The organism is Actinosynnema sp. NPDC059335 (assembly GCF_042752395.1).
Taxonomy (GTDB): Bacteria; Actinomycetota; Actinomycetes; order Mycobacteriales; family Pseudonocardiaceae; genus Actinosynnema.
Window position 1 is genome coordinate 1 of record NZ_JBHYXZ010000008.1, and the last position, 57,671, is coordinate 57,671.

At 72.2% G+C, this 57,671-nt stretch carries 48 protein-coding genes, 1 tRNA gene and 2 pseudogenes (1 of these 51 running past the window's edge); 27 read left to right on the plus strand and 24 right to left on the minus strand.

The window, feature by feature from the left end; genetic code table 11:
* Positions 1-345: 345 nt before the first annotated feature.
* Both ACFXGA_RS04050 and ACFXGA_RS04055 read left to right on the plus strand, forming a co-directional pair.
* On the plus strand, positions 346-945 hold the full coding sequence (locus ACFXGA_RS04050) for a DUF4145 domain-containing protein (protein WP_378084180.1): 600 nt from the start codon (positions 346-348) through the stop codon (positions 943-945).
* Between the two features lie 719 nt (positions 946-1,664).
* A pseudogene (locus tag ACFXGA_RS04055) lies at positions 1,665-1,847 on the plus strand (NUDIX hydrolase); the annotation flags it as partial.
* 17 nt (positions 1,848-1,864) lie between these two features.
* Here the strand turns inward: ACFXGA_RS04055 and ACFXGA_RS04060 are convergent.
* Positions 1,865-2,077 (minus strand): hypothetical protein, encoded by a 213-nt coding sequence (locus ACFXGA_RS04060; RefSeq protein WP_378084182.1) that lies wholly within the window; start codon positions 2,075-2,077, stop codon positions 1,865-1,867.
* An 825-nt stretch (positions 2,078-2,902) separates the two neighbouring features.
* On the opposite strand from ACFXGA_RS04060, the gene ACFXGA_RS04065 reads away from it, so the two are divergent.
* The 3 genes from ACFXGA_RS04065 to ACFXGA_RS04075 all read left to right on the plus strand — a co-directional run bounded on the left by ACFXGA_RS04065 (position 2,903) and on the right by ACFXGA_RS04075 (position 5,516).
* Positions 2,903-3,244 carry a VOC family protein gene (locus tag ACFXGA_RS04065; RefSeq protein WP_378084184.1) on the plus strand — a complete coding sequence of 114 codons (342 nt, stop codon included), beginning with the start codon at positions 2,903-2,905 and terminating at the stop codon, positions 3,242-3,244.
* 227 nt (positions 3,245-3,471) lie between these two features.
* Entirely contained in the window at positions 3,472-4,680 is a 1,209-nt protein-coding gene (locus tag ACFXGA_RS04070) for a GNAT family N-acetyltransferase (RefSeq protein ID WP_378084185.1), read from the plus strand.
* 62 nt (positions 4,681-4,742) lie between these two features.
* On the plus strand, positions 4,743-5,516 hold the full coding sequence (locus ACFXGA_RS04075; RefSeq protein ID WP_378084187.1) for a hypothetical protein: 774 nt from the start codon (positions 4,743-4,745) through the stop codon (positions 5,514-5,516).
* Positions 5,517-5,521: 5 nt separating this feature from the next.
* Here the strand turns inward: ACFXGA_RS04075 and ACFXGA_RS04080 are convergent, their stop codons facing one another.
* Both ACFXGA_RS04080 and ACFXGA_RS04085 read right to left on the minus strand, forming a co-directional pair.
* Complete coding sequence (locus tag ACFXGA_RS04080) at positions 5,522-6,325, minus strand: Fpg/Nei family DNA glycosylase (RefSeq protein ID WP_378084188.1); 804 nt, start codon at positions 6,323-6,325, stop codon at positions 5,522-5,524.
* Complete coding sequence (locus tag ACFXGA_RS04085) at positions 6,325-6,792, minus strand: ribose-5-phosphate isomerase (protein ID WP_378084189.1); 468 nt, start codon at positions 6,790-6,792, stop codon at positions 6,325-6,327. The genes ACFXGA_RS04080 and ACFXGA_RS04085 overlap by 1 nt, the downstream gene beginning before the upstream one ends.
* 27 nt (positions 6,793-6,819) lie before the next feature.
* Between ACFXGA_RS04085 and ACFXGA_RS04090 the strand changes: the two genes are divergently transcribed.
* Entirely contained in the window at positions 6,820-7,527 is a 708-nt protein-coding gene (locus ACFXGA_RS04090) for a 2-phosphosulfolactate phosphatase (protein ID WP_378084191.1), read from the plus strand.
* Between the two features lie 167 nt (positions 7,528-7,694).
* On the opposite strand, the pseudogene ACFXGA_RS04095 reads toward ACFXGA_RS04090, so the two are convergent.
* Both ACFXGA_RS04095 and ACFXGA_RS04100 read right to left on the minus strand, forming a co-directional pair.
* A pseudogene (locus tag ACFXGA_RS04095) lies at positions 7,695-9,062 on the minus strand (aldehyde dehydrogenase family protein); the annotation flags it as partial.
* Between the two features lie 56 nt (positions 9,063-9,118).
* On the minus strand, positions 9,119-9,742 hold the full coding sequence (locus ACFXGA_RS04100; RefSeq protein WP_378084192.1) for a disulfide bond formation protein DsbA: 624 nt from the start codon (positions 9,740-9,742) through the stop codon (positions 9,119-9,121).
* A gap of 220 nt (positions 9,743-9,962) precedes the next feature.
* Between ACFXGA_RS04100 and pepN the strand changes: the two genes are divergently transcribed.
* From pepN to ACFXGA_RS04115, 3 genes are all read left to right on the plus strand, one after another.
* Positions 9,963-12,524, plus strand: a complete 2,562-nt coding sequence (pepN, locus tag ACFXGA_RS04105; protein WP_378084193.1) for an aminopeptidase N — start codon at positions 9,963-9,965, stop codon at positions 12,522-12,524.
* A 73-nt stretch (positions 12,525-12,597) separates the two neighbouring features.
* Positions 12,598-12,828 carry a hypothetical protein gene (locus ACFXGA_RS04110; protein ID WP_378084195.1) on the plus strand — a complete coding sequence of 77 codons (231 nt, stop codon included), beginning with the start codon at positions 12,598-12,600 and terminating at the stop codon, positions 12,826-12,828.
* On the plus strand, positions 12,818-13,129 hold the full coding sequence (locus ACFXGA_RS04115) for a type II toxin-antitoxin system PemK/MazF family toxin (protein ID WP_378084197.1): 312 nt from the start codon (positions 12,818-12,820) through the stop codon (positions 13,127-13,129). Before ACFXGA_RS04110 ends, ACFXGA_RS04115 begins: the two co-directional genes overlap by 11 nt.
* 45 nt (positions 13,130-13,174) lie before the next feature.
* On the opposite strand, the gene ACFXGA_RS04120 is transcribed toward ACFXGA_RS04115, so the two are convergent.
* Positions 13,175-14,053: a helix-turn-helix domain-containing protein gene (locus tag ACFXGA_RS04120; RefSeq protein ID WP_378084199.1), complete on the minus strand. Its 879-nt coding sequence runs from the start codon at positions 14,051-14,053 to the stop codon at positions 13,175-13,177.
* Between the two features lie 213 nt (positions 14,054-14,266).
* Between ACFXGA_RS04120 and ACFXGA_RS04125 the strand changes: the two genes are divergently transcribed.
* Together ACFXGA_RS04125 and ACFXGA_RS04130 are read left to right on the plus strand one after the other, a co-directional pair.
* Positions 14,267-15,109, plus strand: coding sequence for a helix-turn-helix domain-containing protein (locus ACFXGA_RS04125; RefSeq protein WP_378084201.1), 843 nt, complete (start codon positions 14,267-14,269; stop codon positions 15,107-15,109).
* Positions 15,106-15,270, plus strand: coding sequence for a DUF397 domain-containing protein (locus ACFXGA_RS04130; RefSeq protein ID WP_378084203.1), 165 nt, complete (start codon positions 15,106-15,108; stop codon positions 15,268-15,270). The genes ACFXGA_RS04125 and ACFXGA_RS04130 overlap by 4 nt, the downstream gene beginning before the upstream one ends.
* 48 nt (positions 15,271-15,318) lie before the next feature.
* Here ACFXGA_RS04130 and ACFXGA_RS04135 read toward each other — a convergent pair whose 3' ends face one another.
* Both ACFXGA_RS04135 and ACFXGA_RS04140 read right to left on the minus strand, forming a co-directional pair.
* A complete protein-coding gene (locus ACFXGA_RS04135; protein ID WP_378084205.1) occupies positions 15,319-15,804 on the minus strand; it encodes a DUF5130 family protein in 486 nt (161 codons plus the stop codon).
* A complete protein-coding gene (locus ACFXGA_RS04140; protein WP_378084207.1) occupies positions 15,791-16,036 on the minus strand; it encodes a hypothetical protein in 246 nt (81 codons plus the stop codon). The genes ACFXGA_RS04135 and ACFXGA_RS04140 overlap by 14 nt, the downstream gene beginning before the upstream one ends.
* A 485-nt stretch (positions 16,037-16,521) precedes the next feature.
* On the opposite strand from ACFXGA_RS04140, the gene ACFXGA_RS04145 reads away from it, so the two are divergent.
* Entirely contained in the window at positions 16,522-16,839 is a 318-nt protein-coding gene (locus tag ACFXGA_RS04145) for a hypothetical protein (protein ID WP_378084209.1), read from the plus strand.
* A 9-nt stretch (positions 16,840-16,848) separates the two neighbouring features.
* Here the strand turns inward: ACFXGA_RS04145 and ACFXGA_RS04150 are convergent, their stop codons facing one another.
* Entirely contained in the window at positions 16,849-17,514 is a 666-nt protein-coding gene (locus ACFXGA_RS04150; RefSeq protein ID WP_378084211.1) for an HNH endonuclease, read from the minus strand.
* 152 nt (positions 17,515-17,666) lie between these two features.
* Here ACFXGA_RS04150 and ACFXGA_RS04155 point away from each other — a divergent pair, with 152 nt between their 5' ends.
* Both ACFXGA_RS04155 and ACFXGA_RS04160 read left to right on the plus strand, forming a co-directional pair.
* Positions 17,667-19,760 (plus strand): prolyl oligopeptidase family protein, encoded by a 2,094-nt coding sequence (locus tag ACFXGA_RS04155; protein ID WP_378084213.1) that lies wholly within the window; start codon positions 17,667-17,669, stop codon positions 19,758-19,760.
* A 16-nt stretch (positions 19,761-19,776) separates the two neighbouring features.
* Positions 19,777-20,664 carry a mechanosensitive ion channel family protein gene (locus ACFXGA_RS04160; protein WP_378084215.1) on the plus strand — a complete coding sequence of 296 codons (888 nt, stop codon included), beginning with the start codon at positions 19,777-19,779 and terminating at the stop codon, positions 20,662-20,664.
* Between the two features lie 418 nt (positions 20,665-21,082).
* Here ACFXGA_RS04160 and ACFXGA_RS04165 read toward each other — a convergent pair whose 3' ends face one another.
* On the minus strand, positions 21,083-22,456 hold the full coding sequence (locus ACFXGA_RS04165; RefSeq protein WP_378084217.1) for a hypothetical protein: 1,374 nt from the start codon (positions 22,454-22,456) through the stop codon (positions 21,083-21,085).
* A 165-nt stretch (positions 22,457-22,621) separates the two neighbouring features.
* On the opposite strand from ACFXGA_RS04165, the gene ACFXGA_RS04170 reads away from it, so the two are divergent.
* Positions 22,622-23,008, plus strand: a complete 387-nt coding sequence (locus ACFXGA_RS04170; protein WP_378084219.1) for a globin — start codon at positions 22,622-22,624, stop codon at positions 23,006-23,008.
* Between the two features lie 57 nt (positions 23,009-23,065).
* Positions 23,066-24,661 carry a glycoside hydrolase family 13 protein gene (locus tag ACFXGA_RS04175; RefSeq protein WP_378084222.1) on the plus strand — a complete coding sequence of 532 codons (1,596 nt, stop codon included), beginning with the start codon at positions 23,066-23,068 and terminating at the stop codon, positions 24,659-24,661.
* 47 nt (positions 24,662-24,708) lie between these two features.
* Here the strand turns inward: ACFXGA_RS04175 and ACFXGA_RS04180 are convergent, their stop codons facing one another.
* The 5 genes from ACFXGA_RS04180 to ACFXGA_RS04200 are packed head-to-tail and all read right to left on the minus strand — an operon-like array spanning position 24,709 to position 29,292.
* Positions 24,709-25,335 (minus strand): hypothetical protein, encoded by a 627-nt coding sequence (locus tag ACFXGA_RS04180; protein WP_378084224.1) that lies wholly within the window; start codon positions 25,333-25,335, stop codon positions 24,709-24,711.
* Entirely contained in the window at positions 25,328-25,759 is a 432-nt protein-coding gene (locus ACFXGA_RS04185) for an acyl-CoA thioesterase (RefSeq protein ID WP_378084226.1), read from the minus strand. Before ACFXGA_RS04185 ends, ACFXGA_RS04180 begins: the two co-directional genes overlap by 8 nt.
* Positions 25,760-25,808: 49 nt before the next feature.
* The gene (locus ACFXGA_RS04190; RefSeq protein ID WP_378084228.1) at positions 25,809-26,726 is read right to left on the minus strand and encodes a DNA glycosylase AlkZ-like family protein; all 918 of its coding nucleotides are present in this window, start codon (positions 26,724-26,726) and stop codon (positions 25,809-25,811) included.
* The gene (locus ACFXGA_RS04195) at positions 26,723-27,730 is read right to left on the minus strand and encodes a LacI family DNA-binding transcriptional regulator (protein ID WP_378084230.1); all 1,008 of its coding nucleotides are present in this window, start codon (positions 27,728-27,730) and stop codon (positions 26,723-26,725) included. Before ACFXGA_RS04195 ends, ACFXGA_RS04190 begins: the two co-directional genes overlap by 4 nt.
* 11 nt (positions 27,731-27,741) lie before the next feature.
* Positions 27,742-29,292, minus strand: coding sequence for a glycoside hydrolase family 13 protein (locus ACFXGA_RS04200; RefSeq protein ID WP_378084232.1), 1,551 nt, complete (start codon positions 29,290-29,292; stop codon positions 27,742-27,744).
* Positions 29,293-29,510: 218 nt separating this feature from the next.
* On the opposite strand from ACFXGA_RS04200, the gene ACFXGA_RS04205 reads away from it, so the two are divergent.
* Complete coding sequence (locus tag ACFXGA_RS04205) at positions 29,511-31,073, plus strand: carbohydrate-binding module family 20 domain-containing protein (RefSeq protein WP_378084234.1); 1,563 nt, start codon at positions 29,511-29,513, stop codon at positions 31,071-31,073.
* Between the two features lie 62 nt (positions 31,074-31,135).
* Here ACFXGA_RS04205 and ACFXGA_RS04210 read toward each other — a convergent pair whose 3' ends face one another.
* The 4 genes from ACFXGA_RS04210 to ACFXGA_RS04225 form a co-directional block, all read right to left on the minus strand.
* Positions 31,136-36,112, minus strand: a complete 4,977-nt coding sequence (locus ACFXGA_RS04210) for an NAD-glutamate dehydrogenase (RefSeq protein ID WP_378084236.1) — start codon at positions 36,110-36,112, stop codon at positions 31,136-31,138.
* A gap of 196 nt (positions 36,113-36,308) precedes the next feature.
* Complete coding sequence (locus ACFXGA_RS04215; RefSeq protein WP_378084238.1) at positions 36,309-40,139, minus strand: hypothetical protein; 3,831 nt, start codon at positions 40,137-40,139, stop codon at positions 36,309-36,311.
* Positions 40,140-40,157: 18 nt separating this feature from the next.
* A complete protein-coding gene (ettA, locus tag ACFXGA_RS04220; RefSeq protein ID WP_378084240.1) occupies positions 40,158-41,834 on the minus strand; it encodes an energy-dependent translational throttle protein EttA in 1,677 nt (558 codons plus the stop codon).
* Between the two features lie 778 nt (positions 41,835-42,612).
* Positions 42,613-43,344, minus strand: coding sequence for a single-stranded DNA-binding protein (locus ACFXGA_RS04225; RefSeq protein ID WP_378084242.1), 732 nt, complete (start codon positions 43,342-43,344; stop codon positions 42,613-42,615).
* A gap of 163 nt (positions 43,345-43,507) precedes the next feature.
* Here ACFXGA_RS04225 and ACFXGA_RS04230 point away from each other — a divergent pair, with 163 nt between their 5' ends.
* The 3 genes from ACFXGA_RS04230 to ACFXGA_RS04240 are packed head-to-tail and all read left to right on the plus strand — an operon-like array spanning position 43,508 to position 45,883.
* Entirely contained in the window at positions 43,508-44,125 is a 618-nt protein-coding gene (locus ACFXGA_RS04230) for a TetR/AcrR family transcriptional regulator (RefSeq protein ID WP_378084244.1), read from the plus strand.
* Positions 44,126-44,135: 10 nt separating this feature from the next.
* Complete coding sequence (locus ACFXGA_RS04235) at positions 44,136-45,065, plus strand: ATP-binding cassette domain-containing protein (protein WP_378084246.1); 930 nt, start codon at positions 44,136-44,138, stop codon at positions 45,063-45,065.
* Between the two features lie 14 nt (positions 45,066-45,079).
* Positions 45,080-45,883, plus strand: a complete 804-nt coding sequence (locus ACFXGA_RS04240; RefSeq protein ID WP_378084248.1) for an ABC transporter permease — start codon at positions 45,080-45,082, stop codon at positions 45,881-45,883.
* A gap of 3 nt (positions 45,884-45,886) precedes the next feature.
* Here ACFXGA_RS04240 and ACFXGA_RS04245 read toward each other — a convergent pair whose 3' ends face one another.
* A complete protein-coding gene (locus tag ACFXGA_RS04245) occupies positions 45,887-47,839 on the minus strand; it encodes a cytochrome c oxidase assembly protein (RefSeq protein WP_378084250.1) in 1,953 nt (650 codons plus the stop codon).
* A 79-nt stretch (positions 47,840-47,918) separates the two neighbouring features.
* Between ACFXGA_RS04245 and ACFXGA_RS04250 the strand changes: the two genes are divergently transcribed.
* Positions 47,919-48,491, plus strand: a complete 573-nt coding sequence (locus ACFXGA_RS04250; protein ID WP_378084252.1) for a DUF3558 family protein — start codon at positions 47,919-47,921, stop codon at positions 48,489-48,491.
* On the opposite strand, the gene ACFXGA_RS04255 is transcribed toward ACFXGA_RS04250, so the two are convergent.
* On the minus strand, positions 48,457-49,644 hold the full coding sequence (locus ACFXGA_RS04255) for an MFS transporter (protein WP_378084254.1): 1,188 nt from the start codon (positions 49,642-49,644) through the stop codon (positions 48,457-48,459). The genes ACFXGA_RS04250 and ACFXGA_RS04255 overlap by 35 nt on opposite strands.
* Positions 49,645-49,706: 62 nt before the next feature.
* Between ACFXGA_RS04255 and ACFXGA_RS04260 the strand changes: the two genes are divergently transcribed.
* The 4 genes from ACFXGA_RS04260 to ACFXGA_RS04275 all read left to right on the plus strand — a co-directional run bounded on the left by ACFXGA_RS04260 (position 49,707) and on the right by ACFXGA_RS04275 (position 52,777).
* Positions 49,707-50,762 carry a LacI family DNA-binding transcriptional regulator gene (locus ACFXGA_RS04260; protein WP_378084255.1) on the plus strand — a complete coding sequence of 352 codons (1,056 nt, stop codon included), beginning with the start codon at positions 49,707-49,709 and terminating at the stop codon, positions 50,760-50,762.
* Between the two features lie 125 nt (positions 50,763-50,887).
* Positions 50,888-50,960 (plus strand) — tRNA-Arg (locus ACFXGA_RS04265).
* A 270-nt stretch (positions 50,961-51,230) separates the two neighbouring features.
* On the plus strand, positions 51,231-51,554 hold the full coding sequence (locus ACFXGA_RS04270) for a YciI family protein (RefSeq protein WP_378084257.1): 324 nt from the start codon (positions 51,231-51,233) through the stop codon (positions 51,552-51,554).
* Complete coding sequence (locus ACFXGA_RS04275) at positions 51,551-52,777, plus strand: RNA polymerase sigma factor (protein ID WP_378084259.1); 1,227 nt, start codon at positions 51,551-51,553, stop codon at positions 52,775-52,777. Before ACFXGA_RS04270 ends, ACFXGA_RS04275 begins: the two co-directional genes overlap by 4 nt.
* A gap of 5 nt (positions 52,778-52,782) precedes the next feature.
* Here the strand turns inward: ACFXGA_RS04275 and ACFXGA_RS04280 are convergent, their stop codons facing one another.
* Both ACFXGA_RS04280 and ACFXGA_RS04285 read right to left on the minus strand, forming a co-directional pair.
* On the minus strand, positions 52,783-54,057 hold the full coding sequence (locus ACFXGA_RS04280) for a hypothetical protein (RefSeq protein ID WP_378084260.1): 1,275 nt from the start codon (positions 54,055-54,057) through the stop codon (positions 52,783-52,785).
* A 230-nt stretch (positions 54,058-54,287) separates the two neighbouring features.
* Positions 54,288-55,079: an SAM-dependent methyltransferase gene (locus ACFXGA_RS04285; RefSeq protein ID WP_378084262.1), complete on the minus strand. Its 792-nt coding sequence runs from the start codon at positions 55,077-55,079 to the stop codon at positions 54,288-54,290.
* Positions 55,080-55,247: 168 nt separating this feature from the next.
* On the opposite strand from ACFXGA_RS04285, the gene ACFXGA_RS04290 reads away from it, so the two are divergent.
* Positions 55,248-55,877, plus strand: coding sequence for a hypothetical protein (locus ACFXGA_RS04290; protein WP_378084264.1), 630 nt, complete (start codon positions 55,248-55,250; stop codon positions 55,875-55,877).
* 9 nt (positions 55,878-55,886) lie between these two features.
* Here the strand turns inward: ACFXGA_RS04290 and ACFXGA_RS04295 are convergent, their stop codons facing one another.
* Complete coding sequence (locus ACFXGA_RS04295; RefSeq protein ID WP_378084266.1) at positions 55,887-57,473, minus strand: amidohydrolase; 1,587 nt, start codon at positions 57,471-57,473, stop codon at positions 55,887-55,889.
* A gap of 73 nt (positions 57,474-57,546) precedes the next feature.
* On the opposite strand from ACFXGA_RS04295, the gene ACFXGA_RS04300 reads away from it, so the two are divergent.
* Positions 57,547-57,671 carry the 5' portion of a methionyl-tRNA formyltransferase gene (locus ACFXGA_RS04300; protein ID WP_378084267.1) on the plus strand. It continues 823 nt past the right edge of the window, so the window shows 125 of its 948 coding nt (coding positions 1-125); it begins with the start codon at positions 57,547-57,549; its stop codon lies off the right edge, out of view.

Sequence of the window (57,671 nt, forward strand, 5' to 3'; positions counted from 1 at the left end):
GCCTGCGGCGGCGCGCGGCCAGGTGCGATTAACGTTGCACCGACTCCCCGCATCGCGGCACGCCGGGCTCCCGCTCCGCTCCGCCCGTCGGCCGCGCGCGGAGTCGGTGCACGTGGCCGGGACAGCGGCGCGTCACGCGGATGCAAGCTGCCGCCGAATCACTTCCAGCCACCAGGATCGGGGCGATCGCGCGGTCACACACCTGCCAGCGCTGGGCACGGCGATCGACTGCCGCGACGGCTCCGCCGCCTTGCCATCGACACGTGCCCCCACCGCATTCAGGGGTTCAGTGTGTAGCGTTCTCGCATGGCTACGACATGCGGATGGTGCGGTTCACGCTCCCACATGACACCAGTAGGCGCCGTCACGACGATCGACTACGACTACGGAAGCGCCGTCGTCGTGATGGGCACTTTCGCGTGCGATGAATGCGATCATTTCAGCATCGGCTTCGCCCACAGTGAGCGGGCAAATGTACCAAATCCAAAAACGTGGATAGAATACATGGCCACTCACGACAGTCTTAAATGGATCCCTGCCAAGGGGACCCCGAAACCATACGAAGACGTACCGCAGCATATCGCAGCCGCCGCCTCCGAGGCCCATGAATGCCATGGAATTGGAGCGTATCGAGCGGCCGTTCAGATGGCACGATCAGTTGTTGAGGCAACCGCAAAAGAGAAAGGAATAACCAAGGGGACACTCGTTCAAAAAATCGACGAAATGGATACACAGAGACTGCTTCGACCACATATCAGGGAAGCCGCCCATGAGATCAGACACCTAGGCAACGAAATGGCTCACGGCGACTTCGTACAACCAGTCACCGAAGAGGAGTCCGAAGAAACTTTGGGACTTATGGCAGAGATTCTGAACGAGGTCTTTCAGTCGCCTGCCCGCGTCGAACGGCGCAAGCAGGCGAGAGCTGCACGCAATCAACCCTAGTCGTTGTGACGACTTCGATGACGCCCGTGCCCCTCGCGTGCCCCAACTCAGGGTCAACCGCGGTCAATCAGGGGTACGGGCGGTCAGATGGCCGGTGAAGGTGCCGGTCAGAGGCTTAGCTGGTCAGGAGCTTGATCGCTGCCAGACCTTCCAAGCTGGTCATGCGGGTTCGATTCCCGTCACCCGCTCTCTACTCTTCCCGCTGGTAGAGCCCTCACGGACCGTCCTTTTAGGGCGGTCTTTCGCTTCCTGCGGATCTTCCGTGCCCCTCGCGTGCGGGGAGACGAGCGCGGCGTGGGTGGAACTGTGCCCACCCAGTCCGTGAGTCCGCCCTCGGCGAGCGCCTGGGCCAGACGTGGCAACGCGTCACGATCAACGACCGGAGCCGCGTTGCCGAGCCGGAACTCCACCCTCCCGGCGAACACCAGCGGCTCGGCCCGGATCGGCAGGTCTGCGGTGACATGCCAACGGACCGTGTCAGCCACCGGGGTCACGCGGACTTGACGCATCCTTGTCGCGCGCAGGCTGTACCCGACCTTCGCCCGGCACCGGTGCCGGGCACCACCGTGGCTTCCTCGGCACGCCTGGTCGTCAACACTCGTTGCTACGCAACGGCTTCGGCCTCGACCAGATCGCCAAGGCGACCGGCGTGAACGCTGGATAAACCTCCACCGACCCCCGTGTCCCCGGCACCTCGCGGCCTGGTCGACAACCCAAGCCTGATCAAGACCTACAACGACCCCAACATCGTCGTAGCCGTGACCGCGTTCGCCCAAGACGACCAAGGCCGCCTGCTCATGATCCGCCGCACCGACAACGACCTCTACTCCATCCCCGGCGGAGCCCAGGACGTAGGCGAGACCATCAGCCACACCGTCATCCGCGAGATCAAAAAAGAGACCGAGAACCGGCCGAAGCCCTACTTCGCCACCTGACCGTGCCCGAACTCCCGTAGACGCTCCTCAGTCCTCTCGACCGCGGCCACCAACTCCGGCTCAGCCTGCCCGATGAATACGGTCACGACGTCTTCCGACCCATAGCGCTCGCGGATCTCAGCGAGCCGATCACCTACGGTCGTCGTTTCGCCATCTGGACTGGTCGTCATATCTGCCCACCAGAGCGCATCGCGCACCGCGGACTGCTCGTCCTCCCACGAAGCCAACTCCGCTGACAGCCCTCTCAACCGTCGAGCAACGACAGCGCAAGCCGGCTTCAGCCATCGAGTGGGCCGCGCGCGACCAGACCCAGCCCGGCACCCTGGGCAGCTTGGCGGGGTCCCGGACAATGAACGAGTGGCGATGAGCAGGGACCGGTGGGGAGCGGATTGAGGGTGGAGGGATCGGTGTGGGGCTGGTGATCGGATTGGCTGCTGTGGGGGATTAGGGCCAGTGGGGTGATCACGGGTGGAGATTCACGCGGTTGGGGGTGGTGGATTGGGTTGACTTGGGTTCGGTGGAGCGTTTTAAGCTTTCGGCGACGGGTTGAGGTCATTACCCCGATGGCACGTGCGAGGCCCGTCGAGAGGGTTGCGGGAAGTGGTGAAGGGCTGGGACGGCTTCCCGCAACTCCGATCACAGGAGACCGCAAGTGATCCGCCACGTCGTCGGCCACGGAGCTTCCGCGATCAGGCGGTCGGGTTCCACCCGGTTCCACTGAGGCCAGGACGGGTCGCTCACGGCGTCCGTCAACGAGGTCGTCCAACGTCCATTGGAAATGAATTGGGAAATAGCGCAGGATCCATTCGGCGTATTCCGCGCATAGGCCGTCTCCGGGGCTAGCGACGGGACGACGTGGGCGGGCTGGCGGTCATGGTGGCTGCGGGCGTCGGGGTAGTCGTAGTGGTACGCCGGTCAGTCCACACCGGACCGCTACGATCGGGGGCCGCGGCTCTCGGTCGCCTGTGAGCCACGACGCTTCGGCCAGACGAATAGGTCCCACGTCGCCTCATGATGGGACCATGCGCCTGAACCAGATCGTGGTGGACTGCCCCGACCCGTCCCGGCTCGTGCGGTTCTGGGCCGGGCTGCTCGGGGGCGAACCGGTCCTCCGCGCGCACGGGTGGGCGCACGTCGTGCCGCCGGGTTGGCCGCGCCTCTCGTTCCAGCCCGTGCCCGAGCCGAAGGCCGTGAAGAACCGGCTGCACCTGGACATCGACGTCCCCGACATCGCCGCCGCGACGCGGAGGGCCACCGGACTGGGGGCGACCGCGCTGGGCGGCGTCCACACCGACGAGCAGGGCAGCTTCCAGGTGCTCCGCGACCCCGCCGGCAACGAGTTCTGCTTCGTCACGCCCCGCTAGGGCGCTCAGGACGACACCGCGCGCCACAAAGCCTCGCCGAAGCGGATCGCCAGCACCACCATGAGGAAGCCGATGCCGAAGGTCACCAGGCACCTCAGGACCACGCGCAGGTTCCTCACGCGCACAGTCTGCTCCCCGGACGGCCGATCACCGGCCGGTTCCGGGAAACCGGCGCGCGTGCCGGAATTGGGTTCGCGCGTGAACGCCCGGCAGCGTATGAACGGGAGATGGCGCTCACCATCCGCACCCTGGCCGCGGACGAACTCGCGGCGTACCAACGCGTCCTCAACTCCGCCTTCCTCGCCGACAGCGTCGAGGACCAGCTCGAACGGTGGCGTGACCTGTTCGAGCCGGACCGCTACCACGCCGTGTTCGACGGCGACGAGCTGATCGGCGGCGGTGGCGTCCAGACCCGCGACATCACCGTGCCGGGCGCGGGTCCGCAGCCCCTCGCCGCGGTCACGGCGGTCGCCGTGAAACCGGGGCACCGCCGCCGCGGCGTGCTCACCCGCGTGATGCGGGCGCAGCTGCACACCCTGCACGACGAGGGCAGGGAGGCCGTCGCCGCGCTGTGGGCGTCGGAGGCGGCGATCTACCCCCGCTTCGGGTACGGGCTCGCCAGCGAGTTCGCTCGGCTGTCCGTGCCGGGTGACGCGGCGTTCCGCCCCGGCGTGTCGATCGACGGCGAGCGGGTGCGCGAGGTCTCGCGGGACGAGGCCATGCCGTTCATGAAGACCGTGTACGACGAGCTGCGGCCGGGCCGAACAGGGTGGCTGAGCCGCACGGACGCCGCCTGGGACGCCTACTTCGCCGACACCGAGCAGGACCGTGACGGGCTCACGGCGTACCGCTACGCGGTGCACCCGCAGGGTTACGCGGTCTACCGGGTCAAGCAGGACTGGCAGGAACGCGGCCCGCGCAACGAGCTGCACGTGCGGGAGATCGCGGCCCGCACGGACGAGGCGTACGCGGCGCTCTACCGGTACCTGCTGGACCTCGACCTGGTGGGCGAGTTGAAGTTCTACACCGCCTCGGACGACCCGGTGCTGCACCTGCTGGACGACGTGCGGCTCGCGCTGCGCAGCCGGTCCGACGCGCTGTGGGTGCGGCTGGTGGACGTCGACCGCGCGCTCGCCGGGCGGCGCTACAACTCCGACGTGGACGCCGTGCTGGAGGTGTCGGACGAGTTCTGCCCGTGGAACGCGGGCCGGTGGCGGCTCACGGTGAAGGACGGCACGGCGACCGTGCAGCGGGTGGACGACGACCCGGACGTCGTGCTCGACGTGCAGGCGTTGGGCGCGGCCTACCTGGGCGGGACGCGGTTGACGACGCTGGCCCGCGCCCAGCGGGTGAGTGAGGTCACGGACGGTGCGCTGAACGCCTTGTCACATGCGTTCCTGGGTGATCGGGAGCCCCACTGCACGGAGGTGTTCTGACCGTTTCGGGAACCTCCGCACCGTGCGTGGCGTTTTCCGGGCATCAAGCATCGGGAGGGTCGATGACCACCACGATCGTGTTGCTCGTGCTGCTCGCCCTGGCCGGGGTGATCTGGTACTCGGCCCGGTCCGCCGCGGAGAAGCGCCGCCGGGAGCTGGAGGACGCCCAGGCCGAGGCGCGCCGCTGGGTGGAGCGGCTGGGCGGCCAGGTGATGAACCTGACCGGCACGGACGTCGCGTCGCAGCAGGCGCTGGCCGACGCGTCCGAGCGGTTCACCGCGGCGGGGTCGCAGATGGAGCAGGCGCGCACGGTGGAGCAGTGCCGCCTCGTCACGCAGACCGCGATGGAGGGCCTGTACTACGTGCGGGCCGCGCGCGTCGCGATGGGCCTCGACCCCGGCCCCGAGCTGCCGGACCTCACCGGCCAAAGCCGCGCGGGCAAGGTCTCGGAGGAGCGGGACGTCACGGTGGAGGGCCACCGGTACGTCGCCTCGCCGCAGCCGGGCGCGCAGACGCCGCACTACTACCCCGGCGGTGTCGTGGCGGGCCGGCCGGTACCGCAGGGCTGGTACTCCGAGCCGTGGTGGAAGCCCGCGCTCGTGGCCGGCGCGTGGACGTTCGGGTCGATGATGCTGTTCAACGCGATGTTCGTCGGCATGGTCGGGGTGCCCGCGGCCGTGGCGGCCGGTGACGACGGCGGCGGCGACGGTGGGGACGGCGGCGACGCGGGTGGCGACGCCGGGGACGCCGGTGGTGACTACGGCGGCGATTACGGCGGCGACTTCGGCGGCGGCGACTGGGGTGGCGGCGGCGACTTCGGCGGCTTCGACATCTGACCCGGTCAGGCCGCTTGGCAGGTCGGGCACCAGTAGAGGTTGCGGCCGGCCAGCTCGGCGGCGGCGACGGGCGTGCCGCAGACCAGGCACGGTTGACCGGTGCGGCGGTAGACGTACACCTCGCCGCCGTGCCGGTCCTGGCGCGGCGCGCGGCCGGTGACCTCGGGCAGGTGCTCGGGCCGCACGGTGTCGATGCGACCGACCTTCACGCCGGCGCGCATGAGCACGACCAGGTCGAGCCACAGGTCGTCCCACAGCGCCCGGTCGATCGCGCGGCCCGCCACGTACGGGTGAACGCCGTGCCGGAACAGCACCTCGGCGCGGTAGACGTTGCCGACGCCCGCGAGCACGGTCTGGTCCATCAGCAGCACCGCGATCGACTGGCGGGACCGGGCGATGCGCGCGTAGGCCCGGTCCGGGTCGGCGTCGCCGCGCAACGGGTCCGGGCCGAGCCGGGCGTGCAGGGCGTCCACCTCGACGTCGGTCAGGACCTCGCAACGCGTCGGGCCGCGCAGGTCCGTCCAGTGGGTGGGACCGACGAGCCGCATCCGCACCGCGCCGACCGGGTCCGTCACCGGGTGGGGCGATTCGGTGAACGTGCCGTAGAGGCCCAGGTGGACGTGCACGGTCGCGTCGGGGCCGTAGACGTGGAACAGGTGCTTGCCGTGCGCCTCGGCCCGTTCGAAGAGCCGGCCGTCCACGAGGGACGCGGAGAACTTGCCCTGCGGGCTCGACACCCGGACCGTCGAGCCCGCGTACCGCCGCTGGTGCAGCCGGGCCAGGCGGTGCAGCGTGTGGCCTTCGGGCATCAGGGCAGGGCCGGCGCCTCGCCGGTGCGCTCGTACTCGCCGAGGATGGCGATGCGGCGGGCGTGCCGCTCCTGCCCGGAGAACGGGGTCGCGAGGAACGCCTCGACGATCGCGAACGCCTCCTCGGTGGTGTGCATCCGGCCGCCGATGCCGATGAGCTGGGCGTCGTTGTGCTCGCGGGCCAGCTTCGCGGTCTCGACGCTGTAGGCCAGCGCGGCCCGCGCGCCCGGCACCTTGTTCGCGGCGATCTGCTCGCCGTTGCCGGAGCCGCCGATGACGATGCCCAGGCTGCCCTCGTCCGCGACCACGCGGCGGGCGGCCTCGATGCAGTACGGCGGGTAGTCGTCCTCCGCGTCGTACTCGGCCGGTCCGACGTCGACCACCTCGTGGCCCGCGTCGGTCAGGTGCTTGACGAGATGGGTCTTCAGCTCGAAGCCCGCGTGGTCCGATCCCAGGTAAACGCGCACGTCAGCAAGTCTGCCATCCTGGGCCGGGTGTTCGGACAAGAGGGTTCCCGGCTCCGGCTGGAATGGGGTGTCGACGGCGTGACCGCGCTCGGCGGGCGGTGCGCGGTGCTGGTGGTCGTGGACGTGCTGTCGTTCTCCACGGCGGTGGACGTCGTGGTCGCGCGCGGGGGCGCGGTGCGGCCGGTGCACTGGGCCGACCGGGCCTCGGCGGCCCCGCCGGCCGACCGGTCGTGGACGTTGCGGCCGTCGTCGTTGGTGTCGGTGCCGCCCGGCGAGGTGCTGGAGCTGGCGTCGCCGAACGGCGCGACGCTGTGCTCGGTGGCGGCGTCGACGGGCTCGATCGTGCTGGCCGGGTGCCTGCGCAACGCGCGGGCGGTGGCCGCGGCGGCGCGGTCGTTGGCGGCGGGCGGGCCGATCGGGGTCGTGCCGGCCGGGGAGCGGTGGGGCCTGAACCTGGCGGAGTCCGACGGGGCCGGGCCGCTGCGGCCGGCGGTGGAGGACCTGCTGGGCGCGGGCGCGGTGATGGCGGCGCTGCTCGGGTACGGGTCGGCGTCGGTGGAGGCCGCCCTGGCGGCCGAGATGTACGCGCGGGCGTCCGTGGCGGACGTGCTGGCGGGCTGCGTGTCGGGCCGGGAGCTGATCGCCGCCGGTCACGCGGGCGACGTGGCCCTGGCCGGCGAGGTCGACGTCAGCACCGCCGTCCCCCGCCTGACCGACGGCGTCCTGCGCGCCTGACCCCAACCCGCGAGAGTCCAACGCCCACCGCGCGAGAGTCCAACGCCCACGCACCCCGAGTTCAACGCTCGACGCACACGTCCCGGCGCTGGGCGTTGAATTCAGGTGGCGTGAACGTAGGACTCTCGCGGTGTGGGTGTCGGACTCTCGCGGTCGCGTGGACCGGATCAGCGCTGGACGGACTTCACCTCGGTGAACTCGTCCAGGCCGTGCGCGCCGAACTCGCGCCCGTTGCCGGACTGGCGGTAGCCGCCGAACGGGGCGCGGGTGTTGAACGCGGCGCCGTTGATGTCCACCTGGCCCGTGCGCAGGCGCTTGGCCACGGCCAGCGCGCGCTCGGGGTCGGCGGAGAAGACGGCGCCGCCCAGGCCGTAGATGGTGGAGTTCGCGATGCGCACGGCGTCGTCCTCGTCCGCGTACGGCATGACGGACAGCACCGGCCCGAAGATCTCCTCCTGCGCGATCGCCATGTCCGGCCGCACGTCGCCGAACACGGTCGGCGCGACGTGGAAACCCCGCTCCAGCGGTCGCTCGGGGCCGCCGAGGGCGAGCTTCGCGCCCTCCTCGACGCCGCGCCGGATGTAGCCGACGACGCGGTCGCGCTGGGCCGCCGACACCGCCGGGCCGAGGCGCGTGCCGGGCAGGGAGGGGTCGGCCGGCTCGTACTTGGCCGCGGCCGCGACGGCGATCTCCACCGCCTCGTCGTGCCGGTCGGCGGGCACCAGCAGCCGGGTCCACGCGCTGCACGCCTGCCCGTTGTTCATGTACGCGTTGGCGACGCCGATCTTCACCGCGCGGGTCAGGTCGGCGTCGTCGAGCACCACGTTCGCCGACTTCCCGCCCAGCTCCAACGCCACCCGCTTGACCGTCTCGGCGGCGAGCGCGGCCACCCGCCGACCGGCCCGCGTCGAACCCGTGAACGACACCATGTCCACCATCGGGTGACTGGCCAACGCCTCGCCGACCACCGGGCCGAAGCCGTGGACCAGCGAGAACACGCCCGGCGGCACACCGGCGTCGGAGAGCACCGAGGCCAGCAGGTCGGCGGTGAGCGGGGCCAGCTCGCTCGGCTTGAGCACCACCGCGTTGCCCGCGGCCAGGGCGGGCACGACCTTCGCGACCATCTGCTGCAACGGGAAGTTCCACGGGGTGATCGCGGCGACCACGCCGACCGGCTCGCGCAGCACCAGCGAGTTGCCGATCTCCTCGCCGTCGAAGTAGCCGCCCGCCAGCACGTCCGCCACGCCCCGCGCGATGCCCACCGGGTTCGGCACCTGCACGCGGGAGGCGAACGTGATGGGCGTGCCCATCTCCTTCGTCATGGTCGCGGCGAACTCCTCGGCCCGCGCCTCCAGCGCGTCCGCGACCGACCGCACCAGGGCGAGCCGGGTCTCCAGCGGCGTCGCCGACCACGCCGGGAACGCGGCGACCGCCCTGGTCACGGCCGCGTCCACGTCACCGGTCGTGCCGGCGCGGACGGTGCCGACGACTTCTTCGGTGGTCGGGTTGACGACCTCGATCACGGCGGACTCCCCGGAGACGGTGTGACACCCCTGGACGAAACGTGCCCAAGAGTGTCACACCGAGCGCGTCAGGAGAAGTCCAGGCCGCCGGTCCGCGTCCGCTTCAGCTCGAAGAAGTACGGGTAGCCGGCCAGCGCCCGCGCCCCGTCGAACACCCGCACCGCGTCCTCGCCGCGCGGGATCTTCGTCAGCACCGGCCCGAAGAACGCCACGCCGTCGATGTGGATCGTGGGCGTGCCGACGTCCTCGCCGACCGGGTCCATGCCGCGGTGGTGGCTGGCGCGCAGCTCCTCGTCGTGCTCGTCGGTGTGCGCGGCGGCGGCCAGCTCGGCGGGCAGGCCGACCTCCTCCAGCGCCAGCGCGATGGCCTTGTCGTACTCGCGGTCCTTGCCCAGGCCCTCGTTGTGGATCTTCGTGCCGAGCGCGGTGTAGAGGTCGCGCAGCACGCCGTCGCCCTTGAGCTTGGCCGCGGCGATCGCGACGCGCACCGGGCCCCAGCCCTGGTCGAGCATGGCGCGGTAGTCGGCGGGCAGGTCACGGCCCTCGTTGAGCACGGACAGGCTCATGACCCGGAAGTTCAGGTCGAGGTCGCGCTGCTTCTCCACCTCGAGGATCCACCGGGACGAGATCCACGCGAACGGGCAGATCGGGTCGAAGTAGAAGTCGACCTTCGTGCGTCCCTCTGTCGACATGCGGTGTCCCTCCGTGGCTGTTCGTGTGCACGGCGCGCCGGCGCCGGCGCTCCAATCGTGCACAACCGGCCGGCCCCGCGCAGTCTTCCCTCGGACGCCAGTCCACTTCCGGGGGTCCCACGTGATTGGATGCGACTGTCGTGTTCACCGACTCGACACCCAGTCCCGTTCCGACGAGGCCGGCGCCGAGGTCCCGCGGCGTCGGCAGACGAGGTGACCAGTGGCGGCACCCAACCTCACCCGCGACCAGGCGCAGCAGCGGGCTGCGCTTCTGGAAGTCGACTCCTACCGGATCGAGTTGGACCTGACCGACGGCGGCGGGAAGCCCGGCTCGGACACGTTCCGCTCCACCACGACGATCGCCTTCCGCAGCCGCACCCCCGGCGCGTCCTCGTGGGTCGACATCGTGGCCGCCAACGTGCACCGCGCCGTGCTCAACGGGCACGAGCTGGACGTCTCCGCGTACCGCGAGGAGGACGGCGTCCACCTGCCCGAGCTGGCCGAGGTCAACGAACTGACCGTCGAGGCCGACTGCCGGTACATGAACACCGGCGAGGGCCTGCACCGGTTCGTCGACCCGGTGGACGGCGAGGTCTACCTGTACTCGCAGTTCGAGACGGCGGACGCCAAGCGCATGTTCGCCTGCTTCGACCAGCCCGACCTCAAGTCGGTCTACGACCTCACGGTGACCGCGCCGCACCACTGGAAGGTCGTCTCCAACGCGGCGATCGAGTCCACTGTGGACGGTCCGGGCGGCGCGGACACGCACGTCTTCGCCACCACCAAGCCCATGTCCACGTACCTGGTCGCGCTGGTCGCCGGCCCGTACGCGGAGTGGCGCGACGAGTTCAGCGACGGCGACACCACCATCCCGCTGGGCATCTACTGCCGCGCGTCGCTCGCCCCGCACATGGACGCCGAGCGGCTGTTCACCGAGACCAAGCAGGGTTTCGGCTTCTACCACCGCGCGTTCGGGGTGACCTACCCGTTCGGCAAGTACGACCAGTGCTTCGTGCCCGAGTTCAACGCGGGCGCGATGGAGAACGCCGGCTGCGTCACGTTCCTGGAGGACTACGTCTTCCGCAGCCGCGTCACCCGCTACCTGTACGAGCGCCGCGCCGAGACCGTGCTGCACGAGATGGCGCACATGTGGTTCGGCGACCTGGTGACCATGCGCTGGTGGGACGACCTGTGGCTGAACGAGTCGTTCGCCACCTGGGCGTCGGTGCTGGCGCAGGCCGAGGCGACCGAGTACCGGCAGGCGTGGACCACGTTCGCCAAGATCGAGAAGTCGTGGGCGTACCGGCAGGACCAGCTCCCGTCCACGCACCCCGTGGCCGCGGACATCCCCGACCTCCAGGCGGTCGAGGTCAACTTCGACGGCATCACCTACGCCAAGGGCGCGTCGGTGCTCAAGCAGCTCGTGTCGTACGTGGGGCTGGACAACTTCCTGTCCGGCCTGCGGGTGTACTTCGGCAAGCACGCCTGGGGCAACGCCACGCTGGCCGACCTGCTCAACGCGCTGGAGGAGGCGTCGGGCCGCGACCTGTCGTGGTGGAGCGCGCAGTGGCTGGAGACCACCGGCCTGAACCTGCTGCGCCCCAAGTTCTCGGTCGACGACGAGGGCCGGTTCACCGAGTTCGCCGTGCTCCAGGGCGGGGCCCGGCCGGGCGCGGGCGAGCTGCGCACGCACCGGCTGGCGATCGGCGTGTACGACTCGGACGACGACGGCAAGCTCGTGCGCACGCACCGGGTCGAGCTGGACGTGTCCGGCGAGCGCACCGAGGTGCCGGACCTGGTGGGCGTGCCGCGCGGCAAGCTGGTGCTGGTCAACGACGACGACCTCACCTACTGCACGATGCGGCTGGACGCCGACTCGCTGGCGTCCCTGATCGACCACATCGCCGACATCGCCGAGCCCCTGCCGCGGACGCTGTGCTGGTCGGCGGCGTGGGAGATGACGCGTGAGGCCGAGCTGAAGGCCCGCGACTTCGTGAACCTGGTGCTCGGCGGGTTGCAGGCGGAGACCGAGGTCGGCGTGGTGCAGCGGCTGCTGCTCCAGGCGCAGACCGCGCTGTCGTCGTACGCGGACGCGTCGTGGCGCGACGAGGGCTGGCGCAGGTTCACCACCCGCACGCTGGAGCTGGCCCGCGCCGCCGAGCCCGGCTCGGACCACCAGCTCGCGTTCGTCAACGCGCTGGCCGGGTCCGTGCTGGACGAGGCCACGCTGGCGGTCGTGCGCGGGTGGCTCGACGGCACGGACGTGCTCGACGGCCTCGACGTGGACACCGACCTGCGCTGGCGGCTGCTGCACGCGCTCGTCGCGCACGGCGCCGCCGGCCTGGACGAGATCCAGGCCGAGGAGGAGCGCGACCCGACCGCGACCGGCCACCGCAAGGCCGAGTCGGCGCGGGCGCTGCGGCCCACGGCCGAGGCCAAGGCCGAGGCGTGGGACCGCGCGGTGAACGACGACGAGCTGCCGAACGCGGTGTCGGAGGCGATCATCGCGGGCATCCAGCACCCCGGTCAGAAGGCGCTGCTCCAGCCGTTCGTGGCGCGGTACTTCGCCGACGTCGCCGACGTGTGGGAGCGCCGGTCGAGCGAGCGGGCGCAGTCGATGGTCGTCGGCCTGTTCCCCTCGTGGTCCATCTCGAAGGACACCGTGACGGCGGCCGACGAGTGGCTGGCCGAGGAGCGCCCGCCGGCCCTGCGGCGGCTGGTGTCGGAGGGCCGTGCGGGCATCGTGCGGGCCCTGGCGGCCCAGGAGTTCGACCGCTCCTGACGTTTCGCGTGCCGACGTGTGGTGCACCCAATCGTGGCACCACACGTCTTACAATTTGTAGTACGCTGTTCGCATGGGAACCATAACGTTCCGCCCGGACACCGAAACCGAACAGGCCTTGGCGACGTTGACGTCCGACGGCCGCAGCGCGTCGGCCGCGATCCGGGAAGCTCTGCTGCTGGCCGCCAAGGTGCGGCAGGCCGAGGAGTTGCGCGAGGAAGCGCTGGCCCTGGCCGCCGACCCGGACGACGTGGCCGAAGCACGCGCGGTCCTGGCCGACCTGGAGCCGTTGCGTGCGTGGTGAGATCTACCGCCTTCGCGCCCCCCGCAACGCCACCGGGCACGAACAGCAGGGCCGGCGCTACGCCGTTGTCGTCCAGTCGAACGCGTTGCCGTTGAGCACCTGGCTCGTCGCACCGACGTCCACTTCCGCCCGTCCGGCGTCGTTCCGCCCGGAGATCGAAGTGAACGGGCAGCCCACCCGCGTGCTCGTCGAGCAGACGACGGCCGTGGACCCCCAGCGCTTGGGCGACCTGGTGGGCAGGCTGACCCTGGACGAGTTGAACGAGGTCGACGCCGCGCTCCGCACCGTGCTCGACCTCTGACCCGACAATCCGACAACAGGTCGACGTGCGCGACGGGGCGGGGCCTCAGGCTTCGTCCCGTCGCGCGTCCGGGGCCGAGCGGGTGTCGCGGTCGTAGGCGTCGGCCCACCGGGCGAACACGTCGCGCGACTGGGCGGCGGTCAGGACGAGCTGGTCCAGCCGGCGCATCTTCACCTGGTAGGCGCTGACCGCGTCCGGGTCGTCGTGGAACACGGTCGCCGCCTCGGTCTCCGCGTACGCCAGCGGCTTGATCGGCGAGGCGAACGTCAGCACCGTCGCCGCGTGGCGCAGCGCCTCGTGCGACGGCGCGCTCATCGGCACGATCCGCGGGCTGATGCGCGCCCACCCGCACATCAGCGTCAGCCGCAGCATCTGGTCCCGCATCACCTTCGCGTCGCCCACGACGACCCGCAACGCGGCCTCGTGGATGTAGATGACCGTCTCCGGGCCGCCCGGCCTGCGCAGCGTGTCCTGCCGGTCCATGCGCGCCTGCGTCATCTCCCGGTCGTTGGTCAACGCGTACGCGTAGTCCTCGGTCTGCGCCAGGCTCGGCACCACCAGCGGCTCGTAGGTCGCCACGGTGCGCGCCGCGTGCTCGTGCATCGACAGCGCCGTGAGCGTGTCCGGCCACGGGTCGTGCAGCCGCAGAAAGCTGCCCGTGTCCAGTTCGCTGGCCAACGCCAGGATCCGGTCCCGCGTCGGTTTGTCCGCGCCGCACCGGCCGAGCAGCGTCCCGATTTCCCACGCGCTCGTGCCGCGACTGCCGGTTTCGAGTTTCGACAACTTCCCCAACGACCACCCCAACGCCTCGGCGACGTAACCGGAGGACAGCCGCGCCCGGTGTCGGACCCGGCGCAACTCCTCTCCCAATTCCCTGCTGCGGGCGGTGCTCAGCCGCGCAGGCGGCTTTTCTTCGGACTCCATCGACAACCCCGTTCACACTGCGAATGAAAAGGCACGGCGAGTGGTGGGCGCTGCGCACTCCCCGCGCGCTCCACCACCCGCCGTGCATGCCCGACCAGCGTGCGGACTGGCCGGTAGCTGGTGCACAACACCTTGGTCGGGCACGCAACAGCCGGTCAATACCCTTTTCGAGCGAGAGACTTGACCACCGGTCCAGCCTTAAGGTGCATTCCCATGAACCGCAATACCTCGAAGGCCATCGCTTTGGGAGCGCGCCTGCGCAACGCACGAAAGGCCAACAATCTCAGCCAACGCGCACTCGCAAAGAAGATTGGCATCGTACATTCGTTGCTCTCGCGCAACGAGAACGGCCTGCGCGTGCCGACGCGGACCGAAGTCATCCGCATCCTCGAACCCCTGCACATCTCCGAGCGGGATCGCGAAGAAATCCTCGCGATGACCGACGACCCGAGCGGATCACCCCTCGCGGTGATCGAGTTGCCCGAGCGCCGCGTGCAGCTCGCGGCCCTCGTGGAGGTCGAGCAGATGGCCAGGGAGGTGGTGAGCTGGGCACCGCTGATCATCCCCGGCCTGCTCCAGGTCAGCTCCTACACCCGCACGATCATGGAGGCCGCGCGCATCCCCGACGAGGAGGTGGCCACCCGCGTCGCGGTCCGGATGGGGCGGCGCGACATCCTCACCCGCCGCAACCCGGTCCGCTACACCGCCCTGATCGGCGAGGCCGTGTTGAGCCAGCGGATCGGCACCCGGGAGGTCATGGCCGAGCAGTTCGACCACCTGCTGATGATGAGCGCCCACGAGAACGTCGACCTGCGGATCGTGCCCACCGCCATCGGGTGGCACCGCGGGCTCGGCGGCGCGTTCATGCTGCTGAAATGCGACGGGACCGCGTTCGCGCACCTGGAGAACCCGGTCAGCTCGGTGTTCGTCCAGGAGCCCGCCACCGTAGCCGGCTTCGAGGCGTGCGTGCCAGAGTTGCTCAAGGTCGCGATGAGCCCGGAGCAATCGTTCGAACTCATCGCGAAGGAGGTGCAACGGACGACAGGAGTCGCATGACCGTGCGGTGGAAGAAGTCCAGCAAGAGCGTCAGCGACAGCGACTGCGTCGAGGTGGCCCACCACCTCGGCGCGGTGCGCGACAGCAAGAACCCCGACGTCGTCCTCGACGTCAGCCCGGCGCGCCTCAGGGCGTTCGTGAACGCGCTCAAGGCCCGCTGACGACGAAGGCCCCGGCGAGGTTCGCCGGGGCCTTCACGTCGTCGTGCGTCAGGCGGTCCTGGGCGCGTGGCCCGCCTGGTCGGTCAGCATCCGCAGGCCGCTCACCAGGCCGCCCGCGAGGTCGCCCTCCTTGAAGGAGGCGACCATGCTCATCACCGCGAGCTTCGCGCCGCGGTCGGCGATCCGGCGGTGGGACTCCTCGCCGGTCACCACCTCGACCCGGCGCTCACCGGGCGACACCGCGACGAGCACGGCGTGCGACGGGCGCGTGGTGCTCGCGTGCAGCTCCTCGGCCCGCGCGCGGGAGTCCGCCCCCAGCTCGCCGAGGTACACGCTGAAGTCCAGCCCGGTGGTGCGGCTGGCCAGCGTCAGCGCCTCGTCCAGGCTCGCGAGCTGCACCGGGGTGAACGGCAGGCTCGGGGCGTGCGGCTCGTACATCTTCGCGGCGGACACCCGGCCGCTGTTGGTGACGACCGTGCCGACCGGGAGGGTCGACGGGTCCACCTCCGCCTTCGTCAGCTCACCAGTTGCCACGGGCACCTCCCTTGGCGGTGCGGCCCTCGACCGGGGCCGGGACGGCCTGGTGCGCGCCGCCGGGCAGGCCCGCCGGGTTCGCGGTCCACCAGACGGGGGCGTAGTTCCACTCCTGGCCGGGCCGGTACCGCTGAATGCGGGTGGCCTTCGGCCTCAGCGTCAGTAGCGTGATCACGCCGTAGATGGCCAGCGGGATCAGCGCGAAGACGAGCACGGTCTCCACGATGGTCACGGCGGCTACGGTAACCGATCGGCCTGGTCACCTCAGGGCGAGGGGCACCCGTCTCCGCACTGGTGGGGGTCGGCCCCGGCGCGCGGGGTCGTCGGACCGCCCGGAGAACTGTGAACGAGCCCCCGCGGGCGCGGTTCGGGACTACGCGGAGGGCGGCGACCGCATCCCGGGACGCCGCCCCGGCCCGACCGGTGCACGGCTGTCCGTGATGTGGCCTCGCCACTTGGCATGTGCGTGTGTGATCCGCGTGACCCCTACCTGGGACGACGTCACTCTCGGTACTCATCGGTGCCGAATGCACTAGCTCTCCGGCTCGATCGTCGCAGCGCGTACGCCCGGTCGGCCTTCCCCCGGACGGAGGCGAATGGCGGCCGGTTTGGCGTCTTGTCCTGGGCCCACTCGGCTTCTAGCTTTTCACCTGTACGGGTCTTGCGCATCCGAATCCGGAGACCAATTCCCGCCCGATGAGTCTCGGAGGACACGACATGTACACCCTGAACCTCGTTCTGGTCGCCGCCCTCACCCTTTCGTCGTACACCCAATCGGAGCAGAGCGTTACCACTGTTCAGCCTCCGTCGGTGCAGGCCGACTCGGTCCGCATCACCTCCGAAGACTCCGTCCGGGCCACCAACGCCGGCTCCGTTCGCATCACCGGGGCGACGGACGGCTCCGTCCGGATCACGACCGTGGGGTCCGTGCGCATCACGTCCGGATCGGTGCGCATCACGTCCGGTTCCGTGCGCATCACGTCGGGATCCGTGCGCATCACGGACGACGGCCCGGAGCGGGTCGTGTCGGTGTGAGGGCGGGCGTCAGGCCGCGGGCTCGCCGAGGTAGGGCAGCCAGAGCGGGTCGGCCTCGGTGACGCCGGCCAGCAGCCGCCAGTGCGGCCCGCGGGGAGCGCTGGGCACCACGCGCAGCCGCCAGCCCAACTCCGAGAGGAGCTTGTCGGCCTTGCGGTGGTTGCACTTGGCGCAGCAGGCCACGCAGTTCGTCCACGAGTGGGGGCCGCCGCGGCTGCGCGGCACCACGTGGTCGATGGTCTCGGCGCGGCCGCCGCAGTACGCGCAGCGGTACCGGTCGCGGTGCATCAGCCCGGCCCGGGTGAGCGGCACGCGGCCGCGGTAGGGCACCCGCACGTAGTTCGCCAGCCGGATCACCGACGGGACGACCACCTGGGACGTCGAGGAGTGCACCACCGCACCCGCCGGGTCGCCGTGCACGACCTCCGCCTTCCCGCACACCACGAGCACCACGGCACGGCGCAGCGGCAGCGCGGTGAGGGGTTCGAACGTGGCGTTGAGGAGCAGCACCTTGCGCCTGCCCCAGGGCAGCGCCACGGGGGCCGGACCGGTTCCCTCCCCGCCGGCCACGGCGTGCACGGCGGTCGCCGAGAGCTGTTTTTGGCCGGACGGGACCGACGACGCGATCCCGGTGTTCACCAGGGCGCCGATCGGGGTGGGTTGTCGGTCTGGCACGCGACCACCTCCACCGGTTCAGCCATAGCAGACCACAGATCGACCCCAAAAATCACCTGTGATATGTGACGTGTCACGAAGCCGTGGGCGAAACCCGGGTGAACAGGCACCTATCGGTGATGGTTTTCATCACGCCGGCTACGCTGGGGAAGGTGACCGATGCTTCCCGCGCAGCGCTGCCTGCGACGATCACCTACCCCGACGCCCCGCGCCTCGACCTCGTCGAGGACCTGCACGGCCACGCGGTGGCCGATCCCTACCGGGCCCTCGAGGACGCTGCGGACCCCCGCACCGAGGCGTGGTCCGCCGCGCAGGACGCCCTGGCGCGATCGTGGCTGGACGCCCTGCCCGGCCGCGAGGCGCTGGCCGCCCGGCTCGGCGAGCTGATGCGGACCGGCTCCGTGGGCACGCCCGTGTGGCGGGCGGGGCGCGCGTTCTACACCCGGCGCGGGCCGGACCAGGACCACCCCGTGCTGTACGTGCTGGTGGACGGCGTGGAGCGGGTGCTGCTGGACGTGTCCGCGCTCGACCCGTCCGGGCGGACCACGCTCGACCGGTGGTCGCCCTCGCGCGAGGGCACCCGGCTGGCCTACCAGGTGTCCGTCGGCGGCGACGAGCACTCGTTGCTGCACGTCGTGGACGTGGACACCGGGGAGCTGCTGGACGGGCCGATCGACCGCTGCCGGTACTCGCCGGTGGGCTGGCTGCCCGGCGGCGAGGAGTTCTTCTACGTGCGGCGGGTGGACCCGGCGCTGGTGCCCGAGGACGAGCGGCAGTTCCACCGGCGGGTGTGGCGGCACCGGGTGGGCTCGCCCGCGTCCGAGGACGTGAACGTGCACGGCGACGGGCTGGACCACACCTACTACTACGGGCTGTCGCTGTCGGAGGACGGCCGGTGGCTGCTGGTGAACGGCGCGCCCGGCACCGTGCGGCGCGACTCGGTGTGGATCGCGGACCTGCACGGCTCCGGCGAGCTGCGGCCGGTCGTGCTGGACTCCGACGACGTGCAGTGCACCGCGTCGGTCGAGCCGGACGGGCGGCTCTACCTGCGCACGAGCCGCGACGCGCCCCGGTTCCGGCTGTGCGTGGCCGACCCGGAGCGGCCGACGGAGTGGACCGAGCTGGTGGCCGAGCAGCCCGACTCGGTGCTGGACGCGGTGACGTGGCTGGACGGGTCGCTGGTGGTGCTGCGGACCCGGCACGCGGTGTCGGAGCTGCACCTGCACTCCCCCGTGACGGGCGAGCACCTGCGGGAGATCCCGCTGCCGGGGACGGGGTCGGTGCACGGGTTGTCCACAGCCGACGCGGCGACCGTTGCGGACCGGGACGTGCTGTGGTTCGGCTGGTCGGACTTCACCACGCCCTTGTCGGTGTACCGGTACTCGCTCTCGGAGGGCCGGACGGAGCTGCACGCGGCGGCACCCGGAACGGTGACCCTCCCCGAGTTGTCCACACAACAGGTCTCGTACACGTCATCCGACGGCACGGTCGTGCGAATGTTCGTGGTGTCCGGCGCGCGGCAGCCGGACCTGCCCCGGCCGGCGCTGCTCACCGGCTACGGCGGGTTCGCGGTGGGCCGCGGTCCGGGGTACAGCGCGACCACGCTGGCGTGGGTCGAGGCGGGCGGCGTCTGGGCGCACGCGTCGTTGCGGGGCGGTGACGAGGAGGGTGAGGAATGGCACCGGGCGGGCATGCGGGAGCACAAGCAGAACGTGTTCGACGACTTCCACGCGGCGGCCGAGCGGCTGATCGCCGACGGCTGGACCACGCCGCAGCAGTTGTCGATCATGGGCGGGTCGAACGGCGGGCTGCTGGTCGGGGCGGCGCTGACCCAGCGGCCGGAGCTGTACGCGGCGGTCGTGTGCTCGGCGCCACTGCTCGACATGGTCCGTTACGAGAACTTCCTGCTGGGGCGGCTGTGGGCCGAGGAGTACGGCTCCGCGTCGGTGCCCGAGGAGCTGGAGTGGCTGCTGGCCTACTCCCCGTACCACCGGGTCCGGCCGGGCGTTGAGTACCCTTCGGTGCTGTTCACGGTCTTCGAGTCGGACAGCCGCGTGGACCCCAACCACGCCCGGAAGATGTGCGCGGCGCTGCAACACGCGACGTCGAGTGATCCGACCAAGCACCCGGTGCTGCTCCGCCGCGAGACCGAGGTGGGGCACGCGGGCCGATCGGTGAGCCGGTCGGTCGGCCTGGCCGTGGACCAGTTGACCTTCTTGGCCTGGGCGACCGGCCTGGAGTTGTGAGCGGAGGACTGAGCTGGTGCTGGAGGACGTGGAGTCGACCCTCGCCGTCGAGTGGTGGGTGGTCAACGGGCCCAAGATCGCCGAGGGTGCGTTGCGGATCGCCTTGACGGTGATCATCGCGGTGGTGGTCCGGTTCCTGCTCCGCCGGTTGATCGACCGGATGACCCGAGGCAACGGCGGGCGCAAGCCGAAGCTGCTCAAGCCGCTGCGGGAACGCGCGCCGCAGGCGTTGGGCGCGCTGGTCTCCGAGCGGCGCGAGCAGCGGGCCAAGACGATCGGCTCGGTGCTCAAGTCGTTCGTCACGATCATCGTGTTCGGCGTGGCGTTCATCCAGGTGCTGACCGAGCTGGGGATGAATCCCGCGCCGATCCTGACCTCGGCGGGCATCCTCGGCGTGGCCCTCGGTTTCGGCGCGCAGAACCTGGTCAAGGACTTCCTGTCCGGCATGTTCATGATGCTGGAGGACCAGTACGGCGTCGGGGACGTGGTGGACCTCGGGCCGGCGACCGGCACGGTGGAGGCGGTGGCGCTGCGGATCACCACGATCCGCGACACCAACGGCACCGTCTGGTACGTCCGCAACGGCGAGATCATGCGGGTCGGCAACTCGTCCCAGGGCTTCGCGGTGGCCGTGGTCGACCTGCCGCTCGCCTACGGCGCGAACCTGGCCTCGGCCACCGAGGTGCTGACCCGGGCCGTGACCGAGGCGACGGCTGAGGAGTCGCTGGCCAAGGACGTCACCGACAAGCCGCAGGTGCTGGGCGTGGAGAAGGTCACGCCGGAGGGCATCACGATGCGGGTGACGGTGAAGGTGCGGCCGGGCCGCCAGTGGGCCGTCCAGCGCGCCCTGCGCGCACGCCTGATGCCCGCCCTGGACGAGGCGGGGATCTCGCTGAAGTCGTGAGACCGGCCGGTGGCGGGGCGGGCCGTGCAACCGCGCCCACCCCGCCACCGCCTGCACCCACCACCCCACCCACCACCGACCAGGCCCACCACCGGCCCACCACGACCGGCCAAGCCCACGACCGGCCCACCACCACCGGCCAAGCCCACGACCGGCCCACCACCACCGGCCAAGCCCACGACCGCCCCACGCCACGGCGCACCCGCCACCGGCACCCAACACCGGCCCATCGCGATCCCGGCCCATCGCGATCCCGGATCGGCCCAATCCCGACCCGACCGGATCCGGGCTGCGGTCCGGGCCGAGCAGCGATCCGTGCCCGACTGCCGCGTAGTCGTCAGGCCCCGCGCACGACCTGGGCGTTGATCGGGCCACCGCCCGGCCGAGGCACGGGCCGGACCCTGGCTTGGCCGGGGTGTCAGGCGGCGGTCAGCGCGGTCAGGGTGTCGACCAGCGGGCGGGCGTCCTTGGCGTGGGCGGAGTCGGCTTCGGCGCGGTCGCGGATGGCGTTGATGCGGTCGAAGGTCCGGGTCGAGCTGATCCGGCCGGCCGGGCTCAGCAGGGTGGACGCGAGGCGGTTCGCCTCCGCGTGCTCGCCCTGCAGGACGCGGACGCCCACCAGGGAGATGACGTCGAACAGGTTCGACCGCTGGTAGGTGGCCCGGCGCAGGCGCAGCGCCTCGGCCAGGTGCGGCTCGGCCTTGCCCTCCGTGCCGGGCCGGTGCTCGGCCGCGGTGCGGTAGGACAGGGCCGCCATGCCCTCCAGGCCCGCCCGGTCGAAGTAGGACAGCCAGGCCGGGGTCTCGTCGGGGTCGGCCTTCGCGAAGTGCGACTCGGCGTCCCCGACCGCCCGGTCCACCGCCTCGACGTCGCCGAGGGTCGCGTGCGCCCACGACTCGCAGGTCGCGAGCATGGCCGACGCCATCGGGTCGAGCCGGGCCGCCGAACCGCGCCGGGCCAGCGCGACCAGCGACAGGGCCTCCCGCGGTTTGCCGACGTGCACCATCTGTCGGGCCATCCGGGACAGCACCTCGACGCCCAGCCCGGTGTCGCGGGCCCGTTTGGCGCAGTGCAGGGCCAGGGTGAAGTACCGCTGCGCGGTCACCTGGAGCCCGACGTCGTGGGACATCCAGCCGGCCAGCCGGGCGAGGTCCGCGGTCGAGCGGAACAACCGGCGGGAGATCGCGTCCGGGTAGCTGTGGTCCAGCAGGTCCGCCATGGCCTTGAGCTGCCCCACCACGGCCTCCCGGTACAGGCCGCCGCCGCGTTGGGCGTCCCAGGTCCAGAACGTCCCGGTCGCGGCCTCCAGCTCCGCGATCTCGGCCGTGCCGATGCGCCCAGGGCCGAGCGCGGGCGCGGCCGGCGGCGGGGAGTCGGGGTGCAGCCAGCCGGCCAGCCTGCCCTCCAGCACCGCGCCCGTGGCCAGGGCCGCCGTCGCGCCGAGCACATCCCTGCGTTTGATCATCAGATCGCTCCTGGTGAAGTCCTGCACGGTGGCGACCAGGGTCCGGTGGTCCCAGGAGACCCGGTCGTGGGTCGTGGGCGTCGCGGCCAGCCCGAGGTCCGCGGCGGTGAAGGGGCGGCCCAGCCGTTCGGCGAACAACGCCACCAGCAGCTCCGGCACCGGGTGCCGGGGCCGTTCGCCCTCCAGCCACCGCCGCACCCGCGAGCTGTCCGGCGCGACGTTGTGGCCGCGGGCCTGGCCGAGCCGCCCGACCGCGCGCGCCAGTTCGAGCTGCGTCCACTCGGCCTGCCGGAACCAGTGCAGGAGCGCCGCGTTGGCCTCGCCCATGTCGTGTCCTCCCTCACGGCGGGGGCCGTCGGGCACAGGATGGGGTGCCGCGCGCGGCGGTCACCAGCGACGGCGGCGGTGCGCCACCACTTCGCCAACCGCCGCCGGGACCGGGCGGCCACCCCGGCCACGTCCGGAGCGGCCCGGCTGAGGCAGGATGGAGGGGTGACCACGCCTCCGGACAACTTCTACGAAGCAGTGGGCGGGTACGAGACGTTCCACAAGATCGTCGCGCGCTTCTACGAGGAAGTGGCGAAGGATCCGATCCTGCGTCCCATGTACCCCGAAGAGGACCTCGGTCCCGCCGAGGAGCGGTTCCGGCTGTTCCTCATGCAGTACTGGGGCGGCCCGCACACCTACTCCGACACCCGCGGTCACCCCCGGTTGCGGATGCGGCACGCGCCGTTCGTCATCGGTCCCGCGGAACGGGACGCCTGGCTGCGCTGCATCAAGGTCGGCGTCGACTCGGTCGACCTCGACCCCGAGCACCGCAAGGTGCTCTGGGCGTACCTGGAGATGGCCGCGAACAGCATGATGAACGCCTGGGTGTGATCCTTGATCCCCCGAACGGGGTCGTGCTGTCGGTCGCGAATGGCAGGATGACTCCTCGTGCGACGATCCTCCGATCCCCGACCAGAGATCGCCGACGAGTCCGCCTGGTGGCGTGACGCCGTCTTCTACCAGGTCTACGTGCGGTCGTTCGCCGACGCGAACGGCGACGGCGTGGGCGACCTCGACGGCATCCGCTCCCGGCTCGGCTACCTGGAGCTCCTCGGCGTGGACGCCCTCTGGCTGACGCCGTTCTTCACCTCGCCCATGGCCGACCACGGCTACGACGTGGCCGATCCCCGTGACGTCGACCCGCTGTTCGGCGACCTGGCCGCGTTCGACCGGCTGGTCGCCGAGGCGCACGCGCACAACCTCCGCGTCACCATCGACCTGGTCCCCAACCACACCAGCGACCGGCACCCCTGGTTCCAGGCCGCGCTGCGGGCCGGGCCGGGTTCGGTCGAGCGGGACCGGTTCATCTTCCGGGACGGCGGCGGGTTCGACGGGTCCGTGCCGCCGAACAACTGGCCGAGCCAGTTCGGCGGGCCGGCGTGGACGCGGGTCCCGGACGGCCAGTGGTACCTGCACCTGTTCACCCCCGAGCAGCCCGACCTGAACTGGGACAACCCGGAGGTCGCCGCCGACCTGGCGCGCACGCTGCGGTTCTGGCTGGACCGCGGGGTGGACGGGTTCCGCATCGACGTCGCGCACGGCATGGCCAAGCCCTTCGGGTTGCCGAACATCGACCCGCGGGCCCGGCTGGGCGCGGGGGTGATGCACGACAACTCGCTGGACCCCCGGTTCGACAACGACGGGGTGCACGAGGTCCACCGGATGATCCGCAAGGTCATCGACGAGTACCCGGGCCGGATGGCGGTCGGGGAGATCTGGGTCGCCGACGACGAGCGGTTCGCCCGCTACGTGCGGCCCGACGAGCTGCACCTCGGGTTCAACTTCCGGCTGGTCGAGGCGTCGTTCGACGCGGACGCGGTGCGGTCGGCGATCGAGCGCTCGCTGGGCGCGGTCCAGGGCCTGGACACGCCGCCGACCTGGACGTTGTCCAACCACGACGTGCCGCGGCACGTGACCCGGTACGGCGGTGGTGCGATCGGCGCGCAGCGGGCGCGGGCGATGGCGCTGGTGCAGCTGGCGCTGCCGGGCGTGGTCTACCTGTACAACGGCGAGGAGCTGGGCCTGCCGGACGTGGAGCTGCCGGACTGGGCGTTGCAGGACCCGATCTGGCTGCGGTCCGGGCACACCCAGCGCGGCCGGGACGGGTGCCGGGTGCCGTTGCCGTGGGAGGGCGACGCGCCGCCGTTCGGCTTCTCCCAGGGCGTGAGCACCTGGCTGCCGCAGCCGGACGAGTGGGCCGGCCTCACCGCCGAGTCGCAGCTCGAGGACCCGGAGTCGATGCTGTCGTTCTACCGGCACGCGCTGGAGCTGCGGAAGTCGCACGGCTCCTTCAGCGGCGACGAGCTGGAGTGGTACGGCGCGCCGCCCGGCTGCTTCGCGTTCCGGCGCAAGGGCGGCGGGCTGATCTGCGCGCTGAACACCTCGGGCGGCCCGGTGCCGCTGCCGCCGGGCGAGGTGCTGCTGGCCAGCGGCCCGATGGAGGGCAGCCTGCTGCCGCCCGACACGGCGGTCTGGCTGGTCTAGCGGGACAGGCGGGCGCGGCCGTCCCGGACGGCCGCGCCCAGTCGGGGTCAGACCAGCAGCGGCAGCATGGAGTGGCGGCGGCGGACCACCGCGCCGAAGCGGGCGTCGATGCGCAGCCACGAGTCGGTCGCGGTGATGCGCACGTCGTCGCCGCCCAGGAAACCCATGCCGGACAACGCGAACAGGCACCGCATCGGCACCTTCACGTCCAGCCCCGACCCGCTGACCGTGATCACCGTCTGGTCGAGCAGCGAGGCGGGCGGCGTGCCGCGCGGGCCCGCGTTCTCGCGCGCCACCTCCACGCCCTTCTCCGCCAGCTCGGACACGACGCTGCCCGGCAGCCGGTCCACCGGCAGCCAGCCCGCGACGGGCGGCAGCGCGGAGCGCCACATCATGTCGCGCGCCGGGCCGGGGTCGACGGTCTCGCTGCGCACCACGGCCAGCCCGGTGAGCAGATCGGTCCCGGACACCGTCACGTCGGCGGGCGTGATCCGCCCCTCCACGGTGCGGGTGGCCAGGGTGTCGAACGGGGTCGAGACCCAGGCGTCCACCAGGCCGCCGGACGCCCGGTTGCGCAGCCGCACCACCGCTTGGCCGTCCAGCCGCACGGCACGGGCGACGAACGCGCCGAGGTCGTCCCGCTCGGCGGGGTCGGCGAGGACCAACTCAGGCACCATTACCTCCGGCACGCCAGCCGGCGAGGAAGTCGCGCTCGGCTTCGAGGAGACGGCGCGGGCGTCCGGCCGTCAGGTTGTACGGCACCATGAGGGTTTCCGCCGTCGTGACGACGGGGCTGCCCTCCTGGCGGCTGCCGCGGACCGTGTAGTCCAACGTGAACGACGCGGACTTCAATTCCCGCACGGACAGCTCGACGCGGACCTCGTCACCGGTGAACACCACCGGCGCGAGGTAGTCCACCACGAGGCGGGCCACCACCATGCCCTGCGACATCTCCGGCACGCCGTGCCGGGCCGCCTCGGTGAACAGCAGGTCGATGCGGGCCTCTTCCAGCAAGGTCACCGTGTTGGCGTGGTTGACGTGGCCGAACGCGTCCATGTCGGACCAGCGCGGGCGCACACCCGTGACGAACACACCCAACTTGAACGCGCCTCCCGGTGTCGATGCGTGACGTGACCTTATCGACGTGCTACACCCAGGTTAAGCGGACGTCCAGGTCGAGGAACCGGCCCAGGTCGGCGATCTCCTCCGCCAGGTCGGGACGTTCACCGAACGGGTGGACCTCGACCCGCGCGCCGGTCCGCCGCCACACCGCGACCACCCGTCCGTCGACCACGACGTGCGGGGTGAGGAAGCCGCCGCCGGTCTGCACGAGCGGCGCGTGCCGGGGCGCGAGCGCGGCGGAGCGGTCGCGGTAGCCGAGCAGGTAGGGGTCGAAGTGGCCCAGCAGGCGGACCGCGCCGGTCGGCTCGGCCGGTTCGTCGGCCACCTCGGGCAGGTCCTTCACCTCGCGCTTGGGCAGGCCGCTCCACGCGGCGAAGTCGTCGGGCGTGGCCGGGCCGTAGGCGCGCCGGTAGCGCCGCCACAGCTCGTCCACGCCGCGCGGCTCGGCGTCGACGCGCAGCAGGCGGTAGGTGTCGTCCAGGCCCCGGCACAGCACGCCGGAGTGCGCGGCGAACGCCAGCAGGTGTGCCGGGGCCTGCGACTTCGGGTCGAGCGGGAGGCCGACCTCGGCCAGGCGGCGCACGACGTCCGCGCGGTCCAGCGGCTCGGTCAGGATCTCGCGGAGCGCGGGCAGCGCGCGTTCGCACAGCGCGTCGGTGAGGCCGAGCTGCGCGCGGCGGCGCCGTCCGGCGGCGATGAACGTCGGTCCGAGCAGGCGCACGACCCACAGGTCGTCCTCGTGCAGCAGGTGCAGGGTGCCGCGCATCGCCCAGGTGCGCACCAGGGGACCGTCCAGGGACCGCACGCCCCGGGCGCGCGCCGCGAGCCGTGCCGCCGGGACGTCCTGGGCCTGGAGGGCGAACACGGAGGCGAACAGGTCCGTGACATCGGCGGCCGGGTGCGAGAGCCGTTGGGCCCGCATCCTGCGCGCGAGCAGCGTCATCTCGGTCGCGCGCCGGTCGAGCCGCGCACCACCAGCTCGGGCTGGAACACGAACTCGGCGTGCGTGCCCGAGAGAGGGCTCCTCAGCGTGCCGCCTATCTCCTCCAGCAACGCGTGCACGGCGGCCTGCCCCATCGCCTCGACCGGTTGCCGGATCGTGGTCAGGGGCGGGTCGGCGAACACGATCAGCGGGGAGTCGTCGAACCCGACCACCGACACGTCGCGCGGCACGTCCAGGCCGCGGTGGCGGGCCGCGCGGATCGCGCCGAACGCCATCAGGTCGCTCCCGCACACGATGGCCGTGCAGCCGCGGTCCAGCAGGGCGTTGGCCGCCGCCTGGCCGCCCTCGACCGAGAACAGCGAGTGCTCCACCAGGTCGGCGGCCTGCGGCCGGACGAGCGTGAAGCCCTCCACCATGCGCTGCGCGGGCACGAACCGGGGCGGTCCGACGGCCAGGCCGATCCGCTCGTGCCCCAGTTCCACCAGGTGGGAGACGGCGAGCCGGACGCCCGCCCGGTTGTCCACCGACACGAACGGCGCGGACACCTGGTCGGTGTAGCCGTTGATCATCACGAACGGCACGCCGCGACCGGCCAGCTTGACGTACCGGTCCTTGTCGGCGGTCGTGTCGGCGTGCAGGCCGGACACGAAGACGATCCCGGTGACGCCCCGGTCGACCAGCATCTCGGTCAGCTGGTCCTCGGTGGAGCCGCCGGGCGTCTGCGTGCACAGCACCGGCGTGTACCCGTCGCGGGTCAGCACCTGCTCTATGACCTGCGCGAACGCCGGGAAGATCGGGTTGTTCAACTCGGGGGTGATCAACCCGATCAGCCCGGCGCTGCGCTGGCGGAGCCGGGGCGGGCGCTCGTAGCCGAGGACGTCCATCGCGGCGACCACCGCCTGGCGCGTCGCGGCCGAGACGCCCGGCTTGCCGTTGACGACCCGGCTGACCGTCGCCTCGCTCACGCCTGCCTGGGTCGCGATGTCACTGAGCCGCGCTGTCACACCGGGTGACTCTACGGGCGCGAGAGCCACACGGTCGTGTCCGGCGGCACGAGGACGTCCGCGCCTTCGGTGGCGCAACCGCCCGAGGCGAGCACCACGTGACCGTCGAGGGGCAGCCGCGCCACGTCCGGGCCGAAGTTCACCACGCAGGTGAACGCCCCGCGACGGAACGACAGCACGTCCTCCGGCACGTCCAGCCACTCGACGTCCGAGCCCGCGCCGAGGTCCGGGTGCTCCCGCCGCACGCGCAGCGCGCTGCGGTACAGCTCCAGCACCGAGTTCGGGTCGCCGAGCTGGCTCGCCACGCTCAACCGCGCCCAGTCGGCGGGCTGCGGCAGCCACGAGCCGCCGTCGCCGAAGCCGAACGACGGGCCGTCCGGCGTCCACGGGATCGGCACGCGGCAGCCGTCGCGGCCGCGGTCGGTGTGCCCGGACCGCACCCACACCGGGTCCTGCAGCACGTCGTCGGGCAGGTCCAGCACCTCGGGCAGGCCCAGCTCCTCGCCCTGGTAGACGTACGCGCTGCCGGGCAGCGCCAGCATCAGCAGCGCGGCGGCGCGCGCCCGGGCCACGCTGCCGTACCGCGTCACGTGCCGCTGCACGTCGTGGTTGGACAGCACCCACGTCGTCGGCGCGGCGACCGGGCGCATCGCGGCCAGCGAGTCGTCGATGACCTGCTTGAGGTCGGCGGCGTTCCACTCGGCGGTCAGGTAGTGGAAGTTGAACGCCTGGTGCAGCTCGTCGGCGCGCAGGTAGCGGGCGGTGCGCTCGGGGCTGGGCGTCCACGCCTCGGCCACGCCGATCCGGCTGCCCGGGTAGGAGTCGAGCACCTTGCGCCAGTCGCGGTAGATCTCGTGCACGCCGTCCTGGTCGAAGAACGGCAGCGCCTCGGTGCCCAGCAGCTTGAGGTGGCCGGGCGTGCCCACGTCGGGCAGGCCGTCGGCCTTGACCATGCCGTGCGCGACGTCGATGCGGAAGCCGTCCACGCCCAGGTCGAGCCAGAAGCGCAGCACGTCCAGGAACTCGTCGCGGACCTCCGGCTGGTCCCAGTTCAGGTCCGGCTGCTCGGGCGCGAACAGGTGCAGGTACCACTGGCCGTCGGGGACGCGGGTCCAGGCGGGACCGCCGAACACGGACTCCCAGTCGTTCGGCGGCTGGTCGCCGCGGCCGTCGCGGAAGTGGTAGCGGGCGCGTTCCGGCGAGCCCGGCGCGGCGCGCAGCGCGGCCTGGAACCAGGCGTGCCGGTCGCTGGTGTGGTTCGGGACCAGGTCCACGATCACCCGGATGCCCAGCTCGTGCGCTTCCCGGACCAGTGCCCGCGCGTCGTCGTTCGAGCCGAAGAGGGGATCGACGGTGCGGTAGTCCGCCACGTCGTAGCCGCCGTCGGCCATCGGCGAGGTGTAGAACGGCGTGATCCAGACGGCGTCCACGCCGAGGTCGGCCAGGTAGGGCAGCCGGGAGCGGATGCCGGGCAGGTCACCGACGCCGTCGCCGTCCGAGTCGGCGAAGCTGCGCACGTAGACCTGGTAGATGACGGCATCGCGCCACCAGTCCTGCGTCATGGGGAGTCCTTCCGGATCGGTTCCGCCGGAGGGCAATGAAATACTTTGCAAGTGTTTTCAGCAAGTCTTCCGACTGGTATGACCTAGAGCACATCCCCTGCCACCTAGGAGACATCGTGGTTTCCGCCAGTCGACGCGCCTTGGGCGCGATAGCCGTACTCCTGTTCAGCCTTTTGGCCGTTCCGCAAAGTTTTGCGACGCCGCCGTCCGCCAAGGACGTGACCGCGACCCTGTTCCAGTGGCCGTTCTCGCGGGTCGCCGCCGAGTGCACGAACGTGCTCGGACCCAAGGGCTACGGGTTCGTGGAGGTCTCCCCCGCGACCGAGCACATCCAGGGGTCCCAGTGGTGGACCTCCTACCAGCCCGTCAGCTACCGGATCGCCGGGCGGCTCGGTGACGAGGCGGCGTTCCGGAACATGGTGAACACCTGCCACGCGGCGGGCGTGAAGGTCATCGCGGACGCGGTGATCAACCACATGAGCGCCGGGTCGGGCACGGGCACCGGCGGCTCGTCGTACACGAAGTACAACTACCCCGGCATCTACGGCGACCAGGACTTCCACTCATGCCGGTCGCACATCAGCGACTACCGCAACCGCGACAACGTGCAGAACTGCGAGCTGGTCGGGCTGTCGGACCTCAACACCGGCAGCGACTACGTGCGCGGGCGCATCGCGGCGTACCTGAACCACCTGATCTCGCTCGGGGTGGACGGGTTCCGGATCGACGCGGCCAAGCACATGGCGGCGGCCGACCTGTCGGCGATCAAGGCGCGGCTGAGCAACCCGAACGTGTACTGGGTGCACGAGGTGATCTACGGCGCGGGCGAGGCCGTGCAGCCGGGCGAGTACACCGGTTCGGGTGACGTGGACGAGTTCCGGTACGCCTACGACATCAAGCGGATCTTCGCCAACGAGAACCTGGCGTACCTGAGCACGTTCGGGCAGTCGTGGGGCTTCCTGCCGAGCGGCCAGGCGCGGGCGTTCGTGGACAACTGGGACACCGAGCGCAACGGGTCGACGCTGAGCTACAAGGACGGCTCGACCTACACGCTGGCGAACGTGTTCATGCTGGCGTGGCCCTACGGTTCGCCGAACGTGTACTCCGGCTACGAGTTCTCCAACCACGACGCCGGTCCGCCGTCCGGGTCGGAGTGCTACACGTCCGGGTGGAAGTGCCAGCACCGGTGGACGCAGATCGCGTCCATGGTCGGGTTCCGCAACGCGGTGTCCGGGACGGCGGTCGTCAACTGGTGGGACAACGGCGGCGACGCCATCGCGTTCGGTCGGGGCAACAAGGGGTTCGTGGCGATCAACCGGGAGTCGGCGCCGCTGACCCGGACGTTCCAGACCTCGCTGCCCGCCGGGTCGTACTGCAACGTGCAGCAGGAGGGGTGCGTCGCGTACACGGTGGGGTCGAACGGCCAGGTCACGGCCACGCTGGGCGCGGGCGAGGCGCTGGCGCTGCACGTGGGCGCGACCGGCGGCGGGGGCAACCCGGTGGGCACGGCGTCGTTCGCGGTGAACGCCACCACGTCGTTCGGGCAGAACATCTTCGTGGTCGGCGACCACCCGTCGCTGGGCTCGTGGAACCCGGCCGCCGCGGTGGCGCTGTCGTCGGCCTCGTACCCGGTGTGGAAGGGCTCGGTGTCGCTGCCCTCGGGGACGTCGTTCCAGTACAAGTACATCCGCAAGGACGCGGGCGGCGCGGTGACCTGGGAGAGCGGCGGCAACCGCACGGCCACGTCACCCGCGGCGCTGAACGACACCTGGCGCAACTAGCCCGACCCGGTCGGGCGGGGTCCGGGGTGTCGCAGTCGGTCGACCGCCACACCCCGCGGACCTCAGCGGATCATGCTGCGGACCTGGCGGGCGGCCACGGAGAGCGTCGCCAGGTCGAGCTTGCTGACCCGGTTGATCTCCGCCAGCGCGGCCCGCGCCCGGCCCAGGCGCGAGGAGTTGGCCTGCTCCCACGCGGCGATCTTCTCCTCCGGGGTGTCGCCCGGCTCGGCCGTCCGCAGCACGTCGATCGTGATCGACCGCAGCGACGAGTAGAAGTCGTCCCGCAGCGCCAGGCGCGCCAGCGCGTGCCAGCGGTTCAGGCGTTCCAGGTTCGACACCGAGCTGAGCATCCGGTCGACGTCCAGGTGCTCGGACAGCGCGAAGTACAGCTCCGCGGTCTCCTCGTGCGTCCGCTCCTGCCCGGTCGCGCCCTCGCCCTCCTCGCGCTCGGCGAGTTCGGCCACCTCGGTCACGTCCAGCAGCCCGTAGGTGAACAGCAGCCCGGCGATCCGCCGCGCCAGCTCCACCGGCACGCCGTGCGCCACCAGCCGCTCGACGTGCTCGATCACGGACTCCTTCTCGCGCCCCTGGAGCATGTCGATCGTGCGCGGCGCGAGTTCGGCGACCACCGGGGCGAACCGGCTGATCGTGGACCCGACCGCCAGCGGCTGCGGGCGGTTGGTGAGCAGCCACCGCGACGCCCGGTCGAGCAGGCGCCGGGTCTCCAGCACCATGTCGTCCTGCACCTCGGTCGCCACGACGTTGTCCAGCGCCCGGATCTCCCGCCAGATCGACGGCAGGTCGTAGATCGCCGTGACGACCGTGTACGCGCGCACCGCGTCCGTGGCCGACGCGCTGATCTCCTCCGCCAGCCGGTACGCGTACGACACGCCCGCGCCGTCCACGACCTCGTTGACCAGCACCGTGGTGATGATCTCGCGGGACAGCGGGTGGCTGCCGATCGCGTCGGCGAACCGCTCGCGCAGCTCGCTCGGGAAGTAGTCGGGCAGCCGGCGGGCCAGCACGTCGATCGTCGGCAGGTCGCTCGCCAGCACCTCCTCCTTCAGCGCCAGCTTGACGTGCGCGAGCAGGGTGGCCAGCTCCGGCGACGTGAGCCCCTGGCCCGCCTTCTCCAGGGCCTTGAACTCCGCCGGGCTCGGCAGCGCCTCCAGCGTGCGGTCCAGCACGCCGCGCTGCTCCAAATCGGCCACCAAGCGCGCGTGCACCGACAGCATCGGCGCGGCGTGCGCGCGGGAGACGCCGAGCACCGCGTTCTGCGCGTAGTTGTCGGCCAGCACCAGCTCGCCGACCTCGTCGGTCATCTGGCCCAGCAGCTCGTTGCGCTGCTCCTGGTCGAGCCGGCCGTCGCGGACCAGCTCGTCCAGCAGGATCTTGATGTTGACCTCGTGGTCGGAGCAGTCCACGCCGGCCGAGTTGTCCAGCGCGTCGGTGTTGACCTTGCCGCCGTGCCCGTCGGGTCCGCCGACCCGGGCGAACTCGATCCGGCCGCGCTGGGTCAGCCCCAGGTTGCCGCCCTCGCCGACGACCTTCACCCGCAGGTCCGCGCCGTTGACCCGGATCGCGTCGTTGGCCTTGTCGCCGACCTCGGCGTGCGACTCCGCGCCCGCCTTGACGTAGGTGCCGATGCCGCCGTTCCACAGCAGGTCGACCGGCGCGAGCAGGATCGCCTTCATCAGCTCCGGCGGGGACAGCTTGACCACGCCCTCCGGCAGCCCCAGCGCCACCCGGGCCTGCTCGCTGACCGGGATCGACTTGGCCGTGCGCGGCCACACGCCGCCGCCGTCGCTGATCAGCGAGCGGTCGTAGTCGTCCCACGACGAGCGGGGCAGCTCGAACAGCCGCTTGCGCTCGGCGTAGGAGGCGGCCGCGACCGGGTTCGGGTCGATGAAGACGTGCCGGTGGTCGAACGCCGCGACGAGGCGGATGTGCTCGGACAGCAGCATGCCGTTGCCGAACACGTCGCCGGACATGTCGCCGACGCCGACGACGGTGAACTCCTCGGTCTGGGTGTCGACGCCCAGCTCCCGGAAGTGCCGCTTCACGCTCTCCCACGCGCCGCGGGCGGTGATGCCCATGGCCTTGTGGTCGTAGCCCACGGACCCGCCGGACGCGAACGCGTCGCCCAGCCAGAAGCCGTAGGACTTCGACACCTCGTTGGCGATGTCGGAGAACGACGCCGTGCCCTTGTCCGCCGCGACCACCAGGTAGGTGTCGTCGCCGTCGTGCCGGACGACCTGCGGCGCGGGCAGGACGGTGCCGGCGTTGAGGTTGTCGGTCAGGTCCAGCAGGCCGGAGATGAACTGCCGGTAGCAGGCCACGCCCTCGGCCAGCAGCGCCTCGCGGTCCACGCCCGGGTCGCCCGTCGGCGCGGGCGGCCGCTTGACCACGAACCCGCCCTTCGCGCCGACCGGCACGATCACCGCGTTCTTCACCGCCTGCGCCTTCACCAGGCCCAGGATCTCGGTGCGGAAGTCCTCGCGCCGGTCGGACCAGCGCAGACCGCCGCGCGCCACCGGGCCGAACCGCAGGTGCACGCCCTCCAGCCGGGGCGAATACACGAAGATCTCGAACCGCGGCCGCGGCTGCGGCAGGTCCGGGATCGCGCGCGGGTCGAGCTTCACCGCCAGGTACGGGCGCGGGTTGCCGTCGACGTCGCGGACGAAGTAGTTCGTGCGCAGCGTGGCCTGCACCAGCGTGAGCAGGCTGCGCAGGATGCGGTCCGCGTCGAGGCTGGTCACGTCGTCGATCATGGCGGTGATCTCGGCGGCCAGGTGCTCGGTGCGGTCCCCGCGCTCCTCGTCGGGCACGGACGGGTCGAACCGGGTCTCGAACAGCCGCACCAGGGCCGTGGCGACGTCGGTGTGCCCGAGCACCGCGTCCTCGATGTAGTCCTGGCTGTAGGGCGTGCCCGCCTGGCGCAGGTACTTGGCGTAGGCGCGCAGCATCGCCGCCTGCTGCCACGTGACGCCCGACTTGAGCACGAGGGTGTTGAAGCCGTCCACCTCCGCCTCGCCGCGCCACGCCGCGGCGAACGCGTCCTGGAAGCGGGTCCGCACCGACTCCTCGTCCTCGGCGGCCAGCTTGTCCAGCGTCGCCTGGTCCAGGCGCAGGCCGAAGTCGTAGATCCAGCACTCGACGCCGTCGTCCAGGCTCAGCTCGTACGGCCGCTCGTCCACCACGACCACGCCCATGCGCTGGAGCATCGGCAGCACGTCCGACAGCGTCAGGCGGGCGCCGACCAGGAACAGCTTGAACCGCCGCTCGCCCGGCTCGGCGTCGCGCGGCGCGTAGAACGCCAGGTCCAGGTCGCCGGGCCGGAGCGCCTCGATGCGCCGGAAGTCCGCCAGGCCCTCGGCCGCGGTGAAGTCCTCCTTGTACGCCTCGGGGAACGCCGCCGCGATCCGCTGGCCCTGCTCGGACGACGACTCCGCGCCCAGGCCCGTGCCGCGGTCCTCCAGCACCGCCTCCACCATGCGGTCGTCCCAGGACCGCACGGCCTCGGCCAGCAGCTGCTGGATGTAGCCGGTGTCCGGCTCGGCCAGGCGGCTCGGGTCGGTGTGCACGGTGAAGTGCACGCGGGCCAGCGCGGACTCGCCGACGCGGGCGCTGTACTCCAGGTTGATGCCGCCGAGCTGGTCGATCAGCACCTCCTGCATGGCCAGCCGCGACGTCGTGGTGTAGCGGTCGCGCGGCAGGTAGACCAGGCACGAGTAGAAGCGGCCGTACGGGTCGCGGCGCAGGAACAGCCGCAGCCGGCGGCGCTCGGCCAGCGCGATCACGCCCGTGACGGTCTGGTAGAGCGTGTCCGTGTCGACCGAGAACAGCTCGGTGCGCGGGTAGTTCTGGATCACCTCCAGCATCCGCTGGCCCGAGTACGAGTGCAGCGGGAAGCCGGCGCGGTGGATGACGTCGCGGACCCGGCGCTCGACGGCCGGGATGTCCAGCACGTCCTCGTGCAGCGCCGTGGTGGAGAAGACGCCCAGGAACCGGTGCTCGCCGGTCACGTTGCCCTCGGCGTCGAAGGTCTTCACGCCCACGTAGTAGGGGTAGACCGACCGGTGGACGCTCGACTGGGCGCTGGCCTGCGTCAGGACCAGGAGTTCGGGTGACAGTGCCTGCGCGCCCGCGTCCGGGCCCGCCGTCAGGCTGCGCGCCGCGAGGCTGTCCTGTCTGAGCACGCCCAGACCGCTGGCCAGGACCGCGCGCAGGGCGGGTTCGCCGTCCGTCGCCGGGTCGTCGTGCAGCAGCTCGTAGCGGCGGTAGCCGAGGAACGTGAAGTGGTCGTTCGCGAGCCAGCGCAGCAGGTTCGCGCCGTCGGCGACCTCGTGGCCGGGCAGCGGCGGCGGGTCCGACTCCAGGCGCTCGGCGAGCTTGAGGGCCGTGCCGATCATCTTCTCGGTGTCCTCGACGACCTCGCGCACGTCGTTGAGCACGGCGTGCAGCTTCGTCTCCAGCTCGCGCGCCCGGTCCGGGTCGGTGAGCAGGTCGACCTCGATGTGCATCCACGACTCGGCGATCGCGTCGCCGGGCGGGGCGGCCGGGTCGGCGGTCGGCAGCACCTCCTGCAACGCGCCCGTCACCACGTCCCGGCGCACCACGACGATCGGGTGCACCACCCGCTGCACCTGCACGCCGCCGCGAGTCAGCTCGGAGGCCACCGAGTCGACCAGGTACGGCATGTCGTCGGTGACGACCTGCACGACCGTGGCCGGGCACGTCCAGCCGTCGTGCGCGCGGGTGGGGTTGAGGATCCGCACCACCGGCCGACCCGGCACCCGGGTCTCGGCGAGCTGGTAGTTCGAGCGCACCGCGCCCACCAGGTCCGCCGGGTCGTCGTCGTTGACTTCCTCGGCGGGGACGTGGCGGTAGTACAGGCGGATCAGGTCGGCCAGCTCGGGGGCGTTGGCGGCGGCCCGTTCGATCAAGTCGTCACGAGCCTGTTCGGGACTGGCCGGGCGGGCCGCGCCGACGTCGCGCGCGGCGGGTCCGGATCGGGTCGGGGCTCCAGTCGAGGTCATGTTCAGGCGACTCCACGCTATCCGGTACCTCTGTGTACCGGGTCCGCGCACCACCTAACCAGACGCACGCGAACCCGTTCGCCACAACCCTCTCACTGAATCGAACAACTTGCCGGAAAGTGGCAAATTCACCGTGGCGGGGCTTATTTCCCGCCTTTGTTACCGGCGGGAAACCTTATTAGAACCTCAAATCGGTTCAGGATTCGGGAAGCGTCCAGGTGTCGAACCGCGAGGTCGGGTCGACGCGCTGGATGGGAGCGGTCGTCTCGGCGTCCGACTCCGGCGGCGGGTTCCCGACAGGTGGGATGGGCACGGTGTCCTCGTCCACGCGGCCGGCCGCCTCGTCCTCGCGCCGGGCGTCCTCGTAGGCGACGAGGGCCTCGGCGAGCAGTTCGGCCAGGCTGAGGTCGCTCTTGTGGCGGCGCGAGGCCCGCGTGGCGCTGGGCGAGTCGGACGTGGGGGCGTCCGGTTCGACCCGGGCGGGCAGGTCGATGGTCCTGCCGCCGACCACGACCGCCGTGACGAACGGTTCCTTCGGCAGGTCCTCGGCGGGCGGCCGGGACGCGGTCCCGGGTGCGGGCTCCGGGGTGATTTCGGGCACAGTCGTGGCCTCGACGCGCGTTCCGGCGTCGGGCTCGGGCTCGTCGTCGTGATCGGCTTCGACATCGGCCGCGCCGAGGAACCCGGTCGGGCGGAACGGCGGGGCGGGAGCCCTTTCCGCCCCGGCGGGGGAGGTTTCCCCGACCGGGTCGTCGGATGCCGATTCCGGCCCGGCGGTAACCGTTTCCTGACCGCCGGTGACGGTTTGCGCGGTGGGCGTGGCCGTTTGCGGGGTGGGCGTCGAAACCACGTCGTCGGGCGGGAAGACGGGCCGCGACTCCGGCTCCGCCGCCGTGAAGTCGGACAACGCCATCGGGAAGTCGAGGACGGGCGGCAACGGGAAGTCCGGCGGCTCCGGCACCCGCGCCGTGGGGATGACGGGCCCCTTCACGAAGGCCGCGCCGAGCCCGGTCGGCGGCACGTCGTCGCGCACGACCGGCTGGACCATCGTCGGCGAGTCGAACATGTCGACCGGCGGCGTCGGCTCCTCGCCGCGCAGCCGCGGCGGTGGCTCCACGCGCCACTGCACCGCGTCCGGCTCGGGCTCGGGCCGCGCGGGGGCTTCGTCGTCGGCCTCGGGAGCCCGCCGCCGGCCGCCGGCGCGCTGGGGGTCGAGGAGGCCGGCGGCCTTCAACGCGTCGAGCACGTTCGGGTCGGACCCGGAGTCGCCGGGGGAACGCTCCCCCTCCTCGGCCTCCCGCGCCGCCCGCCGCCGCCCACTGCGCACCGCGCCCGCGGCGGCGATCAACCCGGCCGCCGGCACGCTGCGCTCACTGCCATCGGCCACGCCGTCACCCAGGCCGGCAGCCTCGCCCGCCGACACCGCTCCACCGGCCGCCCCATCAACCGCCGCGCCGGGAGCAACCGCCGCGCCGGAAGCCCCTCCGGCCGCTACCGCTCGACCAGCCGAGACCGCTCCACCGGCCGAGGCGGGGGAAGACTCGCCCACCGGCGACGCCGCTTCCGCGAACGACGCCTCCCCCGTTGGGACCGCCACGTCACCGACCGACGCGGCGGAAGCCTCCCCCGCCGAGAACGTCACGTCACCGAGCGAGGCGGCGGGCGGCTCGGTCACCGCGTCACCGGGACTCGTCGGACCGCCGGCGACGGCGGAGAACCGCTGCGTGCCCTCCCCGTGCGCGGTGTCGCCCGGCGTGCCCTGCCCGGGGACGTCGGAGGACGCGGGGCGCGCGCCGGCCGCCGAGTGGGGCGGCCACCCGCCGACCAGCGGTGCCGCCGGCTCGGGGAGCTGCCGCGCCTCGCGCGCATGCGCACCGGTCGGGGCGGTCGAGCTAGCCGAGGTGGTCGGCGTAGCCGGAGTGGTCGAGGCAGCCGGGGTGGTCGACTCGCCTTCCGCCGACTGCGAGGAACCGCTGTCCGACGCACCACCGGGGGCGGCAGCAGGTGCGGGCACCGTGGGCGTGGTCGGTGCCGATGGAGTGGCTGCCGACGGAGTGGCTGCCGGCGGGGCGGCTGCGGACGCAGCTGGAGGGTTCGGCGCGTTCGGGTTCGGCGCGTTCGAGGTCGACAGCGAGTCGACCGTCGCAGCGGTTCCTGCCGCTACCGGGTCGCCGAGCGCTCCCCCGGCCCGGCCCGATCCCCCGATCCCCGCCAGGCCCGCCAGACCTGGAATGCCCACCAGCCCGGCGGTGCCAGGTGGCACGGCGGTGTCTGCCGCTGCCACACCGGTGCCCGGTTCGGCCGCGCTCTCCGTTGGAACCGCCGAGCCAGCCGGCGTGGTGCCGGAGGTCGGGGCTGCGGTGGTGGTCGGCGTCGTGGTGGTCGGCGTGGTGGTGGTCGGCGTGGTGGTGGTCGGCGTGGTGGTGGTCGGCGTGGTGGTGGTCGGCGTGGTGGTGGTCGGCGTGGTGGTGGTCGGCGTGGTGTCGGCGGGCGGCATTGCGGTGGCGGCCGGTGGTGGTGAGGTGGGGTCTGGTGCGGGAGTCGGGGCGGCGAGGGGCCTGGCCTGGCCGCTCCTCGCGTGTTCAGGGCGTCCCTGGGTGGCGGCCCCGGCGCTGCCGAGCACGCCCGTGCCGGGCGTCTCGGGCGTCGGTTCCGGTGCCCGGCGGCGGCCGCCCGGTTCGCGGTCGGTTTCCGTCTCGCCGAACGGTTGGACCAGGCGCCAGCGATCGGCGGCGTGCGCCCTCGCGGCGGAGATGCCTTCGACCGTCATGTCCTCCGCGGCACGGCGGGAGCGCTTCACCCGGACGCCCTCGTTGCGGTGCATCTGGACCGGACGCCACTGGCGCAGTTGTTGCTTGACCTCGGGGGCCAGGTTCGGGTCGGCGGGCGGCGTGGCGGTCGGAGCGCCGCCGTCGCGGAGGAGCGCGGCCAGTTCGTCGTGCAGGCCGCCCCCCGCCGGCTGGCGGTGGACGCCCGCGAACTCGGCGGCCAGCCTGGCGCGCACGGCGTAGACCGCTCTGGCCCTCCGGCGTTCGGCGGCGTGGGCGGAGCGCAGGTTGGCCAGGGCCTCGGCCAGGTCGCCCGCCACCTCGTGGACGTGCGCCAGCGCCAGCAGGCTCTCCGCGAGCAGGGTGTCGAGCTGGTGCCGTTCGGCGCTGTCGGCGGCGTCGCGGAGCAGGTCGCGGGCCTGGTCGACCCGGCCCGCGGGCAGGTGGACCCTGGTGGCCAGCGCCAGGCGCAGCCATCCCGCGGTGGCCGCCGACGGCGCGCGCACGGGGCGTTCGAGCAGGGGCGTGCCGACCTCGGACGCCTCGCCCGGCTTGTTCAGGTCCATCAGCGCGCAGACCAGCTCGACCGTGAGCCTGCCGCGGACCTGGCCGTTGTCCGACGCGGGCTCCTTGAGCCGGTCCAGCAGCGCCAGGCCGTCACGGGCGGCGGCCTCCGCCGCCCGCAGGTCGCCCCAGCGCCGGTGCTGGCCCGCGGCGGACGCGCGGAGCAGGCCGCGGTGCAGCAGGGTCGTGTCGTGGTCCAGCAGCGGGTCGGCCTGGTAGAGGCCGTCCGCCTCGTCCAGCGCCCGCGCGAGCGCCGCGCCCCGGCCCACCGACACCAGGCACTCGCTCGCCTGGACGAGCGCGGTGGCCCGCAGGCCCGGCGGGACGTCCTCGGCTTCGAGGACCGGGCGGACGGCGGCGAACCCGGTGAGGGGCGCGCCGACCGACCTGGCGCTGTCGGCCAGTTCGACCCGCAGTCGCCAGGCCGTCTCCCGCTCGGACGCCGCCTCGGCCGCCTTGAGCGCGTCGAGCGCCCGGTCCGCGATCCGGACGCCCCGGCCCATGCGGTTGCTCGCGAAGACCACCAGGGCCTCCGCGCGCAACCGGTCCACCTCGTCACGGCGGGTGGAGGCGAGCGCGACGGCGCGTTCGCCCAGCACCAGAGCAAGCTCCGGTGCCCGCCAACGCAGCCGCCAGGCGGGCACGACCAGCGTGCTCACCTCGACGTCCGCCTGCGCCTCGCCCCTGGCCGCCACGATGTAGGTACCCGGCTCTCAGTCCCGTGTGAGCTTGCGGTAGGTCACGCGGTGCGGCCTGGCCGCCTCCGCGCCGAGGCGCTCGATCTTGTTCTTCTCGTAGCCCTCGAAGTTGCCCTCGAACCAATACCACTGCGACGGGTTCTCGTCCGAACCCTCCCACGCGAGGATGTGCGTGGCCACGCGGTCGAGGAACCACCGGTCGTGCGAGATGACCACGGCGCAGCCGGGGAACTGCTCCAGCGCGTTCTCCAGCGAGCCGAGTGTCTCGACGTCCAGGTCGTTCGTCGGCTCGTCCAGCAGGATCAGGTTGCCGCCCTGCTTGAGCGTCAGCGCCAGGTTGAGCCGGTTGCGCTCGCCACCGGACAGCACGCCCGCCGGTTTCTGCTGGTCCGGGCCCTTGAAGCCGAACGCGCTGACGTACGCCCGCGACGGCATCTCGACGTTGCCGACGTGGATGTGGTCCAGGCCGTCGGAGACGACCTCCCACACGTTCTTCTTCGGGTCGATGCCCGCGCGGTTCTGGTCGACGTACGACAGCTTGACGGTCTCGCCGATGCGGACGGTGCCCGCGTCCGGCTCCTCCAGGCCGACGATGGTCTTGAACAGCGTCGTCTTGCCGACGCCGTTCGGACCGATGACGCCGACGATGCCGTTGCGCGGGAGGCTGAACGACAGGCCGTCGATCAGCACCCGGTCGCCGAAGCCCTTCTTGAGGTTCTCCACCTCGACCACGACGTTGCCCAGGCGCGGGCCCGGCGGGATCTGGATCTCCTCGAAGTCGAGCTTGCGGGTCTTCTCCGCCTCCGCGGCCATCTCCTCGTAGCGGCCGAGGCGGGCCTTGGACTTGGCCTGGCGGGCCTTCGCGCCCGACCGGACCCACTCCAGCTCGTCCTTGAGCCGCTTCTGCAGCTTCTGGTCCTTCTTGCCCTGGACCGCCAGCCGCTCGGCCTTCTTCTCCAGGTAGGTCGAGTAGTTGCCCTCGTACGGGTGGGCCCGGCCGCGGTCCAGCTCCAGGATCCACTCGGCGAGGTTGTCGAGGAAGTACCGGTCGTGGGTGACGGCCAGGACCGCGCCCTGGTACTGCGCCAGGTGCTGCTCCAGCCACAGGACGCTCTCCGCGTCCAGGTGGTTGGTGGGCTCGTCGAGCAGCAGCAGGTCCGGCTTGCTCAGCAGCAGCTTGCACAGGGCGACCCGGCGGCGCTCACCACCGGAGAGCGTCTTCACGTCCGCGTCCGGCGGCGGGCAGCGCAGGGCGTCCATCGCCTGCTCCAGCTGGGAGTCGAGGTCCCACGCGTTCGCGTGGTCCAGCTCCTCCTGGAGCTGGCCCATCTCCTCCATCAGCTCGTCGGAGTAGTCGACGGCCATCTTCTCGGCGATCTCGTTGAAGCGGTCGAGCTTCACCTTGATGTCGCCGAGCCCTTCCTGGACGTTGCCCAGGACGGTCTTCTCCTCGTTCAGGGGCGGCTCCTGCTGGAGGATGCCCACCGTGTAGCCCGGCGAGAGGAACGCCTCGCCGTTGCCCGGCGTGTCCAGGCCGGCCATGATCTTCAGCACGCTCGACTTGCCGGCGCCGTTCGGACCGACAACGCCGATCTTCGCACCGGGGAGGAACATGATGGTGACGTCATCCAGGATGACTTTGTCCCCGTGCGCCTTGCGCACCTTCTTCATGGTGTAGACGTACTCGGCCATGCCCGCGATCGTAGAGCGGTGCCGATCGGGCCCGAACCTCGGACGCCGGCAACGGACGTGGGCACAACGCAGAGTTAACGCGAACGTGGGTCACCCACAGACGTAACACAACCCCTGGGCATGCCTGGCGCGACCCTGCGACCAGCGACTCCGACCCCATGCGCGAACTCGGTGCGCTGTCAACCCCCGATGCCTGCGTGCGGACCCGGCCCTGGCGCCGGCCCGACGACCTCCCTCCTCCACGCTCACAACGGCGACGACTGCCCGCGCATTGTCTCCGCCGATCGGGCCGCCGGGAGCCCTTGTAGCTCGATCGGCCCAGAGCGGCACTTCGGACACTGCCTTCGGACGCCCCGCGTCGCCCGGGAAGACCAACGCCGACTCGTCCACTTCCCCACGACGCCACCACACGCGCCGGCCACCACACGCCACGTCCCGGTCGGGCGTTCCGACGGGGACTCCGGCAGCCGCGCCGCGAGCAACCGGGTCGGCTGCCGGCACGGCGTCCGCCACCGCCCGGCACGCCCCGCCTGCTCCGACCCGCCGTCCGCAGGCGGTACGGAGCTGGGCGACGGGCGTCGTGCGAGCGACGCCTCGGCCGGGCCGGATGGCCTCCGCGCCCCGGACAGCCGGTCACTCGACCGGCACAGCGGCTCCGCGGAAGCCGCCGCGTGCGGGCGAGTGCCGCCGACACCGACCGGCGGACCTGCTCGGCGGGCGGTGTCAGGGGTGTCGGGGGGGTGAAAGCGGGGTCGGGAGGGTGACGGGGGCGGTCGGCTCAGAACGGCACCTCGGCCACCTCCCTTGGTCGGTCCGCCGCCGCGCGGTCGACTTTCGAGCGGGCCGCCGGCACGCGGTCGGCGTTCGGCCGGTCTGCCGCCGCGCGGTCGACCTTCGACCGGGCCGCCACCGCGCGGTCGGCGTTCGGCCGCGCCGCCGCCGCATGGTCGACTTTCGAGCGGGCCGCAGGGACGCGGTCGGCGTTCGAGCGGGCCGCCGCCGCGCGGTCGGCGTTCGAGCGGGCCGCCGGCACGGGGTCGGCCGCCGGGCGGTCCACCTCCCCCATGACGATCAGCGGCAGGTCGTCCGCCTTGCGGGGAGCGGCGATCTCCGGCGCGGCCCGCGCCTCGACGGCGTCCGGTGTGTGCCTCGTCCGCGTGGGCACGGCTGTGCACAGGGCCAGGTTGTGGCCGATCGCGGTGGCCTCGATCTCGACGAGCGGGCGCACCGCGCCCTCGTACTCGACCTCCTTGATCGTCAAACGCCCGGTGACCACGACCGGGTCGCCCTTGTTCAACGACGCGTGCGCGTTGTCCGCGAGCATCCGCCAGCACGACACCGACAGGAACATCCGCGCGCCGTCCTCCCAGGTCCGCTGTTCGGCGTCCCAGACGCGCTCGGCGGTGAACAGCCGGAACTTCGCCCGGCTGAACCCGGTGCCGACGGTGCTGCGGGTGACCGCGCTCGCGACGTTGCCGCACACGGTGACCCGGGACTCGTTGTAGGCCATGTCCGCCTCCTCGTGGTGATCGCCTGGGACCAGGTTGCCGGGCGGTCCGGATCGTGGACAGGGGCGGTTCCGGATCTGTGGACAACTCGTGAGACATGCATAATCGACATGAGTGAGCGCTCACTCGTTGACATGAGTGAGGACTCACTCCTATGCTCGGACCATGCCCGAGGACACCACCCAACGCCGTCGACGCGCGCCGGCGATGAGCCCCGAGGACCGTCGCGAGGCGATCGTCACCGCCACCGTCCCGCTGCTGTTCGAGCACGGCGCGAACGTGACGACCAGCCAGATCGCCAAGGCGGCGGGCATCGCGGAGGGCACCGTCTTCCGGGCGTTCAAGGACAAGCGCGAGCTGATCCACACCTGCGTGCGCAGCGTGCTCGCGGTGGACTCCGAGCTGGAGTTCCTGGAGCAGGCGAAACAGGCCGACACCCTGGCCCGCCGCCTGTCCTGGGCCATCAGCGCCGTCTCCGGCTACCTGGACCGGATGTGGAAGTTGATGAGCGTGCTCCGGGACTCCGGCTACGACCCGCACGACGGGCACGACACCAAGCGCGAGCACAAGGGACCGCCGGTCGAGATGCAACGCATCACCGAGCACGTCGCCGCGCTGTTCGGCCCGGACGACGACCTCCGCGTCGACCCGTCCCTCGCCGCAGGCCTGCTGCTCGGGCTCGTGTTCACCAACCGCATGCAGGGCAACGGCTTCAGCGACGTCACCGCCGACGCGGACCAGCTCGTCGAGCTGTTCCTGCACGGCGTGCTCAAAGAGAACTGAGGGGGAACGAGTGGCAGACCTGATGATCGAGGCGACCGACGTCGGCAAGGCGTTCGGCGCGCAGAAGGCGCTCGACGGCGTGAGCGTCGCCGTGCCGAAGGGCACCGTGCTCGGCCTGCTCGGCCACAACGGCGCGGGCAAGACCACGCTGGTCAACGTGCTCACCACGATGCTCCCGCCGGACTCCGGCCACGCGCGGGTGGCCGGGTTCGACGTGGTCGCGCAGGCGCACCAGGTGCGCAGCCGGATCGGCCTGACCGGCCAGTTCGCCGCCGTGGACGAGCAGTTGTCCGGCCTGGACAACCTGGTCCTGATCGCCCGCCTGCTCGGCGCGAGCCCGCGCGAGGCCAGGACCAGGGGCTCGGAGCTGCTGGAGCTGTTCGGCCTGGCGGACGCGGCGAAGCGGCCGTCCCGCACCTACTCCGGCGGCATGCGACGACGCCTCGACCTGGCCGCGAGCCTCGTCGGGCACCCCGAGGTGATCTTCCTGGACGAGCCGACCACGGGCCTGGACCCGGCCAGCCGGCTGGGCCTCTGGGAGATCGTGGAGGGCCTGGTCACCGACGGCACCACGGTCCTGCTCACCACCCAGTACCTGGACGAGGCCGACCGCCTGGCCGACTCGATCACGGTGCTCGCGCAGGGCAAGGTCGTCGCCGCGGGCACCAGCGCCGAGCTGAAGGCCCAGGTGGGCCGGCGCACGGTCACCGTGACGCTGGCGGACGTCTCGGACGTCCCCAAGGCCGCCGGGGCCCTGGAACGCGCGGGCCTGCACCCCGTCCCGGCGCGGAACACGCTGACCGCGCCCGTCACGTCCTCGCGCGAGATCGCCGTCGTGGTCCGCGCGCTGGACGAGGTCGGCCTGGAGGCCACCGAGCTGGCCCTGGGCGAGCCGACCCTGGACGACGTCTACCTCACCCTCGCGCAGCACGCGGCCTGAACAGGAGCCACCCCATGACGACCCTCACCGCCGCGCCCCGCTGGCGCGGCACCGACTTCGGCACGCAGGTGCTCGTGCTGACCCAGCGCTCGCTGCGCACACTGGTCAACGACCCGCGCATGATCGTGTTCAGCATCCTCCAGCCGCTGATCATGCTGACCCTGTTCAGCCAGATCTTCGCCGGCATCGCCAACACCCCCGGCTTCCCGCAGGGCGTGGCCTACATCGACTTCCTGATGCCCGCGATCCTGGTCAACACCGCCATGCAGTCGGCGTTGCAGGCGGGCGTGGGCCTGGTCACCGACATGAAGAACGGCGTGCTGGCCCGGTTCCGCTCGCTGCCCATCCGGCCGGGCTCGGTCCTGGTCGCGCGGAGCCTGTCCGACCTGGTCCGCTCGGCCGCCCAACTGCTGCTGATGCTGGTGTTCGCGGTCGCGGTGTTCGGCTACGCGCCCGCGGGCGGCGTGACCGGCACGGTGGCGGCGCTCGCCCTGGCCCTGGCCGTCGGCTGGGGTCTGGGCTGGATCTTCCTGGCCATCGCCGCGTGGCTGCGCAACGCCGAGCTGATGCAGACCGTCGGCTTCCTGGCGATGTTCCCGCTGATGTTCGCCTCCAGCGCGTACGTGCCGATCACCGGCCTGCCCGGGTGGCTCCAGGCGATCGCGAACGTCAACCCGTTGACGTTCGCGGTGGACGCGGCGCGGTCCCTGGCACTCGCCCAGCCCGTGACGGGCGTGGTCGGCGCGCTGGTGACGAGCGCCGTGCTGGCCGCCGCAGGGTGGGCCGTGGCGGTGCAGGGGTTCAAGCGGCCGCTGTAGTCCTCACTCCTTGCCGGACATCTTGCGCAGCATCGCGTTGTACGCGGCGAGGTCCGCGTCGCCGTCCGCGTCCGCCCGCCGGTCCGCCCGGCGGGCCTCGCGGCTGTCCGACCGGGCCCACTGCACCAGCAGCGCGACCATCACCACGATGAGCGGCAGCTCGCCGGCCGCCCACGCGATGCCGCCGCCGAGCCGCTGGTCCTCCAGCTGCGACGTCACCCACGGCAGGCCCAGCGAGCGGTAGAAGTTGTCGCCGATCACCGTCTGCGAGCTCATCAGCACGATGCCGAAGAACGCGTGGAACGGGATCGAGGCGAACAGCAGGCCGAGCCGGCCCAGCGGCGGCAGCCGGTTCGGCGACGGGTCGATGCCGATCACCGGCCAGTAGAAGACGTAGCCGACCAGGATGAAGTGGGCGTTCATCAGCAGGTGCGCCCAGTGGTAGTCGAGCGCCGAGTCGAACAGGCCGGAGAAGTACAGGCCGTAGAACGAGCCCACGAACAGCGCCAACGCCACGAACGGGTTGGTCAGCACCTTCGCCACCGGCGAGTGGACGAACGCCAGCAGCCACTCCCGCGGCCCCGGCGGGTTGTCCTTGCCCGCGGTGGGCAGGGCCCGCATCGCCAACGTCACCGGACCGCCCAGCACCAGCAGGATCGGCGCGAGCATGGACAGCAGCATGTGCGCTTCCATGTGCACGCTGAACATCGCGGGCGCGTACCGGCCGACCCCGGACGACGTGGCGAACACCACGGTCAGGCACCCCGCGACCCACGCCACCGTGCGACCGACGGGCCACTTGTCGCCGCGCTTGCGCAGCCGCCGCACGCCCAGCAGGTACAACACGCCCAGCGCGATGAAGATCGAGCCGAAGACCAGGTCGAACCGCCAGTCGAACAGCAGCCGCCCCAGCGTCGGCTCGCCGTACAGGTCGTAGCCGATGCGCAGCTCGACCGTGCTCGGCAGGGCGCGGCCCTCGACCGGCGGCGGCGTGCGGCTCAACGCGGCGGCCAGGCCCAGCGTGAGGAACATCAGCAGCACCTCGACGCCCGCGAGCTTCACCAGCGAACGCCCGGAGCCGGTGGCCACGACCTCCTTCACGCCCTTCTCGCGCTGGAACCAGCCCACGACGCCCAGCACCACGAGCGCGACCGTCTTGCCGACCACCAGCAGGCCGTAGTCGCTGCCGAACACCTGGTCCAGCGGCAGCCGCACCCAGGCGTTGACCACGCCGGACACCGCCATGACCAGCCAGCACACCAGCGCCAGCTTGGAGAACCGCGACGTCGCGAGCCCCAGGTGGTCGCCGCCCCGCCGGCCGTGCGCGAGCAGCGCGATCAGCCCGCCGACCCACAACGCCGCGCCGACCAGGTGGAACAGCAGGCTGTTCGTGGCCACGTCGTGCGAGCCGCCGCCCGACGAGTGCCCCGTCACGGCCACCGGCATCAGCGCGAACACCGACAGGAAGAACAGCGGCACGGTCCAGCCCCACGACAGCACCAGCCGGCAGCCCAACGCCAGCAGCGCCACGACCACCGCCGTGATCATCCACGCCTTCGCCTGCTCCACCAGCCCCGCGACCTGGAACAGCACCGACGGCTCCAGCAGGGCCGTCACCGGCTGCCCCAACGCGTCGGCCACCGTGAACGGCACCGCCAGCACCGCGCCCGCCGTCCACACCAACGCCGCCCAGCCCGCCGTGCGCAGGGCCGCGTAGCCGTCCGCCGCCAGCGTGCCGCTCCCCTGCGGGGGGACCAGGAACGCCGCCAGCAGCAGCGCGCCGACCGTCACCACGGCGGCGGCCTCGGTCACCACGCGCACCACGATGAGCCCGGACGCGTCGGCCCCGACGAGCACGAGCAACCCCGCCGCGACCAGCGCGGCTATCGTCGTGCCGACGAGGAGCAGGGGGACGAGACCGGTCCGCCGGGTGCGGGAAGGCGCTTCAGTGGGCACGTCACGAGCGTAGGCGGCGCGACCGCACCCTCACCAACCGCCGGACGTGCGCAGATCACACCCACTACCGTTGCGGGACGTGACCGGTACCCGCGCGCTGCCCGCAGTGGCCCTCGCCGTGCTCCTGTCGTCCGGGTGCAGCTACTCCGTCAACGGCGACGCGCTGCCCGAGGCCGGGGTCACGCCCGCGACCACCACCTCCGCCGGGTCGGGCGCCGCGCCGAAGATCGCCAAGCCGCGCACGGTCGTCGGCGTCGAGCCGTGCTCGCTGCTCAGCAAGGACGACCTGAAGTCGATCGGGCCGTTCAAGAAGGAACCCGCGCGCAAGGACGACGTGATCCAGGAGTCGTGCCAGTACGTGCTGGACGACGGCTCGCAGGCCGGGCGCACGGTGGTCGCCGCGCTCTACCAGAAGTACGAGCAGGTGCGGACGCGGCAGGCCAAGGGGCACGAGGTGGTCGTGGACGGGCACTCGACCTGGGTGCTGTGCGAGCCGACCGGCGGCGAGACGGCGTGCACCGCGACGCTGGCCGTGAACGCCAACCGCAGCGTCCTGGTGGCGATGGCGCAGCCGTCCGGCGTGCCCGAGCAGATGCTGGCCGCGATGCAACCGCTGCTCAAGGCCGCGTTGGCGAAGCTCCCCGTCGTGTGAGCTCGCGGGCGCGGGACCGGCGCGCCAGCAGCACCGCGGGCACCATCAGCGCGATCACGAACGCCACGAAGCCCAGCGAGATCGACAGGTTGCTCACGTGCGCGAGACCGCCGACCACCGGCGGGCCGAGCAGGAAACCGGTGTAGGCGACCGTCGTCACCAGGCCGATCTCCCGTTCGCCGCCCGTGCCGTCGGCGCGCTTGCCCGCGTCGCCGGCCAGGTCCATGATCACCGGGAAGGCGAACGCCAGGCCCAGGCCGGCGAGGCCGAACCCGACGTAGCCGACCGCGGGCAACGGCACCAGCACCGCCAGCGCCAGGCCCGTCGCCGCCACCACCGCGCCCGAGGCCAGCAGCCGGTACGGGCCGAACCGGCGTTGCGCGGGCTCGCCGAGCAGGCGGGCGACGGCCATCGCGATGGAGAACCCGGCGTACGCCGCCGCGGCGGCCGCCTCACCGACACCGCGCTCGTTGACGAAGAACAGCGCCGACCAGTCCGACGCCGCGCCCTCCGCGATCGCCGAGAACAGCGTGATGGTCGCGAGCAGCCACAACAACGGCCGCTTGAGGACCGGGCGGTCGTCCCGGACGGCGCCGGGGGTCTCCCCGGTCTCGCCCGGCACGGCCCTGATCACCCACGCCATCGCGACCGCGCCGATCACCGCGACCGTGACGAGGTGGCGGGTCAGGCCCCACCCCGCGCCCGCCGCGGCCGCCGCGCCCAGCGACCCCACCAGGCCGCCGACGCTGAAACCCGCGTGGAACTGCGGCATCAGCGGCCGGTCCAGGCTGCGGGTCACGGCCACCGCGGCGACGTTCATGCCGACGTCGATCGACGCGCCGCACGAGCCGAGCGCGAACAGCACGAGCCCCAGCTGGAACGGCGTGTCGGCGAGCGTGAGCGACGGCACGGCGACCACGGTGACCGCCGCCCCGGCCAGGACCAGCTTCCGCGCGCCCACCCGGGCGCAGACGCGCGCCGCGAACGGCGCCGTCACCGCCAGGCCGACGCTCGCGCCGAACAGGGCGAGGCCGAGCGTGGCCTCGGTCGCGCCGACCTGCGCGGCCAACGCGGGCATGCGCGCGGCCCAGGACAGGAACAGCGCCCCGTTGAACAGGAACACCGCGAAGACGGCGAGGCGTGGCGTGGGCATGGTCCGAGTGTGAACTAGAGCGCTTCAGAACGTCCATCCGATTACCTGGTTACGCTCACCACGTGGACCGCCCTCGCAAACCGACGCTCGACACGGTGGCCGGCGTGGTCGGCGTGTCGCGCGCCACGGTGTCCAACGCGTACAACCGGCCGGACCAGCTCTCCGCCGCGTTGCGCGAGCGGATCCTGGAGACGGCGGCGTCCCTCGGCTACGCGGGGCCCGACCCGGTGGCGCGCAGCCTGGCGACCAGGCACAGCGCCGCCGTCGGGTTCATGCTCGGCCAGGGGCTGTCGGCGTCGTTCGCGGACCCGGCGCTGTCGATCGTGCTGGACGGGCTCGCGTCGACCGTGGACGGGCACGACCACTGCCTGGTGCTGATGCCGGGGCGGGACAAGGGCGGGCCGCGGCCGGAGACGGTGGCGCGGGCGCAGGCCGACGTCGTGGTGGCGTACTCGCTGCCGGACGACGCCCCCGCGCTGGCGGCCGTGCGGGCGCGCGGGCTGCCGATGGTCGTGATCGACCAGCCCGTGCTGCCGGACACGGCGCGCGTGGAGGTGGACGACTACGGCGGTGCGCGGCTGGCGGCGTCGTCGTTGTGGGACTCGGGGCACCGGCGGTTCGGCGTGGTGACGTTCGCGCTGCACCCGGACGGGCGCAACGGGCCGGTGACGCCCGAGCGGCTGGCGTCCACGTCGTTCCGCGTGACGCGGGACCGGCTGCACGGGTACCTCGACGTGACGGGCGCGGGCACGCCGGTCTGGGAGTGCGCGGCGAGCAGCCGTGAACTGGGCCGTGCGGGCGCGCGGGCGTTGCTCTCCGGCTCGCCCCGACCCACGGCGCTGCTGTGCGCTTCGGACGAATTGGCGTTCGGCGCGCTCCAGGCGGTGCGCGACCTCGGGCTGCGCGTGCCCGACGACGTGTCCGTCATCGGCTTCGACGACGTGCCGGCAGCCGCCCACTCGGATCCGCCGTTGACTACGGTGCGTCAACCCCTGGCCGAGAAAGGCCGTCAGGCGGGCGAACTGGCGCTCCGACTGCTGGACGGCGGCAGACCGGGCGAGCCGACCAGAGTGGCGGTAACCCTCGTCGCGCGCGACTCGACGGCCGCACAAAAGTGATCCACATCACTTTTCGGCCATCTTGATCACCCTTCCGGCGGGAACCGGAAACGCGACGAGTCTTCCGGACGATGTGTCCGGTGGGGCGGCCACACTGCTACGCCGCGTGGTCAACAGCCCCTCCAGCCTCCGTAGCTCAGTGGAGAGAGCGAGGGACTTCTAATCCCGAGGTCGCAGGTTCGAATCCTGCCGGGGGCGCAGTAGAGCACCGATGATCGACGGCTTGGGCGGCCGGCACTCCAGGACACCCCACGGGTGTGAGTGCCGGCCGTTTTGGCTGTTCAGGGGACGTTCGAGCGCCGGGGCGGCGGGCGAGCCCAAAAAATCTCGAAGAAGTTCGGGTCCGTGTTGTCGGATCGGGCCGGTCGCGTTCGTAGCAGGGGTGAGGCCGCCCGCGAGGGGCGGCGCCGAGGGTCGGGGCGCGACCATGGGGTCGACGCCCCCGACGTCCGCAGGAGGGATCCAGCGATGCAGTACCTGGTTTCGGTGATCGACGACAAGAGCAACCCCGGCCGCACGGACCGGCAGCCCGCCATCAGCGAGTTCAACGAACGGCTGATCGCCGAGGGCCACTGGGTGTTCGCGGGCGGGCTCGCGGACACCGAGGCGGCCACGGTGGTGGACAACCGGGGTGAGGAGCCGGTGTTCAGCGACGGGCCGTTCGTGGAGTCCAAGGAGTACCTCGCGGGCGTCTGGGTGTGGGAGGCCCCCGACCTGGACGTGGCGCTCAGGCTCGCCGCCGAGGCGTCCAGGGTGTGCGACCGCAAGATCGAGGTCCGGCCGTTCCGGTGAACGACGTCGAGGAGGCGGTGACCCGCGCCCACCGCGACGAGTGGGCGCGGGTGGTGGCCGCCCTCGCCAAGCGCTTCGGCGACCTGGACGTCGCCGAGGAGGCGGCGGCCGAGGCGTTCGCGACCGCGGTCGAGCGGTGGCGGGCCGACGGTGTGCCGCCCAACCCCGGCGCGTGGCTCACCACCACGGCCACCCACAAGGCGATCGACCGCATCCGGCGCGAGAGCAGGCGCGAGGACAAGCACAAGGAGGCACGGATGGCGCACGACGACGACCCGCCCGAGCCCCTCGGCGTCATCGACGACGACCGGCTCCGGCTGATCTTCACGTGCTGCCACCCGGCGTTGGCGGTGGAAGCGCGCCTCGCGCTGACGCTGCGCATGGTCGGCGGCCTGACCGTGCCCGAGATCGCCCGCGCCTTCCTGATGACCGAGGGCGCCGTCGGACAGCGGATCACCCGGGCGAAGGCCAAGATCAAGGCCGCCGGCATCCCGTACCGGGTGCCGTCCGCCGAGGACCTCCCGGCCCGCGTCGGCGGTGTGCTCGCCGTGCTGTTCCTGGTCTTCAACGAGGGCTACCTGGCCACCGGTCCCGACACCGACCCGGTGCGCCACGACCTGACCGCCGAGGCGATCCGGCTCACCCGCCTGATCCGGACCCTCCTGCCCCGGGACGGCGAAGTCGCCGGGCTGCTGGCGCTGATGCTGCTCACCGAGGCCCGCCGCACGGCCCGCGTCTCGGCCAGCGGCGAGCTGGTCGCCCTCGGCGAGCAGGACCGGGGCGCCTGGGACGCGGACCTGATCGCCGAGGGGCACCGGCTGGTGCGCGAACGCCTGGCCGCCGGGGTGGCCCCGGGCCGCTACCAGATCCTCGCCGCGATCAACGCCGTGCACACGTCCGCCCGCGACATCCGCGACACCGACTGGTCGCAGGTCCTCGCCCTCTACGACCAGCTCGTCCGCCTCGACCGCTCCCCGATCGTCGCGCTCAACCGGGCCGTCGCGGTGGCCGAGCTGGACGGCCCGGAGGTGGCGCTGGCGGCCGTGGACCGGCTCGAACCCCGGCTGGCCGGCTACCACGCCTTCCACGCCACCCGCGCCGACCTGCTGCGCCGGCTCGGCCGGGGCCGGGAGTCGCGGGCGGCCTACGACCGGGCGATCGAGCTGGCCGGCAACACGGCGGAGACCGCCTACCTGACCCGCCGCCGCGACCAACTGGGGTAGCCCGGTCACACCGGGCGGGCGGAACGGCAGCTCGCGGCCGGGCAGCCCCACGTCACGCCGGTCGAGCCGACCGTGACCAGGGCGGCGTGGACGAGGAAGCGGTCGCGCTTGGTGCGTTCGTCCAGGGCGGCGCACTGGCACGGGGCGTCGGCCTCGACCGGTTCGTCGTGCGCCAGGCCCATGTAGCCCAACGGGACGCCCAGGCCCTCGGCGATGTCGGTCAACGTCTGGTAGGACTCGACCTTCGCCCCGGACAGCACGCGGTCCACGTCGTCGTGCGGTTGGCCGGTCAGCGCGGCGATCCGGTCGCGCGGCACGCCGTGGTGGGTCAGCAGCCGGTACACCGCGGTGATGTCGCGCAACGCCAACGCCTCCCGCATCTCGTCCAGCTCCCACACGTCGGGCAGGTCGGGCCGCTCGCGCGTCGGCCGCACGGCGCGCTCCTCGACGGCCGGTCCGGGCGCGGTGGCGGCGAGCCACTCGGACCACGCCCACTCCGGTTCCGCGGCGCGGACCGCCGCGCGCGGGTCGGCGGCCGACAGCGCCACACCGCGCACGGCGTCGCGGAACCGGTGCGGCACGGCGGTCGAGTCCGGGATGCCGCACGCCGATCCGCTCAGGATCGCGGCCACCGCGCCGCTCGGTGGACCGCCCCGCCAGTACAGCTCCAGCACGTCCCCGACGACGATCCCGTCCAGCCACGCGGCCCCGCGCCACAGCGGCAGCCGGCGCAGCACGCCGCTCATCAGGTCCGCCGGCACCGGGGCGCGCGGCGCGGACTCGCGCGGGTCCAGGTCGGCGCTCAGCGCCAGGTCGACCGGCAGACCGGCGGCCACGCACCGCCGCCAGCGCTCCCGGGTGACGCCGAGCAGGCGCACCTCCCCGTCGGCCGAACGCAGGTCCAGGTGGTCGCGCCGGGGCCGCACGCGCAGGCCCGGCACGCCGCGGACCCGGTCGCCCACGACCACCGGCAGCACCTCGGCCAGCAGGTGCTCCAGCGCGGCGTCGTGCACGCGCAGGCCGAGCGACTTCGCGTCCGGCCGCACCCGGACGACCAGGGACGTCGGCCGCAGCGGGTGGCCGCGCCGCCGCATGCCGGCCATGGTGCGGTTGGCGGCCTGGAGCACCGCCGCCTCCAGCCGGCGCTGGCCCGGCGTGCGGGCGCACGGCACCGACGAACCTGGCTCGACACCCGCGTCACCGCGTTGCCTGCGCACCATGTTCGGCGTCTCTCCGGTGCACCAGTAGCGCTTGAGCAGGTGCGGGGAGCTTGTCGACACGAGAACCTCCGCGGACGCCGCCCGGTCGACGCACCGGGCTCGCGGCACCGAGCCCCGGGAACCGGCGGACATGCGGGCACGTCGCTCGAACGCGCTCTGGAGGCACCCACTCCATCCGGGTCAGGAGGAGCCTCGGTGGCAGCCGCACCTGCCAGGTCACGAAACTACAACATCGCGGATGGCCGACGGGGCATGGTCACTCGAAGGTGCGAACTCCTCGGTTTTCGCCCTCAGCGCTTGCGGCCGACGGCGGCCAGCCCGGCGAACCGCTCCGGGTGCTCGTCCACGTCCTCCGGCGAGGCGGGCCGCCACAGCGGCAGGTGCACGACGCCGGGCTCGACCAGCTCGTAGCCCTCGAACAACGCCTCGACCTCGGCCTTGGACCGCATCGTCATCGGGGTCGCGGTCCGCCGCCGGTACAGGTCGGTGTGCTCGTCGGCCTGGGCGTCCTGGCCGTCGTGGGTGGCGTGCGAGAGGACCAGGTAGCTGCCGGGCGCGACGGCGTCGCGGTAGGCGGCGATGATCTTCGCCGGGTCGTCCTGCACGAAGTGCAGCACCGCGACCATCATCACCGCGACCGGCCGGTCGAAGTCGAGCAGGTCGGTGACGGCGGCCTGGGCCAGCACGTCGTCCGGGTGGCGCAGGTCGTCCAGGACGACCGCGGTCCGGGGGTCGTCGCCGAGGATCGTGCGGCTGTACGTCACCGCGATGGGGTCGTTGTCGACGTAGACCACGCACGAGCGCGGGTCGGCGTCGCGGGCGACCTCGTGCACGTTGCCGACGGTCGGGATGCCGGAGCCGAGGTCGAGGAACTGGGTCACGCCCCGCGCCACGCAGAACTGCACGGCCCGGCGCAGGAACGCCCGGTTGGCCTGCATGATCAGCGGCAGCTCCGGCCACATCGAGATCGCCTGCTCGGCCATCTCCCGGTCGACCGCGAAGTTGTGCGCGCCGCCGAGGTAGTAGTCGTACACGCGTGCGGCGCTCGGCCTGGTGAGATCGATGTCCGGTCGCTCGGCCACGGCTCGCTCCTTCCCCCGGACGCAGCTTAGGCGCTGCGCCGGACGGCGTTCGCGCGGTGCGGGACCGATCCCGTCCGACCTGCGGATACCCCGTTCAGCGCCCGCGCTTTGTCGGACCCCGGCGGTAGAATCGAACACGAGTTCGATCGCGCGCGAGGGGAGCTTGCCGTGGAGCCGATCAGCGTCACCGCCCTGTCCTTCACCGAGTACGTCATGAGCGGCCAGCGTGGCCGGATCAGCATCGTGTCCGAGCAGCGGCGGATCTACCTGTCGTCGGAGCAGTGGGTGGCGGGCTTCTACAACCCGATGCGCGACGCCATGCGCCGGGCGGCGAACTCGCCGGACCCGGCCGCGGAGCTGGACAAGGCGGTCGAGGCGGCGCACCGGCAGCCGCGGGCCGGCCAACCGCGGGCGTACGAGGAGCTGCGGGAGGGCTTCCTGCCCTGGCTGCGGGCCACGAGGGCGACCGGCGTGCCGACGGGCGCGGCCCGGTGGCAGGCGGGCGACCTCGCGCTGCGGGTCCGGCCGCACCTCGGCCTGCGCCGGCCGGACGGGTCGCGGTCGGCGGTGCTGGTGTACGTCAAGGAGACGCCGATGACGCAGGAGGCGGCGAACGTCGGGCTGCGCATCCTCCAGCAGACCCTCGCCGACACGCTGCCGGGCGCGGAGCCGCTCGTGCTCGACGCGCGGCGCGGCCGGGCGTTCCGGATGTCGCGGCGGACGAACCTCGCGAAGCTCGACGCGTTGATCGCGGCCGAGGCGGCGGGGTACGTCGTGCACTGGCGGATGAGCGCCTGACCCGGGTGGTCACCCGGTGAAGCCGGCCGGGTCGTGGGCGAACTCGCCGCCCACGACCGTGGCCACCACGCCGATGTCGCCGATGGCGGACACGTCGCAGGTGAGCGGATCGGCGTCGAGGACGGCGAAGTCGGCGAGCCGGCCCGGCGCGATGACGCCCAGCACGTCGTCGACCCGGCAGGCGTAGGCGGCGCCGGTCGTGTAGGCGGCGATCGCGTCCCGCACCGCCACGGCCTCGTCGGGGCCGATGGACCGCCCGGTCCTCGACCGCCGCTCGACCATGAACTGGATGGCGCGCAACGGTTTCCCGTCCGCCACCGGGCGGTCCGAGCTGCCCGCCACCACGATCCCGCGGTCCAGGAACGCCTTGCCGCGGTACATCCACGGCGCGCGGTCGGGGCCCATGATCGCGGCGTAGTCGTCGCCGTACGCCCACAGGAAGGTCGGCTGGACCACCGGGATCACGTGCAGCCGCGCGATCCGGTCCAGCTGGTCGGGCCGCACCAGCCCGCAGTGCTCGATCCGGTGCCGCGCGTCCGACCGCGGCACGGCCCGCTGCGCGTCGGCCAGCGCGTCGAGCGCGAAGTCGATCGCGCGGTCGCCGATCGCGTGCACCGCGAGCTGCCACCCGGCGGCGTGCCCGTCCACGATCGCCGCCCGCATCGACTCCGGGTCGTCCTGGAGCTGGCCGGAGGTCTCCATCCCCTCGTAGGGCCTGGTCAACGCGGCCGTGCGGGCGATCATCCCGCCGTCGGTCCACAGCTTGAGCGGCCCGATGGACAGCCGGTCGCCGCCCAGGCCGGTGCGCAGGCCCAGCGGCACGGCCCGCCGGATGCCGTCGGCGGCGTGCGCGGCCACCGGTTCGAGGCGGTCCGCGGACACCATGAGCTGCACCCGGATCGGCAGCGACGCGCGCTGGTACGCCTCGACCTCCAGCGGGCTGCTGCCGATCAGGCCGCCGCCGACGCCGGCCTCGGCCGCGAGCACCACGCCTTCCCGCAGGCACTGGCGCGTCCCCGCTTCGACGTCCGCCGCGATGTCGTCCAACGAGTACGGCAACCGCAGCGCGCGCACGGCCGTCTGCGCGCCTTCGGCCAGGAACCCGGTCGGCGCACCGTTTTCGTCCCGCTGGGCCTCGCGCAACGCGGAGGCGGGCAGCTCGGCGAGCACGTCGCCGCTCACCACGCACGCGTGCCCGGAGACGTCCTGCACGTAGATTCGCGGCCCGATCGCGTCCAGGTCCCGCGCGGTCAGCGGCCGGTCGAGGGCGCGGTGGTCGTAGCCCGCCGCCTCGACCCAGCCGGAGGACCGGGCCGCGCCGCGCAGCACGTCGAGGACCTGCGCGACGGACGTGCACGGGGAGACGTCCGGGATCCGGGCCGCCCGGCCGGCCCACGCGAGGTGGTTGTGCGCGTCGATGAACCCGGGCAGCACCACCGCGCCGTCCAGGTCGACCACGCGCCGCGCGGGCAGGTCCGCCACGTCGTCGTCCACCCCGACGACCCGCCCGGCCCAGACACCGATCACCGACGCCGCCGGCCGGTCCGGGTCCATGGTCACGACCCGCCCGTTCACCACCTTGAGATCAAGGATCACCCGCCCAGGCTAGCCCAACCTAGTTAGGTTAGGGTTGGATAACTTAGGCGAGCCTATCCAAGGAGGAGCTCCCATGCGGGTCGTCATGTTCGGCTACCAGACCTGGGGCCACCGCACGCTCCAGGCCCTGCTGGACTCCGAGCACGAGGTGGTGCTGGTCGTCACGCACCCCAAGAGCGACCACGCCTACGAGCGCAT

Excerpts from the sequence above, each read along its gene's own strand:
- ACFXGA_RS04050 (WP_378084180.1), top strand. The coding sequence starts at position 346 with ATGACACCAGTAGGCGCCGTCACGACGATCGACTACGACTACGGAAGC.
- ACFXGA_RS04065 (WP_378084184.1), top strand. The coding sequence starts at position 2,903 with ATGCGCCTGAACCAGATCGTGGTGGACTGCCCCGACCCGTCCCGGCTC.
- ACFXGA_RS04070 (WP_378084185.1), top strand. The coding sequence starts at position 3,472 with ATGGCGCTCACCATCCGCACCCTGGCCGCGGACGAACTCGCGGCGTAC.
- ACFXGA_RS04075 (WP_378084187.1), top strand. The coding sequence starts at position 4,743 with ATGACCACCACGATCGTGTTGCTCGTGCTGCTCGCCCTGGCCGGGGTG.
- ACFXGA_RS04080 (WP_378084188.1), bottom strand. The coding sequence starts at position 6,325 with ATGCCCGAAGGCCACACGCTGCACCGCCTGGCCCGGCTGCACCAGCGG.
- ACFXGA_RS04100 (WP_378084192.1), bottom strand. The coding sequence starts at position 9,742 with ATGTCGACAGAGGGACGCACGAAGGTCGACTTCTACTTCGACCCGATC.
- ACFXGA_RS04110 (WP_378084195.1), top strand. The coding sequence starts at position 12,598 with ATGGGAACCATAACGTTCCGCCCGGACACCGAAACCGAACAGGCCTTG.
- ACFXGA_RS04120 (WP_378084199.1), bottom strand. The coding sequence starts at position 14,053 with ATGGAGTCCGAAGAAAAGCCGCCTGCGCGGCTGAGCACCGCCCGCAGC.
- ACFXGA_RS04125 (WP_378084201.1), top strand. The coding sequence starts at position 14,267 with ATGAACCGCAATACCTCGAAGGCCATCGCTTTGGGAGCGCGCCTGCGC.
- ACFXGA_RS04130 (WP_378084203.1), top strand. The coding sequence starts at position 15,106 with ATGACCGTGCGGTGGAAGAAGTCCAGCAAGAGCGTCAGCGACAGCGAC.
- ACFXGA_RS04145 (WP_378084209.1), top strand. The coding sequence starts at position 16,522 with ATGTACACCCTGAACCTCGTTCTGGTCGCCGCCCTCACCCTTTCGTCG.
- ACFXGA_RS04165 (WP_378084217.1), bottom strand. The coding sequence starts at position 22,456 with ATGGGCGAGGCCAACGCGGCGCTCCTGCACTGGTTCCGGCAGGCCGAG.
- ACFXGA_RS04190 (WP_378084228.1), bottom strand. The coding sequence starts at position 26,726 with ATGACGCTGCTCGCGCGCAGGATGCGGGCCCAACGGCTCTCGCACCCG.
- ACFXGA_RS04200 (WP_378084232.1), bottom strand. The coding sequence starts at position 29,292 with ATGACGCAGGACTGGTGGCGCGATGCCGTCATCTACCAGGTCTACGTG.
- ACFXGA_RS04210 (WP_378084236.1), bottom strand. The coding sequence starts at position 36,112 with ATGACCTCGACTGGAGCCCCGACCCGATCCGGACCCGCCGCGCGCGAC.
- ettA (WP_378084240.1), bottom strand. The coding sequence starts at position 41,834 with ATGGCCGAGTACGTCTACACCATGAAGAAGGTGCGCAAGGCGCACGGG.
- ACFXGA_RS04225 (WP_378084242.1), bottom strand. The coding sequence starts at position 43,344 with ATGGCCTACAACGAGTCCCGGGTCACCGTGTGCGGCAACGTCGCGAGC.
- ACFXGA_RS04230 (WP_378084244.1), top strand. The coding sequence starts at position 43,508 with ATGCCCGAGGACACCACCCAACGCCGTCGACGCGCGCCGGCGATGAGC.
- ACFXGA_RS04240 (WP_378084248.1), top strand. The coding sequence starts at position 45,080 with ATGACGACCCTCACCGCCGCGCCCCGCTGGCGCGGCACCGACTTCGGC.
- ACFXGA_RS04255 (WP_378084254.1), bottom strand. The coding sequence starts at position 49,644 with ATGCCCACGCCACGCCTCGCCGTCTTCGCGGTGTTCCTGTTCAACGGG.
- ACFXGA_RS04270 (WP_378084257.1), top strand. The coding sequence starts at position 51,231 with ATGCAGTACCTGGTTTCGGTGATCGACGACAAGAGCAACCCCGGCCGC.